Origin of the sequence: Pedobacter sp. PF22-3 (assembly GCF_026239555.1) — a bacterium.
Taxonomy (GTDB): Bacteria; Bacteroidota; Bacteroidia; order Sphingobacteriales; family Sphingobacteriaceae; genus Pedobacter.
The window spans coordinates 57,672-100,089 of record NZ_JAPIVP010000021.1 but is presented as its reverse complement, the minus strand read 5'-3'; the positions used below and the strand labels follow the sequence as shown (position 1 = coordinate 100,089).

General features: G+C 40.6%; 31 protein-coding genes (1 of these 31 running past the window's edge). 23 read left to right on the top strand and 8 right to left on the bottom strand.

What is annotated here, in order from left to right; translation table 11 throughout:
* The 5 genes from OQX63_RS21240 to OQX63_RS21220 form a co-directional block, all read left to right on the top strand.
* Window positions 1–1,729 (top strand): Ig-like domain-containing protein (locus OQX63_RS21240; protein WP_265852811.1); only part of this gene is annotated, 1,729 nt, incomplete at its 5' end.
* Window positions 1,730–2,779 carry a type IX secretion system membrane protein PorP/SprF gene (locus tag OQX63_RS21235; RefSeq protein ID WP_265852810.1) on the top strand — a complete coding sequence of 350 codons (1,050 nt, stop codon included), beginning with the start codon at window positions 1,730–1,732 and terminating at the stop codon, window positions 2,777–2,779. It begins immediately after the preceding gene.
* A 140-nt stretch (window positions 2,780–2,919) separates the two neighbouring features.
* Window positions 2,920–4,878: an OmpA family protein gene (locus OQX63_RS21230; protein WP_265852809.1), complete on the top strand. Its 1,959-nt coding sequence runs from the start codon at window positions 2,920–2,922 to the stop codon at window positions 4,876–4,878.
* A 48-nt stretch (window positions 4,879–4,926) separates the two neighbouring features.
* Window positions 4,927–5,148, top strand: coding sequence for a hypothetical protein (locus OQX63_RS21225; RefSeq protein WP_265852808.1), 222 nt, complete (start codon window positions 4,927–4,929; stop codon window positions 5,146–5,148).
* 114 nt (window positions 5,149–5,262) lie between these two features.
* Window positions 5,263–7,242 carry an ATP-binding protein gene (locus OQX63_RS21220; protein WP_265852807.1) on the top strand — a complete coding sequence of 660 codons (1,980 nt, stop codon included), beginning with the start codon at window positions 5,263–5,265 and terminating at the stop codon, window positions 7,240–7,242.
* Between the two features lie 135 nt (window positions 7,243–7,377).
* Here OQX63_RS21220 and OQX63_RS21215 read toward each other — a convergent pair whose 3' ends face one another.
* A complete protein-coding gene (locus tag OQX63_RS21215; RefSeq protein WP_265852806.1) occupies window positions 7,378–8,940 on the bottom strand; it encodes an ArnT family glycosyltransferase in 1,563 nt (520 codons plus the stop codon).
* A gap of 359 nt (window positions 8,941–9,299) precedes the next feature.
* Between OQX63_RS21215 and OQX63_RS21210 the strand changes: the two genes are divergently transcribed.
* Complete coding sequence (locus OQX63_RS21210) at window positions 9,300–9,827, top strand: class I SAM-dependent methyltransferase (RefSeq protein ID WP_265852805.1); 528 nt, start codon at window positions 9,300–9,302, stop codon at window positions 9,825–9,827.
* Window positions 9,828–9,922: 95 nt separating this feature from the next.
* On the opposite strand, the gene OQX63_RS21205 is transcribed toward OQX63_RS21210, so the two are convergent.
* The gene (locus OQX63_RS21205) at window positions 9,923–10,819 is read right to left on the bottom strand and encodes an SDR family oxidoreductase (RefSeq protein ID WP_265852804.1); all 897 of its coding nucleotides are present in this window, start codon (window positions 10,817–10,819) and stop codon (window positions 9,923–9,925) included.
* Between the two features lie 215 nt (window positions 10,820–11,034).
* On the opposite strand from OQX63_RS21205, the gene OQX63_RS21200 reads away from it, so the two are divergent.
* Window positions 11,035–11,862 (top strand): hypothetical protein, encoded by an 828-nt coding sequence (locus OQX63_RS21200; RefSeq protein ID WP_265852803.1) that lies wholly within the window; start codon window positions 11,035–11,037, stop codon window positions 11,860–11,862.
* 365 nt (window positions 11,863–12,227) lie between these two features.
* On the opposite strand, the gene OQX63_RS21195 is transcribed toward OQX63_RS21200, so the two are convergent.
* From OQX63_RS21195 to OQX63_RS21185, 3 genes are all read right to left on the bottom strand, one after another.
* Entirely contained in the window at window positions 12,228–13,991 is a 1,764-nt protein-coding gene (locus tag OQX63_RS21195) for a UvrD-helicase domain-containing protein (protein ID WP_265852802.1), read from the bottom strand.
* 225 nt (window positions 13,992–14,216) lie between these two features.
* The gene (locus tag OQX63_RS21190) at window positions 14,217–14,909 is read right to left on the bottom strand and encodes a DUF421 domain-containing protein (protein ID WP_265852801.1); all 693 of its coding nucleotides are present in this window, start codon (window positions 14,907–14,909) and stop codon (window positions 14,217–14,219) included.
* A gap of 205 nt (window positions 14,910–15,114) precedes the next feature.
* Complete coding sequence (locus tag OQX63_RS21185; protein WP_265852800.1) at window positions 15,115–15,375, bottom strand: hypothetical protein; 261 nt, start codon at window positions 15,373–15,375, stop codon at window positions 15,115–15,117.
* Between the two features lie 316 nt (window positions 15,376–15,691).
* Between OQX63_RS21185 and OQX63_RS21180 the strand changes: the two genes are divergently transcribed.
* Window positions 15,692–18,271, top strand: a complete 2,580-nt coding sequence (locus tag OQX63_RS21180; RefSeq protein ID WP_265852799.1) for an MASE3 domain-containing protein — start codon at window positions 15,692–15,694, stop codon at window positions 18,269–18,271.
* A gap of 109 nt (window positions 18,272–18,380) precedes the next feature.
* Here OQX63_RS21180 and OQX63_RS21175 read toward each other — a convergent pair whose 3' ends face one another.
* Window positions 18,381–19,082: a LytR/AlgR family response regulator transcription factor gene (locus tag OQX63_RS21175; protein ID WP_265852798.1), complete on the bottom strand. Its 702-nt coding sequence runs from the start codon at window positions 19,080–19,082 to the stop codon at window positions 18,381–18,383.
* Window positions 19,079–20,131 (bottom strand): sensor histidine kinase, encoded by a 1,053-nt coding sequence (locus OQX63_RS21170; protein WP_265852797.1) that lies wholly within the window; start codon window positions 20,129–20,131, stop codon window positions 19,079–19,081. The genes OQX63_RS21175 and OQX63_RS21170 overlap by 4 nt, the downstream gene beginning before the upstream one ends.
* Before the next feature lie 151 nt (window positions 20,132–20,282).
* Between OQX63_RS21170 and OQX63_RS21165 the strand changes: the two genes are divergently transcribed.
* From OQX63_RS21165 to OQX63_RS21125, 9 genes are all read left to right on the top strand, one after another.
* A complete protein-coding gene (locus OQX63_RS21165; protein WP_265852796.1) occupies window positions 20,283–21,428 on the top strand; it encodes an acyltransferase family protein in 1,146 nt (381 codons plus the stop codon).
* A gap of 17 nt (window positions 21,429–21,445) precedes the next feature.
* Complete coding sequence (locus OQX63_RS21160) at window positions 21,446–21,937, top strand: nuclear transport factor 2 family protein (protein ID WP_265852795.1); 492 nt, start codon at window positions 21,446–21,448, stop codon at window positions 21,935–21,937.
* A 146-nt stretch (window positions 21,938–22,083) separates the two neighbouring features.
* Window positions 22,084–22,992: a class A beta-lactamase, subclass A2 gene (gene bla / locus OQX63_RS21155; protein ID WP_265852794.1), complete on the top strand. Its 909-nt coding sequence runs from the start codon at window positions 22,084–22,086 to the stop codon at window positions 22,990–22,992.
* 184 nt (window positions 22,993–23,176) lie between these two features.
* Window positions 23,177–23,770 (top strand): Crp/Fnr family transcriptional regulator, encoded by a 594-nt coding sequence (locus OQX63_RS21150; RefSeq protein WP_265852793.1) that lies wholly within the window; start codon window positions 23,177–23,179, stop codon window positions 23,768–23,770.
* 94 nt (window positions 23,771–23,864) lie between these two features.
* Window positions 23,865–24,659, top strand: a complete 795-nt coding sequence (locus OQX63_RS21145) for a sterol desaturase family protein (protein WP_265852792.1) — start codon at window positions 23,865–23,867, stop codon at window positions 24,657–24,659.
* Between the two features lie 268 nt (window positions 24,660–24,927).
* Window positions 24,928–25,872, top strand: a complete 945-nt coding sequence (locus OQX63_RS21140; RefSeq protein WP_265852791.1) for an XAC2610-related protein — start codon at window positions 24,928–24,930, stop codon at window positions 25,870–25,872.
* Window positions 25,873–25,937: 65 nt separating this feature from the next.
* A complete protein-coding gene (locus tag OQX63_RS21135) occupies window positions 25,938–26,477 on the top strand; it encodes a hypothetical protein (RefSeq protein ID WP_265852790.1) in 540 nt (179 codons plus the stop codon).
* Window positions 26,478–26,479: 2 nt separating this feature from the next.
* Window positions 26,480–27,250 (top strand): hypothetical protein, encoded by a 771-nt coding sequence (locus OQX63_RS21130; RefSeq protein ID WP_265852789.1) that lies wholly within the window; start codon window positions 26,480–26,482, stop codon window positions 27,248–27,250.
* Between the two features lie 364 nt (window positions 27,251–27,614).
* Window positions 27,615–29,963, top strand: a complete 2,349-nt coding sequence (locus OQX63_RS21125; RefSeq protein WP_265852788.1) for a S9 family peptidase — start codon at window positions 27,615–27,617, stop codon at window positions 29,961–29,963.
* A gap of 41 nt (window positions 29,964–30,004) precedes the next feature.
* Here OQX63_RS21125 and OQX63_RS21120 read toward each other — a convergent pair whose 3' ends face one another.
* A complete protein-coding gene (locus OQX63_RS21120; protein ID WP_265852787.1) occupies window positions 30,005–31,084 on the bottom strand; it encodes an AI-2E family transporter in 1,080 nt (359 codons plus the stop codon).
* Window positions 31,085–31,677: 593 nt separating this feature from the next.
* Between OQX63_RS21120 and OQX63_RS21115 the strand changes: the two genes are divergently transcribed.
* From OQX63_RS21115 to OQX63_RS21090, 6 genes are all read left to right on the top strand, one after another.
* Entirely contained in the window at window positions 31,678–33,312 is a 1,635-nt protein-coding gene (locus OQX63_RS21115; protein WP_265852786.1) for an alpha-L-fucosidase, read from the top strand.
* A 397-nt stretch (window positions 33,313–33,709) separates the two neighbouring features.
* Window positions 33,710–34,291, top strand: a complete 582-nt coding sequence (locus OQX63_RS21110) for an RNA polymerase sigma factor (RefSeq protein ID WP_265852785.1) — start codon at window positions 33,710–33,712, stop codon at window positions 34,289–34,291.
* 1,164 nt (window positions 34,292–35,455) lie between these two features.
* Window positions 35,456–36,616 (top strand): FecR family protein, encoded by a 1,161-nt coding sequence (locus tag OQX63_RS21105; protein ID WP_265852784.1) that lies wholly within the window; start codon window positions 35,456–35,458, stop codon window positions 36,614–36,616.
* Between the two features lie 157 nt (window positions 36,617–36,773).
* Window positions 36,774–40,391, top strand: coding sequence for a SusC/RagA family TonB-linked outer membrane protein (locus OQX63_RS21100; protein WP_265852783.1), 3,618 nt, complete (start codon window positions 36,774–36,776; stop codon window positions 40,389–40,391).
* A 7-nt stretch (window positions 40,392–40,398) separates the two neighbouring features.
* Window positions 40,399–41,898, top strand: a complete 1,500-nt coding sequence (locus tag OQX63_RS21095) for a RagB/SusD family nutrient uptake outer membrane protein (protein WP_265852782.1) — start codon at window positions 40,399–40,401, stop codon at window positions 41,896–41,898.
* A gap of 26 nt (window positions 41,899–41,924) precedes the next feature.
* A protein-coding gene (locus OQX63_RS21090) for a putative zinc-binding metallopeptidase (RefSeq protein ID WP_265852781.1) crosses the window boundary here: on the top strand, window positions 41,925–42,418 show its 5' portion. Its footprint extends 448 nt past the window's final position; 494 of the gene's 942 nt are visible here — the first part of the coding sequence; its start codon is at window positions 41,925–41,927; its stop codon lies beyond the right edge, outside the window.

The window sequence follows — 42,418 nt, the reverse complement described above, 5'->3', positions numbered from 1 at the left end:
CGCTGTTTACAACATTGCAACGGCAACAGGTAAAGATCCTAAAGGGAACAACGTTAGCGATCAGTCTGAGAGCGGTAACCCTTCAGGTCCCGGTACACCTCCTGTTGATCCTGCCTGTCCGGATTGTACGGTTACACCACTTCCACAGGCCCCGGTGATCAGATTAACTAAAACCGGAACATACGCAGATACCAATGGCGACGGCAAGGTGAACCTTGGCGACAAGATCAGCTATACTTTCAAAGTTGAAAACACGGGTAACGTTACGGTGAGTGACATCGTTATTACTGACCCTAAAGTAACCGTAACCGGTGGACCGGTAACTTTACTTCCCGGTGCAGCCGACCTATCAAGCTTCACTGCTTCTTACACGGTAACACAGGCCGATATTGATAAAGGTGCGGTTTACAACATTGCAACGGCAACGGGTAAAGATCCTAAAGGAAACAACGTTACCGATCAGTCAGAAAGCGGTAACCCTTCAGGTCCTGGTACTCCTCCTGTTGATCCTGCCTGTCCGGATTGCACAATCACACCACTTCCACAAACTGGTGCTTTGGTACTTGTTAAAAAGGTAACTAACGTGGGGACTGGTGTACAGGGTGCCTTCGTGTTAAACAACAACATCGAATACACCTTCACGATCACTAATACAGGCAACACAACATTGAGCAATATTGTTCTTAATGATCCTTTGATCTTTGCCGGTACAAAAGTGATCTCTGGAATACTAGCGCCAGGCGCCTCGTTAACTCATAAGGAAACGTATAAAATTACAGCTGCAGACATTGATAACGGAAAGGTAACAAACACTGCAGTGGCAACGGCCAAAGATCCTAAAGGTAACGATGTGAAAGACACATCGGGTACAGATACCGACAATGATAAGGCTACGGAAACAACTTTAGCTAAACCGCCAGTAGCGAAAGATGACACTGGTAAAACGCAGCAAAATAAACCGGTAACCGTTAATGTACAAACTAATGATCTTCCTGGCAGCAAGCCATTAGTGCCTGCAAGTACAACTGTGATTATCAAGCCTGCTCATGGTACGGTAAAGGTGAATACAGATGGGACTGTAAATTACACACCTGATAACGGATATACCGGAACGGACACATTTACCTATACCGTCACCGATGAAAACGGTCAGGTATCTAATACTGCAACGGTAACAATTACTGTGATTCCTTCTAAACCGGTTGCAATTGATGATCATGCGGAAACGGAATACAATAAGCCGGTATCAATCCTTGTACTTACCAACGACAGGATCGACGGATCTCCATTCGACCGATCGACGGTTGAGATTATTTCGTCTCCGGCACATGGAACACTGGTCGTTAATGCCGACGGAACTGTAATCTATAGACCATATAGCGGCTATACCGGTAAAGACCAGTTTACTTACCGCGTAAAAGACGAGAATGGAAACTGGACCAATGTGGCTACCGCAACTATCGATGTAACGGGCTTCTTTATACCTAATGTGTTTACACCTAACGGTGATGGAAAGAACGACCTGTTCGTAATCGTAGGTATCGAAAACTACCAACAGGTAGAAATTGCAATTTTTAACAGATGGGGTAATGAAGTATATCGTAATAGCAACTACAAAAACACATGGGACGGTCAGGGCTTAAACGAAGGTACCTATTACTACATGATCACGCTGAGAAACGGTAGCGATAGGCAGATTAAAAAAGGTTGGGTTTTAATTAAAAAATAAATGTACGGCCGGGCAACCGGCCATATCAAAAAAGTAATGAAGATAAAAGGCATAAATAAATTAATACTGGTAGTAGCTTTGCTATGTTGTGAAGCTACTCCTGTTCTTGCACAGCAGAACATTCAGTTTACACAATATATTTTCAATTCTTTAAGCGTAAACCCGGCATATGCCGGTTATAAGGAGGAATGGTTTGCCCAGATGGCGCTCAGAAGCCAATGGACAGGGATTCAGGGTGCTCCAAAGACCGGGCAGATTTCTATTGATGGGGTTCTGGATCCGTATACGAAAAGAATGGGCCTGGGCTTACAGATTACGGCTGATAAACTCGGTCCGCAATCGGCAAACGCTGCTTACTTGAACTATGCGTACCGAATCCGGTTAGATGATGAGGACACCAAAAGATTGAGCTTTGGTATTGGTGTTGGCCTTACACAATATGGTTTGGACGGAAGCCTGCTTAACCCGGTAGATGATGGTGATCAGTCGTTACCGATTGGTAAAATCAGTAATATCGTTCCTGATGCCAGGTTTGGTGTGTACTACTCAAGTCCTAAATTTTATATTGGTGCGTCAGTAATGGATCTGTTTTCTAGATCCTATGACAATGCAATCTTCCGTTGGAGTGATGGTACTAATGAAAATATCAGGCGCCAGCGTCATTTTTATTTGATTACGGGTATGTTGGTCGATCTTAATGACGATACTAAACTGCGTCCGAGTATTATGGTTAAGGAAGATTTTAAAGGACCAACAAGTTTAGATGTAGGCGCAATGGTCATCTTCGGCGGTAAAGTATGGTTGGGTGGGGCATACCGCACCGGTGTAAAAATCTGGAACAAAAAATATGCTGAAGGGCAGGATCTTAGTCAATTGAACTCAATTTCAGGCATCGCCCAATTTTATGTGGACAAACGTTTTCGCATCGGCTACTCTTACGATTATGCGCTAAGTAAGTTCGGAAGTATCTCAAACGGCACGCACGAGATCACCCTCGGTCTCACTTTCCCGCGGAAAGATATTCGTTTACTGAGTCCAAGATTTTTTTAATATGATACTTTGTTACATCCTAAAAGCAACAGCAGGCGTAGTCTGGCTGATGTTATTATCCATATTAGTGGTCTCGGCTTTCGTTATTGGCCTGGTAGAATCAATAGAACAGATTAAGATCACTTTAACCAAAATTTAATATGAACAACCATTATAGAAAATTTAGTTTAGTAGTTGTTGCCCTCTCCATCCTGCTCGGATGGGCAAATGCTCAGGAACAACCTGGGATACGTGAAAGGGCTCAGGCACTTTTAAATCAATATAGTTATGCAAAGGCTGCCACCTTAATCCAAAAACTGGTAGACAAGGATAATCCGCGAATTACAGACCTTGAAAATCTAGCACTGTGTTACCGCAACATGAATGATTTTGAAGCTGCGGAAACCTGGTACTCGCGCGTTATCGCCAGGCCTGAAAGTTCGGCCATCAATCTACTCTATTATGGCGAAATGCTGAAAGCAAATCTGAAATACGCAGAGGCAAAGAAAGTGTTTGCTGACTATGCCACCAAGATCGGCCTAACGCCTCAGGTGGCCTTACAAATCGCAGGCTGCGACTCTGCCATTACCTGGATGGCAAATCCAACCGCTTACCAGATTAGAAATGAAACGGGAGTAAATACGCCGCTTTCTGAGTTTTCAGCTTATCCTGTTGGAAAACTGGTGTATTTTACCGGAGAGCCGGAAAATAAAGGATTGAACAAAACTTATGGCCGAACGGGAAATAGCTTTCTTAAAATCTATGCCTCAACATCAGATATGCAGCATAACCTCACTAATCCTGTGGTGATAAAATCTGGCCTTAATGATGCGCCGTTTCATCAGGGGCCACTCGTATCGGACAAGTCCCAAACCGTTTTCTACGTTACCCGCACTTATACAGGTAGCCAGGGTGAAGTGGGTAAAGCTGGCAAACGAAAGTACAAAACAAGTAACCTGGAACTTTATATTTACACTAAGAATAAACAGACCGGAACTTACCAGGTGGAGCCATTTGCGTATAACAAACCTAAGGAATACTCCGTGGGACATGCAAGTCTGAGTTCCGACGAAAAAACCCTTTATTTTGTGTCTGATATGCCTGGAACGTTAGGTGGAACAGATATCTGGTATAGCGATCTGCAGTCTGACGGTACTTGGGGAAAACCTATTAATGTAGGTCCATCGGTAAATACTGCAGGCAACGAAATGTTTCCTTCGGTAAGTGAAACTGGCACACTGTACTTTTCTACAGACGGATTGCCCGGAATGGGCGGCCTGGATATTTTTAGCAGCAAGGGTGATAAATCCAACTGGACAAAAGCAGTAAATTTAAGGTATCCTATTAACTCTGCTGCAGACGACTTTGCTTTCTTTACCGCCGGCCCAACCGCTGATGGAATTACCGGATATCTGGCATCTAACCGTAAAGGTGGACAGGGTTCTGATGACATCTATACCTTCAACTACTCCCGTCCGAAAATCATTCTCGCGCTACGTGGGATAGCGTTTAACAAGAAAACGCATGAACATCTTTCTGATGTGACCGTTACTCTGTCGAAGAATGGATCAGGTATTGTAGCAAAAAAAATCAATGAACAGGATGGTACTTTCTTCTTCCAGCTTGATAAAGAAAGCGATTATAAAGTGCTCGGGGCCAAACTAAAGTTCTACGCAGATTCAGCAATATTAACCACGAAAGGGCTGGCAAAATCAGACACTTTATATGCCGAGTTGCGCTTAGAGCCTTTGTTTGAGCAGGGGAAAACGCTGAGACTTGCAAATATTCATTACGATTTTGATAAGGATAATATCCGGGCTGATGCGGCAAAAATATTGAATGAGTTGGTTCGCACCATGAGAGACAATCCTTCCCTGGAAATTGAACTTGCTTCTCATACTGATAGTCGGGGCGTAGATATCTATAACCTTGACCTTTCTCAACGGAGAGCAAGATCTGTAGTTAATTACCTGGTCAGCAGGGGTATCGCGAGAAGCAGGATGATTGCCAAAGGCTATGGCGAAACACGTTTGCTTAACCGCTGCTCAAATGGAGTGAGCTGTTCTGCAGCAGAACATCAGCAAAATAGAAGAACAGAATTTACCATTTTAAAATATTAGTAATAACGCTTTCCTACCTGCCAATTAAGGTAGGAAAGCTTGTAAATTATGGATGATCAAGCATTAAAAGAACTGAGAGCCCGCGTGTGTTTAAAAGCCGGGCTAAGTGCTGTTACTTCCTGGGATTGCAAATTTTTGTCGAAAGAGATTTCTAAAAGCACTAAAAAAATGATCAGTGAAACTACCGTGAAAAGATTCTTCGGCCTGGTCGCTGTAAACTACAAACTATCCAGATACACGCTAAGTATATTGGAGGAATACGCGGATTAAGGTTTACTGCTGCACCTGATGGCTCTACGGTTTTAATGACACTTTTTATCGTCTCAATAGCAATCTGTAACATCGTTTAGATCAGTTCTTACGTATTTGCCTTATATTTGATTGATGAATACTGAGGAAAAATCGCGCGATCCCTTTTTTGGCGAAGATCTTATATTACAAGCATTAAGCTGCTCTACCGAACCTACCGCTATATACGCTGGTGAAAATGTGACTATCCGGTTTGCTAATGCAGGGATGCTTTCGCTATGGGGCAAGGACGCTTCTGTTATTGGTACTCCGCTTATCAGTGCACTGCCAGAACTGGAAGATCAGCCATTCTTATCTCTTCTGCAAGAGGTGTGGCGTTCGGGCAAATCCTATTCGGTTACCGATGCACCTGCCAGGCTCATTAAAAACGGTATTCCGGTTACGGATTATTTCGACTATGAATATAAGGCGCTGTTGGACCAAAATAATAAAACCTGGTGTATTTTGAACACGGCCCGTAATGTTACTTCAAGATTAGAGCACCAGAAAAAAATTCGGGAAAAAGAAGAGAATGAACAAAGTCTGCTGGAGGAAATGGCAGCAACATTGGAGGAGTTGACGACCACAAATGATGAACTCAATCATTCGTTAAAACTTCTGGCAGAAAGCCGAGAGCAGGTGAGGACAATCATCGAGCAAGCGCCGGTAGGCATCGCTATGCTGCAGGGGCCAGACTTGATTATTGAGATCGCTAATCCTGTAATATTGAAGATCTGGGGGCATGAGTTGTCAGCTGTACAAGGCATCCCACATAAAACCGCACGGCCTGAACTGGAAGGCCAGCCGGTGAATCGATGGCTGAAGGAGGTCTTTGAAAGCGGGGTAAGGAAAACAAACAATGAATTTTCGGTGTTTTTACGCCACCATGAGGGACTCAGAGAGGCTATTGTGAATTCCATTTACCAACCTGTTTTTTCATCTGATCACCAAGTTACAGGCGTGCTGATCATTCTGGAAGAAATCACAGATGAGATACTGGAACGGCGCAGAAGCGAGAAAGACCAGCATATGTTATCCATGGCCATCGAGGCAGGGGCGCTGGCCACGTTCTACTATGAGCCCGATACCAATCTCTTCTCGGGAAATAAATTATTAAAATTATGGTTCGGTTTAGCTGATGAGGAGCAACTGGACCTCTCGATCGCTATTGCTGCTATTGTAGAAGAGGACAGGGAACGTGTTACTGCAGCCATTAATGATGTGCTGGGCGAAGGATCTGATGGGAATTACTTTATTGAATATCGTATCTTCCATCCCCATGACCCGAATGGGAGACTGGTGCAGGCAAGGGGAAAAGTGTTTTATGATGCTAAGGGAAAAGCGACAAGTCTGAATGGTACTTTACGGGATATTACTGAGCAGAAGAAAGAAGAACAGCGAAAAAACGATTTTATAAGCGTGGTCAGTCATGAACTTAAAACACCACTAACCGCCATCAATGCCTACCTTCAGTTGATGCAGCGTCAGGCCATTATGACAGAAAACACTGCTCAACAAAACATTCTGGAGAAGTCTGTTAAACAGGTTGGTAATATGAGTAATATGATCAATGGTTTCTTAAATATCTCGCGGCTTGATTCTGGAAGAATGCTGATTGAAAGGTCAGATTTCGATTTGAAAACGCTGTTTGCAGAACTGGAAGAGGAATTTCAATCCAGGATTCATACGCATGAAATCGTTGTTGATCAGCTACATTCTTTTCAATTAAATGCTGATCGGAATAAAATCGCTCAAGTCATTCAAAACCTGGTCGAAAATGCAGTTAAATATTCACCGATGGGAAGCCAGATCACCCTTGGCTATTCTGCGGCCGAAGATAATACAGTGGAAATTTCTGTCAGTGATAAAGGGATGGGCATTGCGGCGGAAGACCGGGAACGGATATTCGAGCGGTATTACAGGGCAGAAAAGGGGCAGAAAGGAATAATCTCCGGTTTTGGGATAGGGCTGTATTTTTGTCGTGAAATTATAGAACTCCATGATGGCCATATTAGTGTTGAAAGCAATATGGGAACAGGAAGTATTTTTAAAGTACAGCTCCCTGCCGGGCTTTAAAATTTTACCATCCGGAAGATAAAACATAACCTGATTTAAATTACAAGATGATCATTTATTTCCCGAATTGATAATCGTATCGTGCATTCACTTACATCCTTAACAGACGATAAGGGGGGCTGGCAACGCCATTTGTTAGTTTTCTACGAATATCAGCCGATCTCTGGCGTACTGTTGTTTGAAGGCCTTGGTAAGGAAGGATAACCTATAAATACATAATCCGTTAATGTGTGAGTTGTTTGAATGAATGGTATCAATGAGGGTTACTTTACCAGCAACGCCTTTAACGACCAGTCCGGTTGATTTAGTGAGGTAAATGATCGTGTGCTGATCCAGACTTTTTGGCGATTTGCTTAGAAAGCTGTTGCTTGCCGATATTACAAATGGCAGTTCGTTACTGCCGTAGTGTTTTAAGGCTCCGGCAATGGCATAATCGTCAGTTAAAATTACTTGCGCTTTACCCAACGTGCTTGGTTGTCTGCTGGCTTTTTCTACTTTCGTTGTCAGGTATTCCCAATCGGTCATGTCGGCGAAAAACTGTGGCATTTTACCATAAGAGCCATCCTCATAGCGAAGCGGTCTGGAAAAACCCGTTAGCTTTACCATTTCAGACATATAAAATTTATTATTGGTAAGGGAAAATATAGGAATTACCACAGGAAGACTGAAGAGTGCAAAAACATAGAGCATTCCGATGAACATCACTTTATAAGCAGTTTTAAAGTGATTTAACATGAGCGCCCAGCAATATCCACCGTTGGCAAATAGCAGGGGGAAGAGGCCTAGTCCATAATAAAGCTTGCCCTTTAATACGGATAGTATTGCAATCACCATTAAAGATGCGATGCCCAGAAAAAAATATTCTTTGCTTTGCCGGTTAGTCATCAGGAAAATAAGTCCTGCAGACCAAACAGCTACCGCTGCTCCGTGAAAGAAAAATAGTTGCAGGAAGTAATCGCCGAGATCAATGTCGAAGTTTGTTTTCGCCACCTGGGTTGTGAATTTATAAATAGGAAAGTTTTGTTCAAATTGCCATGCAATGTGTGGGGCTAAAATCAACAGGAAAACCAGGGCAGGAAGTATCAGCTTCTTCCAGTGGGGCGCAGTTGCACTCCTTCCACAAATTAACCAGGCGATGAGTACTGTAAAAACCAATAACAGGATGCTGTATTTGTTGAGTATGCCAAATGCCAATGCTATTGCCATAAGCCATAAGAAAGATGTTTTACGGGTTTTAAGGTAAGCGATGAGGGCGAAGGAAAGGAGGGTCCAAAAGAACTCATCGAACACGGCCGGTTGCAAGAGGTACGAAGTTGCTAAAAATGCAGGCGAGCAAATAATTGCCGAGCAGGCGATTGTAATGGCTAAACGTCTTCCGCCTAGAAAATAAGTGATGTAGCCAGTGATTACGACTATTGCCGCGGAGAAAAAGCAAGGCAGGATTCGGTAACCGATTAAAGAGGAGCAAAAAAGCAGCTTTGAAATATACGCTATCCAGGTTACAAATGGTGATATATCGGGGAAACCCCATTGCCATTCCTTTCCGAGTTCAACGTAGTAAATTTCATCAGCATGGTAGCCATATCCTTTTAAGGCAATTACATGGATCAGGAATTTTAAGATTCCGAAAAATATAATGAAGAGATGTAGTCCCCGAATGCTGCGTGATGAATCTAGGTGACAGGAAGTATTAACCATTAATAAAGGGAAATTGGGTGAAGTGCTGATCTCGACGCTGCAGATTCATATCTATTAATAACAGCAAAGGGTTAAATTAGTTTAAAAAGGGTATAATTCTGGCATCAACTGCTCAGATTGTACTATTAGAACAAAAAGGACTACATCCTGTTCTTTGTATAAACAGGAAAATAAAGGATCGTTGATATTGCCAGACTAACCGATTAGATATTAGTTCCAACATCCGGATACAACGATTTTTATGACGGATATTTTGTACTTATCTTTGCTTCAGAAATGAAAAGCGAGCAGATACAGGAAACCTTCGGAAATATTGATATTTATTTATTTGACCAATTGTTAAAAGGTACTTATGATGAGTGCAAAACCGTTTTGATGCTGGATGTGGAACCGGAAGAAACCTGCTTTACTTCCTGAAAAGTGGCGTACAGGTTTATGGGGTAGATTTAAATCCTGAAGCTATAGCTGAGCTTAAAAATCTGGCAGGTGCCTTCCCTCATATTAACCCCGACGAAAACTTCAGCATAGCGCCTGTAGAACAGTTACCTTTTGAAGATGAAAAATTCGATCTGGTTGTTAGTTCTGCTGTGCTCCACTTTGCAGAAAACCAGGAGCATTTTGAAGCGATGTTGACCTCCATGTGGCGTGTGCTTAAACCTGGTGGATATTTCTTCTGTCGCCTGGCTTCAGAAATCGGTATTGAATCAGTGGTCCGTTTTATCGGAAACGGGAGGTATATTCTTCCAGATGGATCAGAGCGATTCTTGGTTAACCAGGAAATGCTGGTTCGGCTTACCAAAAAACTTGGTGGACAGCTTCACGAGCCGATCAAGACGACCAATGTGCAGAACATGAGGGCGATGACGACTTGGTGTGTGCGAAAATAAAATCGCTTAAGTCAATGAAAGTCTATAGGTAACGAAAAATTAGAATGAGCTGATGCTGGAGAATGACTAATCCACCCAGCACCAGCTTAAGCTCCTTACGGATGACCGTTCCCGCCAGCGGCGCCATATATCTGTCCGGTTGCATAGCTGGCATTACTATCTGCCAATTGCACAAAAATAGATGCAAGTTCCGCAGGCTGACCAGGGCGCCCAAGTGGGGTGACTTCGCCAAATTTTACAATGGCATCTTGCGGTTGGCCTCCACTGGTTTGCAAAGGTGTCCATACCGGGCCTGGTGCTACTCCGTTAACCCTGATCCCTTTTGGTCCCAGCTGCTTGGCAAGTGATTTTACATAAGCAACGTTTGCGGCTTTGGTTTGTGCATAGTCAAAAAGATTTTCTGACGGATCGTATGCCTGTACCGAACTGGTTGCGATGATGACTGCACCCTCTTCAAGCAGCGGAAGTGCTGCTTTGGTGATCCAGAAAGGTGCATATACGTTGGTTTTCATGGTGGTATCAAAATCTTCAGTCGTGATGTCGAGTAAAGATTCAATAGCCTGTTGGTGTCCGGCATTATTAACCAGGATGTCGATCCCGCCAATTTTTTCTGCAGCTTCCTCAACAAGTTGACGGCAGAAATCTTCTGAAGTGATGTCTCCCGCAATACCAAATCCCTTTCTTCCGGCTGCGGCGATCAAGGCTAATACTTCATCCGCATCAGATTGTTCCTGCGGAAGATAGTTGATCACGACATCAGCGCCCTCGCGTGCATAGGCTATCGCTACCGCTCTACCTATTCCGGAGTCACCACCAGTAATTAGGGCTTTGCGCCCTGCCAATCTTCCAGAGCCTTTGTAACTCTGCTCTCCATGATCTGGAACCGGATTCATTTTTGATGCCAGCCCGGGTACCTCCTGCGGTTGCTTCACAAAAGGTGGTCTTGGATATTTTGTTAATGGACTTTCCATTTTTTTTTCGTTTTCAGACATTTTTGTTTTGTTTAATTTGTCAATGTATTTGCTGATCATGGTAAACGCATGCGTTTTTGATCGTACTCTTATTTGTGCAACATTGCTTCTTTAACTTTTGTTTAATAAAAGCACAACTATCACAAATCAAGCATTTGCCTTAAAAGCATTAAACGGATTTTGGCCTTTCAATGCCTATCATTGAAAAATTGATGCTGCTCTAGGCTGAATGATTAATGGAACCTTTATCTTTAGTCGAAAAAATGGCTATACCTGTTAATAAACTTCTGCTCGGGCTTGAAAAACCTTTTCTGATTGGTTATGCTACAATCTGGGCAGCTGTGTATCTGCTTTCGAGGTTCAACCTGGAACTTTATACTGACCATGCGCCTTCGTTGGTATGGTGGTTATCGTTGCTTGCTATTCTTCCGGTCAGCTTATATGCGATGTTGAGGACGAAATTTTCCAATAAAGGCTGGTATGAAAAGGTTGGTATTTTGGTGATGTATACTTTGATTGGCCTTTTCACCTGTTTATACATCATTGTTAATGGTGATCTTTTGATTAGCGCTGCCATTAATCAGGAAAAAGCTGCAATGGTGAAGTTGACAGCGGTGCGTAAGGTATTTTATAAGAGCGGTTTTGACCATACCTCGGTAAGCGTAGAAACTGCTTCCGGTACCGTTGTTTTAGAGGGCAGGCCATTTGTCTATTTTTATCTTTATGATAAAAAAAATGTACGGATGCGTTCGGGAAGATCCTATCTGGGGAATGAATATTTTTACACGGTTGGCATTGGACCCAAAGAGAAGTTCGGCGCAAGGTGGCTGCATTTCAAAGACCAGCTGTACCGAATGTGGGTTTTTATTGCAATAATAGCTGTAATGATCATTGTGGGATTGTTCTGGCCTGAGCGTTTTTCTCAAAAAAAAGTTTCTAAAGCCAGCAGGTGGGGCTTCTGGAAGCAAGTGGGAATTGTTATAGGTATACTGTTTGCAATATTCCTCCTGCTGTATCTGGGGCTGCTGGTATATGTAAAATTTTTTGCCGCTCATCATCGTTAATCTCCATATCATATTGCTGCTTAAATTTCTCTGTTGGAGAATAAAACAGAGGCTGCTGTTCGGAATAGCGGTTACAAAACGTTCCTGGCATTTCGTAAAGATGTCTGTGCAAAAAAATACCAGGCGAAGATAGAGAGGATCTTCGAAGATGAAGCGGTTTGAAGGCAATATGTGCCCATCTTACTAATTATAAACTGTGCTGATAGTTTACTAATCATATTTAGCGCATAAAATTTATAGGACACAAAAGAATGCTCAATTCTGGTTATGAATTTGTTCCCGTTCACTGGAGTTGGAATTATATAGGCGCTTGAATCGAATATATTGCTGCTTTTTACCATCTGATTTGCGACGAAACCTTAACATCAAAAATATAGATCTTCGAGTCCTAATTTTTTGATTCTCATACTGATGGCTGTTCTCGATCGGCCAAAATGCAGGGAGAGATCGCCTGGGCTGTAACCATCAGCATACATGATGGTGAGTTCGTTGTCCAGTTCCACTGTCCAGGATTGATTTGCTGCATGCTTGTTTTGCTCACTGTTGATCGTTTTCATGTCCGTAAGCTTTTTCTGATTCCCCCTTTGTGGATTGATGGTCTCTTGCGGCTGCTTAAGGGCGGCAATGAGGTATATCTTGGGCGAAACCGGGAAGTGCTTCGGAACCAATGACTCGGGGATATAAAGACCGTTTTTGGCTCTTGTAATGGCGACGTATAACAGGTTGATTTCTTCGTTCATCCGATTAAATTGAGCGGGCTGGGCATTTTTGTCTTCTCTGAGCCTTCTGATTTTTTCTTCTGTAACGAAATCATCTGCTAGGAGTACCGCGTCATATTCCATTCCCTTGCAGCGGTGAACGGTGGAAAAAACAATTTCAGCCTTTGCTTTTTCATCCTGATGCACATGTTTTTCTTTGATGGCTTTGATCATGCCGGGAATGCTATTGCCGTATAGACGCACCAGTTCGATCATCATCGATAAGCCGGTGTCCATGGTCTGTTCAACATATGCTTCCAGATCTTCCAAATCCCTCATGGATCTGATGATCGGATCCCTGATCTGATCATGATTGGCGTTGTACAGGCTCAGAATATCATATAGGGAAGCGCCCTCATCGGCATACGTGTATGAATTTATGTTCCCTTCGAAATAAATATGTTTAATGTTTTTTCGCTCGGTTACATATTCAATGGCTTTAACGAGCAGCCCAAGGTTCGTACGCGCAATCACCGCATTGGTTTTGATCTTTGCATCTCTGCCTTTGCCCAGGATAGTCATGGGACGATGAGGCGCTAACAGGTTTTTAAGTCTTAGTGTTTCCATGGCCAGGTTGGCGATGTCCTGTCCAAAGCGGAAACTCATCGAGAGGTGATAGGTTTTGAAATTTGCTTTTTCCAGGGAATTTACGGCGTAACGCCAGCCATAAATCTGTTGGTGGGTGTCGCCCACGATGACTTTGGTCGCTTTTTGCTTTAAAAAGATGTCGAGCATGGCGGGGGAGGCATCCTGCGCTTCGTCAAAAAGGATGTAATCAAAATCCAGCTGTGGCTGCTGAAGCTGGTATTTCTTTAAATAAAAATCGTGGGTGATTTCGATTTCTGCTTTATCCATTTTACCCAGAAAAACCCTTGTCTGGTTAATGATGTAATCATAAGCATTACCAACAAAATTTTTAGCCTCATCATCTGCTAATAGATTGATATAATCTAAATTTTGAACCTTTGCCTCATCACTGTTACAGAAATAAGCGCTGAGTTTAAGGATATGATTGGCAATAAGGAGTTGGCTATGTTTTTCGCCTGTACCCTTTAACCTAAGCATGCTGACGATTTCATCTGTTGTGTAATCCCTGTTTTTTACCTGGTATTTGCTCCTCATAACCACATGGCGAAAGGCAAGGGAATGGGCGGTTTCTACAGTCACGTTTTGTAGGCCTTTTTTCCTGAATTTATCTGCTGCCTCGGTTTTTACGGCTTTGTTAAAAGCCAGGTACAAAATCCGGCTGCCCGGTGGTCTGGTTGCAGCGTATGCAATGATGGTGGTTGTTTTGCCTGAACCTGCTACAGCATTAATTTTGATGTTACCGGTAGAGTTTATAATATCTTTTTGCTGCTTGGTCAATTCCATCTCTCAAAGGATCATTCTACTTCACGCTGTTTGTGGTGCAAGGATACGCAATTTTAGGGGAATTATCATTCCTTGTGCATCTGGTAACGTAAGGTAGGGTGCTGCTTTTTGGCTTATCAGATCGGGTAGCGGTTGCACGTAAGAGATGTGAACTGATGCTGGTATGATGTATTTTGTTCGGTCGAAAAAAAGTGGATGGTATAGGTAATGGTTAACTTCTTGATACTATTTTATCCGCGGTCTGTCGTCTGCTTTTACCCATTCATCGCGTTTGCAACTGGTGCAATCGGTTTTTTGTCCTTTACTGATGTGGTGAACTTTTCCGCAGAAACTACAGGCATAAAGCCCGTCAAGATCTACCATTTTGGATGCCCGTGCGAATTCTTTGGGCATGATTGGCAGGCCTGGCTGTACCTCTTCATCCGAAAAAAAGAAGATACTCACACAGCCTGATGTTTCCAATATGGCCGTTTCAACCTGGCCGAGATGAGAAACGCCCTGTTGCCGCAGTTCCGAAAAAAACTCGTCCTGGGCAAGGGCTTCCTTCCTGAATTCATTCACGGAGAACATGCCCTTCTCAATGATATAAGTAGCCTGGCCTTCAACCAAGTCATCAAATCGCTTGCTTTTAGCCATTAGGTAGGTGGTAAGCCTGTAGGCACCTACAATGATTGCAAAAATGGCTATCGGTACCATGAGCCCGATTTCCTTATAGAACATCGGATCTCCAGCTGCGGAACCCAGACTGATAATCACCACCATTTCAAATACAGAGAGCTGTCCTACACCTCGCTTGCCAAGAAGTCTTAGCCCGATCAGTATGATAAAATACATCAGTATGGTGCGTATGGCAATCTCGATGAGAAATCCCCACTTTTCTTCACCTACCATGATTTTGGTCCAGTCTATATCCTGCATTTTGAAATTTAGGTTTGGTATGAATCGGTTTAAAATAAACTCCAGGTCTAGTGTAGATATTTTTAAGGGTTGATCTGTCTGGAAATTTTCGTCAACAGTACATGCATATCAAAAGGTTTGGTTACCTATTTTTCTCCTAATATATATATCGCTATCTTTTCAATCTGATGAATTGAAATATCTGGTCGGGTCTGAAATACCTGTATTATCCTTTTTCCCCGTTAGCAGTTTCAGTGCTGCCTTCTTCATACTTTTTTTCTCCGTTTTCATCCTCATGTACAATGAGCGAATGCGGTGCGGCAGATGATGGATTGCTACCGGTTCCCGAGATTTCAGGTATGCTAAGGATATCGTTGTTGCTGTCTGTAGAGGGTTGTATTGCTTCGGTGTTCCCCAACGCAGCCTGGGCAAGTTGTTCCTGATCGGTTAGGCTTACTTCTTGCTGCTCTTTTTTGTTGTCTTCCATGATTTTCTTTATTTTATCTTAACATCAAAAACAGTTCAATAGTTTGCTGATCACGAAAATGTTGTGATAGGCTGCTGGAAAGGCTTAGGGATCAGTATTTTTTTATAAAATGTAATCAAAGCCATTAGTTGATTCAGTTTTGATAATTAAATGATGTTCTTGCAACATTAATGCTGACGCTTTGCTTTTCCAATTCTTCCCAAGTACCTGTAAATAAAAATTTTTATTATCTTGTAGCATAAACAAACCAGTGAAAGAAACAATTTTTCATAACCTTTCTTAAAACCATATATTTGTTGTTAGATTAATTATATCCTTGCGAAAACTCACCTCTCTTTTTAATCGTTACTACCGTACCGCATTTGGCATTATTTGCCTGATGCTGGTTTTTGTTTACAGCAAGAGGCACGGTTACATGCTTTTCCATACTTTGGTTGAGCTCTTTTCCATTGTAATAGCTTTTGCGGTGTTTATTGTTGCCTGGAACTCGAGGAAAATGCAGGATAACAAATACCTGCATGTTGTTGGTATTTCCTATCTGTTCATTGGTGCGCTGGATTTGTTACATACTTTGAGCTATAATGGAATGAATATAATCCCGTTACCCGGATATCCTGCCAACCAGTTCTGGGTAGCAACACGTGGTATGGAGGCGGTGATCTTTCTTGGCGGTTTTCTGATGATTGGGCGCAAACGAAAAATTAATACGGAACTGCTCTTCCTCTTATATTTTGTGGTGTCTTCACTCATTGCTGCAAGCATTTTGGTATGGAAAGTATTCCCGGTATGTTTTGTGCCCGGAGCTGGTCAAACCCTTTTTAAGGTTATATCTGAGTACATCATCATTTTACTCTTGTTGGTCAGCTTATTCTTGCTCTACAGGAGAAGGGCTAATTTCGATCGGAAGACTTACCAACTTCTTTCTGGTTCTATTATAGTTGCCATCCTGAGTGAATGTTGCTTTGCTACTTACACATCAAACTACGGCCAGTTAAATGAATGGGGACATTATGGTAAACTGATTTCCTTCTTTCTAATTTATAAGGCCAATGTGAAAATGGCTTTTGATATGCCCATGGCAAGTATTTTTCGTGAGCTTAAGGCCAGCGAGACAGAGTATAAAACTTTGGCTGAAAATCTTCCGGATCTGATCATGCGTTTTGATGGAAACCTGGATTGTATTTATATTAATCAGGATATAAGTAAGCTTCCTCAGTTCGCTGATTCTGATGTTCAGGCATTGAGCAAACGAATCTGGAATGAATTGAAACAGGCACTCCTGGTAAGAAAAAATATTACGGGAGAATTGGAAGTGGCTATGCAGGATATTCGCCACTATTATTCATTTCAGATCATTCCGGAAATCTTCGATAACACTGCTGAAATCAGGCTTCTGGTTATTTTTAGGGATATCACTATTGTTCGGAAAGAGAAACTCCATCTATCCAGGCTTCTGGATACTCTTCCACAACAAGTATGGACAGCCAGGGCTGATGGTAAGATTGATTATGTTAACGGCGTAATCATCCGTGATTTTGCACTCGATCCTGATTCCCCTTTTGGTATTGGCTGGCAACACTACGTTCATCCTGATGACTTGCAGGAATGTACGCGGGTGTGGATGCTTTCGCTCGAAAATGGTTCAGAATATCAGGTTCAGTTTAGATTGAAAATGGCAGACGGGCAGTATCTCTGGCATTTGGGACGTGCAGTGCCTATTCTCGAAAATGGTGAGGTCATATTGTGGATTGGTTCGAATACCAATATAGACTTGCAAAAGAAGGGACAGGAGCAGCGGGATGAATTTATTTCTATCGCTTCGCACGAATTAAAAACACCGTTAACCAGTATTAAGGCATTTAACCAACTGCTTGCCAGAACTAATGATCTTGAGAGAGCAAAATCTTACCTACAAAAAGTAGACACCGCTACGACTAAACTCGAGAGCCTGATTAATGATTTGCTGGACGTTAGCAAGATCAATGCAGGTAAGCTCCAGTTTAATAAATCCATTTTTAATCTTAATGAGTTGTTAAAGGAGTGCTGCGGAAATCTTCAGCTAAGCGTTACTACCCATCGCATCATCTTTAATGAAGCCGAACATATTAACATATATGCTGATCGTTTCAGGATAGAGCAGGTAATTGATAATTTACTCAGTAACGCGGTTAAATACTCTCCCCATGCAGATGTGGTGAATGTTACGTTCAAAGTTGAACAGGAATCAATTATTATCGCTGTCGAAGACCATGGTATAGGGATCGATAGTCGGGAGCTCGAAAAACTTTTCGACCGTTATTACCGATCGGATAATGCTGCGGAGCGCTTTGGCGGACTCGGCCTGGGACTTTTTATTTCCTCCGAAATCATTAAAGCTCATCAGGGTACATTCTGGATTGAAAGTGAGCTTGGGGTAGGAACTACAGTTTACATCCGCATTCCATTTAACGAAACAGCGGTTATAAAAGGTTCAGTGGCTAAAGGGCTGAATTACAGCAATGAATACCTTACCATTAGTTGTAACGATCAGCAAGAATGGATGGAAGTAAACTGGACCGGGCATCAGCATTTTAAAAGTGTGCAAAATGGGGGGCTTCAGATGATAGAGTTGCTGAAGTCATCCGGACTTAAAAAGGTACTTAATGATAATAGGGAAGTGCTTGGTAATTGGTCTGAGGCATCAGACTGGGCAGGAAAGGTTTGGTTTCCGATGATGATCGAAGCTGGTCTTCAGGATTTTGCCTGGATTTTTTCTCCAAGTATATTTGCCCAACTTGCCGCTCAGAAAAGTTTTGATGTATCGGATGGTAAAGCCAACGTTCGCTTTTTTTATGATATAGAGGAGGCCAAACGCTGGTTGATGGAACCAACGAAGGTTAAACTTTCGACTCTCTAATTCATTAATCTTCTATAATTCTACAAAAGGATAAATAATTCAACTAACCATTTTCTTTACTATTACCAGATAATTTATATCAGGTTTAGGTTAACGGAATAATCATTAGTTAAAACAAACGTTTTGCCGAAAATTGCCCGGCAAAGTTATCGAATGTCTCCCGGAAGCTTCTGCCCACCGGAATGGATGTTTTTCCGATTAATGCTTCATGATTGCTGATGGCAGCTACCTGATTCTGGTTGATGATAAATGAACGGTGGATCCTTAAAAATCCTTTATGCTGAAGATGTGATGCAAGTTCGGAGATTGATATTTTAGGTGCCATTATAAATTCGTCCTGAAGCACGACCTTAATATCATTTCCGATGCTTTCAAAATAAAGGATGTCTGTCAGCAAAAACTTCCGGCTGAATCCCTCTGACTTAAAAATCACAAAATCTTCTTCGTTTTCCTTTTTTACATTTCTCAGAATTCTGTCTACAGATTTAAAAAAGCGTTCAAAAGTGATGGGTTTCAGCAGGTAGTCTACTGCTTCAAGCTCAAAACCGTCGATGGCAAATTCGCGGTGAGCGGTCGTAAAAATGGTAGATGGCCTTTTATTCAGCGACCTCAAAAATTCTATGCCGTTCAGATCCGGCATCTGAACGTCCAGGAACAAAAGATCTACTTCCTCTGTCTGTAAAATTCTATAAGCTTCGAGTGCATTTGTTGCTGTGGCCACCAACTTCAGTTCCGCTATCTTTGCGATATGGTTTTCCAGAAGCCTGATGGCCAAAGGCTCATCGTCTATCACAATACAGTTAATCGTCATATTATTGGGGTCATTAATTCTATTGTAAACCAGTCATCTACATTCTTTATTACCAATGAATATTGATTCGGATAATAGAGATCAAGTTGCTTTCTGGTATTTTCCAATCCTATTCCGGTTCCTACCTCCTGGCATTTGGCAAAGAACTGATTTTCTACCTTAAAGTGCACATTATTTGCATCGGTTTCAATCGAAATTCTGATGGTAACGACACCGCTTGTTTTTTCGGCACCATGCTTAAAAGCATTTTCTACAAAAGAGAGATACAGTAACGGTGGAATGAGGCTGGGAAATTCTACTTTTTCCTCCATCTCAAGTGTAAGGCGTTCATCATAGCGCAGCATTTGGAGGGCGATGTAATCCTTAACGATTTTTAGTTCTGTTGAAACGGGGACCATTTCTTCTTGTCCGTGGTAAAGAAGGTAATCCAGGATATCAGAAAGCCGGCTGATGGATTGGGGTACGGCAGCAGAACCGGTAATGGATAAAGCATATATATTGTTCAGCGTGTTAAACAGGAAATGTGGATTTAGTTGCGCTTTCAGGGCTTTCAATTCAAGCTCCGATTTCTCTTTCTGAAGCTGCAGGGCATTTTGCTTTTCATCTCTGTACCGAAGCATGATCATCATAGAAACAAAAATAAAAGACCCGGAAATAATGGGTAGGATGTAGTAAAATAGAAGGTGTTTAACATCTGTTAGGATATCGGTAATGCTATCCTGAGGGTAATTTGCGAATAAAGGTTCGGCCGCATAAACAATAAAAATACGGTTTAGTATGCCTAAAACGTATATCCCGGCCATAAAATAAAGGCTAAAGCTAAAATATTTTTTAGTCTCGAAAAATCTGCGGATCAGAAAGAAGTAAATCCAGTTGGCACCGATAATCTGGAAGATCCAGTGACATACATCATAGTAAAATATTTCCCGGAAATCTGGCTGTTCAAGCTCACCGTAATTACAGAATATTCCAAAAAGAAATAAAGCAATCCAGAGTCCTGTTTGATAGCTGATTTCTCTTTTTAATTTTCCATTTGATATTGTGCTCACAGTGCGTAAAGATATTACTAAAAAGCCTTGCATGCGCTGTTTAGACTCAGAAGTAGTCACTTTGATGATGAATAGCAGGAACTGGCATTCGAACAGCAAATTTGTTATCTGCAGGCAAAAGTGCTTCTTCTGCATTCTTCGTTTTATATCCATGGTAAATAGATATATTATTGCAGAAAAAAGAATGGAAAAAGAAAACTTCGTTGGATTGGATCATTTGCGGGCGGTTGCAATCCTGCTAGTATTGCTATATCATTACCAGATGTTTGAGCATCCCGCCTGGGTAGATTCTGTTGGATGGATCGGATGGACCGGAGTTGATTTGTTTTTTGTATTGAGTGGTTTTTTGATTTCCAATCAGCTCTTACAGGAAATCAGCATACACGGAACCATCAGGCTAAAAATCTTTTTCACTAAACGGTTTTTCAGGATCATTCCACCATATTTGTTCACGCTGTTACTGTATTTTTGTTTTCCGGTATTTAGAGAACGGGAAGCTTTGCCGCCCCTGTGGAAATTTCTTTCCTTCACTCAGAATTTTGGTTTGGATGTGATTAACAAGGGAACCTTTTCTCATGCCTGGTCGTTATGCATCGAAGAACAATTTTACCTGGCACTTCCGGTTTTGTTACTATTTTTAATCAGGATAAGGCAAATAAAATACCTGAAAATTATTATTGTTTTGCTGATCATATCTACGCTACTGCTCCGTGTATTTTCCTGGAATGAATATGTTCTCCCATACATGAAAACTCCCGATTTCTGGAAAAAATGGTATATGAACATCTATTATCCCACGTATACCAGATTAGATGGGCTGTACATTGGGGTGCTGATTGGTGGATTGTTTCAGTCATCAACATTCAAAACGATAATAAACCGGAATGGGAACCTATTGGTTTTTACCGGGATAATAACCATTATATTTTCCCTGTGGTTCTGCAGAGATGCTTATTCGCAACAGGCTTCACTATTTGGATTTTCGCTGGTAGCGGTAAGCTATGGCGTACTGGTAACAGGAGCCATTTCCGGCAACTCTTTCCTGAGTAGGAAATCTAACATGATCACCACTCAATTAGCGGCCCTGTCTTATTCCGTTTATCTATCGCATAAAATTGTTATCCATCTGGTACAGTTGTTTCTCGAAAAAATTAAAATTCCGGCATCCTATACGCCTGGATTGCTGATCTGTTTTACCTTTTGTATCCTGGCCGGTCTGTTTTACCGCTACTCTCTGGAGAAACCATCTGCAGCCATCAAAAATAAAATCCTTAAAAAATTAAATCGCGGCTACTAAACAAAAACCTTTAATTTATGAAAACACTTAGCCTAAGCATTTTTATGCTGAGGTCTCATTTTGCTATAGCTCAGCATTTTGATGCAGAGAAAAAGGAAATCCAACTTGTAGTCTGGCAATTTAAAGAAAGTATTATTCAAAAAGATTCGGCTACTTTTAGCAGTCTCTTCCATGAAAACCCTGTGGTCTGGATCGGCGTTGTTAAGAACAGATCACAGCAAAAACGGCTGGAAATTAATCCTTCTAACCGTAAAAATTATTTTAAAGATACGTATGAAAACTTTTTTCGCTACATCATGGAAAAAGGCGGCAAGGAAGAAAAGTTTGAGAAGATCAGGATCATCAATGATGATGTGATTGCCAGTGTGAGTTTCAATTATTCATTTCAGGAAGAAAATACCATAACGAATTGGGGAAGCGAGTACTGGCACCTTTTCAAAGCGGAGGGAAAATGGAAAATCGTAAGCATTATTTATTCTTACGAAAACGCAAAATTTTTTCCTGGTTAGTAGCGTTAGGAAGTATAATGTGCTGAGGAGATAAACTAAGTCATACATTTTTTATACTTTGGTTTATCGGATGGCAGATCATCTCGCTAATTATATAAATTGCATTGCCATTTTGCTTACAAAAACAATCATCAATAAAATACCAAATGAAGCATTCCTTTAAGCTTAGCATTTTTCTGCTATTTACCACCTGCTATCAGGTTTTTGCGCAAACCAACGTCCTTAATACCAGGATACAGGAAATCATCGCTTCAAAGCATGCCAAAGTAGGGCTTGCCATTAAAGGGCCAGGTATAAAGGATACTTTATTCATAAACGGAGACCAGCATTTCCCTTTACAAAGTGTATTCAAATTCCATATTGCATTGGCGGTACTATCTCAGGTTGATCAAGGGAAATTGAGTTTGACTCAAAAAATTAAAATTACCAAGAAAGATCTATTACCAGGTTTATATAGTCCTATCCGCGATCGATATCCAAACGGTGTAACCCTGCCATTATCCGAAATTTTAGCATATACCGTTTCGCAAAGTGATAATATAGGCTGTGACATCTTACTTAGGATGATTGGAGGTCCAGGATTTGTTGAAAAGTATTGCAATCGCATTGGCATCCAGGATGTATCCATAAAAATAAATGAAGAAGAACAACAAAGCAACTGGAATTCACAGTTTAAAAACTGGACCACACCTAAAGCAGCTAATAAAATTCTGGAGCTATTTTATAGGGATGGAAACAATCTGCTTTCAAAGAAAAGTTACCATTTTCTTTGGAAAGTAATGCGGGAAACCAAAACAGGGGAAGGCCGATTGAGAGGGCAGCTTCCAACGAAAACCATTGTTGCGCATAAAACAGGCTCATCAGGCACAAATAAACAGGGTATAACTGCTGCAGTAAACGATATCGGGATCGTATTTCTTCCTGATGGATCACATTATTTTATAAGTGTATTCGTTACGGAATCAACAGAAAATGCAGCAACAAATGAAAAAATAATTGCCGATATCAATAAAGCAGCCTGGAATTATTTTACTGGTAAAAATAAAACGTTTTAAGGTTATGTAGTACTTAAGCCGACATTATCTCATACATTCTTTAAACGTCTCCCGAAATGTATATCCAAAATTTTTTGAATCTATGCGAATGAATACCGGTAATACCTGCTGTTGATGATACTTTTTGCAGGCTTGACGGATATTTGTAATTTAGTAATTGCTCAATTCCATTTTTCTATTTAACATGAGTACAATTGATACCTTACAAAAATTATTGTTCGATTTAGCGGGTGTATTACCTGCAGATACTGAACCGTTATTTGCAATGACCACTCCGGTATCGCTGGAAACCAATGAAGCCTACATCCGCGAAGGCGAAAGCAGCCGTCGACTGGCTTTTATTGAAAGCGGCGTCATCCGCGCATACACCATTAAGGAAAATGGAGATGAGGCTACACTTCTTCTTCGCTGGGAGGGCCAGTTTATTGCGTCGCATGATACCATTATTAATCGCCAGCCCTCAAGGTTTATTTACCGTGCATTGGAACCTGTGAAATTGCTGCAGATTGATTATGGTGTTCTTGAAGAGATTCTGAAAACGCATCCGGAATATGAACCGCTCCGTAACTTTTTTTTGATGAAAATGCTGGCGGAATCTTTAAAAATGCTGGAATCCTTTGTTACACAATCGCCGGAAGAGCGTTATCGGGAACTCCTGTCAGAGCGTTTCGATCTGGTAAATCGCGTGCCGGATAAATACATCGCATCCATGCTTGGCATTACGCCGGTGTCATTAAGCCGGATTCGCAAAAGGATGTATACAAAAAGTAAACAGTAAAATAAATTATCCTTTGTTAAGTCTTGAAATTATCTTTTGTTAACGTCGCAAAATCCAGGTGTCTTATACTTTTGGAGTATCAATAATAAAAGATATGGAAAAGATAATAGAAGCCACTATCAGTATTTTTAGTATTTCAGCTATCCGGTATTTTATACTCGCCGGAATTCCTTTTGCGCTGTTTTACCTGCTCATTCCCGATAAGCTGGGTAAATTTAAAATTCAGCAAAAACTGGCCACAAAAAAAGACTTTGTCCGTGAGGTATGGCATTCCATGCAGAGTACACTGGTATTTTCAATCATCGCAGCTGGCTTGATTTTTACACCGCTACGCCAGTATACCCGAATTTACACACATATTAATGATTTCCCGATATGGTATGTGGGTGTGATGCTGCTATTGAGCCTGATTATACACGACACTTATTTTTATTGGATGCACCGGTTACTACATCACAAAAAATTATTTAAACTCGCCCATTTGGTCCATCATAAGAGCACCAATCCTTCACCATGGACATCTTATAGCTTTCACATATTGGAAGCCATCACCGAAGGACTTGTATTGGTGCTAATCGTGATGCTGCTACCCATGCATCCCTTAACGATATTACTATTTACTGTAACTGGCTTCATCATTAATGTGTATGGGCATCTGGGCTATGAAATTATGCCTAAAGGATTCCGCTCAACCTGGGCCTTCGAAATCCTGAATAGTTCGGTCCATCATAACCTGCATCACAGTAAATTTAAGGGGAATTATGGCTTGTATTTCAGGATCTGGGATAGGGTGATGGGCACGGAACACCCGGATTATGTGAAAGAATACGACCGCTTACAAGCGCATCGCTTTAATCAAATACCTCAAGAAGGTATAATTAGGTCCTAAAAATTCGCTTTATGCTTACAGTTAATGGTTAAAAGTGCCAGCGGGGACTATAAAGCTTCTCATGAAAATGGGAAGCTTTTTTATTGAAATATACGTCATGGCAGGTTTGTAGATTCACCATGTAATTCAGTCATTTGGCCACAATTATTCAAAATTGTCTTTCCAGAGCTGATGTCCGATATCATATTATTTTATACTTTTATTTGTGAAGTACAATAACTGCAGCGCTCTAAATAAATAGAGGTACATAATAAGAACAAGAAGATAAATGGTAAAAACAATACTTTTAATATTACTTTCAGCGATTTTTGGTCAGGCCTATGCACAGAAAGCAAAGGTAACTGCCAATTTAAACTTTACAGGTAACATTGGAAAATTCCCAATAGAAATGAAACTGAGTTTAAACAGCTATAACGACAGTATTTCTGGTGAGTATTATTATATCAAAAGTGGTTACAATAGCAAACTCTATTTAGAGGGAACTTTAAGAAACGGCCAAATGCTGCTCAAAGAAAGTGCATATAACGCTAAATCAAAAAAAATTGAAACTACGGGTTATTTCAGAATGGCTTATGCAGCGCAAACGTCGTTATCGGGTAGTTGGGGCAAAACAATACGGAATACAGAAAATATGCTGGGCGTGAAATTGCAGTGTCGCGAACATTTGCAGGCTTTTAATCCGCTAGGCTTCGATTTTATTATGTCGAAGAATCAACCCGATGATAACATGCCCGAAAATACGGCGGATTATTTCACTTTGCGCTCCTTAAAAATTAATGTAAATAAAAGTTCCAGGTGGATCCTTCATGATTTTGATGTACATGATTTAGTTAAAGATGACTTGGAATTGGAAGATGTAAATTTCGACGGTTATCTGGATATAAAAGTACCCATTTATTATCCCGATAGGATAAAAAACGATTATGGTTACGTATATTTCGTGTATGATGTAAAGCGTAAAGGCTTTATAAAAAACAAAAACTTAAATGATTTGGGCGTTGTATTTTTTGATGCAGCAAAAAAACTAATTTATAAATATGATGCTGATGGTAGGGGAAATGAAGGAACGATGTACTATCGTTGGCAAAACGGAAATTTATGCTTAGAAAAGGCAGAACGTGTTTATGAAAACGATCCATATATTCATTATGAAGAATACAAAATTGAGAATGGGAAGTCGGTGAAAGTTAAGGATTATAAGAAAAAGGGATAAATATGGCGCATTAGGCAAAATATACAGCCGAACGGGTACCTGGATAAAATAATAGCTTAAAAAGAATGAAAAATATCATAGCTGCGTTAGTGATAGTTACATTTTTGGGTTGCCGGCATACGCCAACTACGGAAATGGCGAATACAACAACAGATACTATAAAAACTGTAACGGATGGCGTAGCTGCGGTTAAACCAGATAGTACCCCTGTTAAAAAAACAGTAAAAAAAGATACCATAAGAAATGACAAAGACACACAAATGAGTGAGGCATTTTTTCAAAAGGCAATGATCAACCTTAGTGATAGCTCACTGACCGTTTATGAAAATATTAGGGCAGATTATCGAATTTTTGGTTACCAAAAACCAGATACCAACTCCAGAAAGATGATTTTATTCTCGGTTTTCACTTCAGACGTTGAAAATAACCCCTATAAGTGTCCGTTTGGTGCTTATTATTACTCAGGAGCTATGCAGGATACCAAAATTAAATATGTTAGGAAAGCTGGCGCTTTTGTAGAAGCACATTTGGTTAAGGATACTGATATTAAATCTACAGCTATCTATTTTCTTAAAGATTGGGTGAAATTTGAAGAAGGGAATTAAATATGAAAAATCATTTCTCTGTTATCCTGTTTTTAGGTTTTCTTCTTTTTGCAAATAGCGTATCAGCAACTATTCTACAAAATTTTAACAGCAACTTTACAGGGAAATTAGGAAGTAAAACCGGGGTTGTATTTAGCTTAAAAAATAACAATGGGAAGCTTAGTGGTTTTTACTACTATGAAAACGTAGGTATAGAAATTAAGCTTGCAGGAAACGTAATTAATGGTAACGCTACTATTTATGAGCTGGATTACCAGAATGTAAAAAAAGCAAAAATTACTGGTAAGTTCAATCAAGGCAGTTTCAATGGTAAATGGGAAAGTTTATCCTCAAAAAAAGTATATTCCATACAATTAATACCAACAAATAGAACTATCCCACCGTTGCCCAGTAAGCTTATCGGCAATTATCGGGTAGATGAAGAGGACAAATGCGCTTTGAGCATCACCATCTCCAAAAGCAGGGGCGAGTATCACTACCATTTTAAAAGTGCTGCAAGAAATCTAAATGGCAAAGTAACCTTCGGTAGAAGCTTAGATGAAAAATTAGTTTATATCAATTTCCATGGCATTGAATGGGATGAAGACAGCGGCGATGTGACAAAGGATGAAGATGGAGAAAGTTTTTCTGGAAATGATAACCTGCCGACCGTTGTTCAGGGTTTGTTAAGTGATGGTGAAGTTGTTATTCAAAACACAGGGAATGCAATGAACCGGTATGTGAAGATTGCTGAATGTGATTTGAAGTATATCCATTTAAAAAGGGTTAACTAAAACTTACAGCACTGAGATGTTTTTTCTTTCAAACTGTTGAATATTTTTTATGATGTAATAGTCTACATCTTTTATCCTGAATACATGTTCAGCTGCTAAGTATTTTGCGCTGTATTAGAAAAAACAGATTGATTTGAGATCGGTTAACAGCTTTGTTGCCAATACCTGCCTGCCCTCCAGGTAATTATCATGGATGATGTATCCATTCGGAAATTTGTAAGGCTTCGCGCAAATTTTTTAGGAATTTTGGACACTTTGGAAAGCATAGCTGACTGTAAGAATGCATCACTATTTTCTTATACTTGCACTTTAATCGGTAGCTATGAGAATACGTGAATTTTAGTAGCTAAAAAATCTTATACATATGATATCATTATCCGCCAGCAGAATCGGTCTGGCGTCAATTTTAGCTGTGGTTTGTTCTATTACGCAAGCTCAACAACAACCCACCTCATTTACCAAAGATAAAAAGGTTTGGACCAACTTACAAAGAGACTCAGTACGTAAGGTAATTGCTACCGCACTCATTTATCCTTCATGGATCTTTAACAGCAACTTTGTACTTTATCAAACTACCGCTTCCTCTGGATTAAAAACATTTTATTTAGCCGATCCTGATCATAGCAAAAATATCCGGTTGTTTGATGGAAACGAATTGGTGGAACTTAGCGCTGCCTACCTTTCACAGTCAGTGCACCCCATGAAAGTAGATTTCAGTATTCAAGGTGTTTCGAAAACGAACCCTTACATCTTATTATGCAGTGTACAGGGAACAACATTGCAGTACGATTTGAAGAAAGGAATTTTCACCGAACCTATTGCAAGTCACCCTGCCAGTACCCCTCAATCTATCAGTCGAGTAGCCCGTAACGATATCTGGACATTATATACAAAGGATCGCACATATGGTATTTATGCAGACAACCATAATCTTTTCTTAAAAAAATCAGGGGCCTTGGGAAAGGATTCCGTGGTTCAATTGACTCGCGACGGAAATCCCAATTATTCATTCGCACGGAAAACCGTCTCTAATCAAATGAGAGGGCAGCACGGCGCATGGCTGGGCGAATGGTTAGGCGATACGCATATTGGCTTTGCGCTACGTTCGGATCAACGTAAAGTGAGAGACCTGAGCTTGATCAATAGCCTGGCACTGTATGCCCCCCTTCGTGTAGATTATAAATACGAATTGCCTGGTGACGAAAATGTTACCCAATATGAGTTGTGGCTATTAAACGCAGACAGTGCGAAAATGCGACAAATAAATATTGATCGTTTTCCGGACCAGGAAGTAAAAATGAATCAAAACCAACAATCAGGGGGAATCTATTTCACAAGAGAGAGCCGCACGGTAGATACGATCCAACTATGTCGGGTAGATCCTTATACCTTCAAGACTACCGTATTGATTACTGAAGTTGGAAAACCGATTCTAAACGACCAATTGCAGACCTACACGGTGATTAACGAAGGTAAGGAGGTTATATGGTGGTCTGAACGCACAGGTAAAGGAGCTTACTATTTGTATGACCATACAGGTAAGTTGAAGAACGCCATTACCAAAGGTGATTTCGTTGCTGGCAATATTGTTCATCTAGATGCCAGGGCGCGTTACCTCATTCTCGAAGGCTTTGGCTACAAATCGGCCAGTAACCCGTATCATAAAAAATTTTATAAAGTTAACCTGGACGGCTCTGGGTTTGTTGAATTAACGCCAGGTCAGGGGGATCATTCCATTACGTTGTCCCTGGACAAAAAATTTATCATTGACCAATATTCGGCTGTCGATCTTTTACCCAAATGTGAAATAAAAGATATGAATGGGAAAGCGCGGGCATTCATTCCGATGTTGGATCATCGTACTTTAAAAGACTATGGTTTAAACGCACCTATACTCCAAAAAGTTAAGGCGGCTGATCATATCACAGATTTATATGGAATCATCTATACACCGGCTGATTTTGATCCTCATCAGAAATATCCGGTAATTTGTAATGTGTATCCGGGACCTCAGGTTGATGGTATACCACAAGGCTTTGATATTACGCCGAGCAACAATGCGAAACTTGCCGATCTGGGTTTTATTGTACTGCAATTTGGTTATAGGGGATCATCGCCGCTTCGCGGCCGGGATTTCTATACGTTTGGACACGGCAATTTACGTGACTATGCACTAGCGGATTGTAAGTATGTAGTAGAACAACTGGCTGAAATTTACACTTATATGGACTTAGACCGGGTGGGTATTTATGGGCATTCCGGCGGAGGTTTTATGACCGCCGCGGCAATGATGACCTATCCGGATTTTTTCAAAGTCGGGGTGTCGTCATCTGGTAACCACGATAATAACATTTACGGGAAATTCTGGACAGAAACGTACCAGGGTGTTGAGCAAACTAAACCCACTACTGTAGATTCACTGGGCAAATTGCATGCTTCATTTAGTAGCAGTGCACCAACAAACATAGAATTGGCTAAAAATTTAAAAGGGCGACTTTTATTGGTAACTGGCGACATGGACAACAATGTACATCCTGCAAATACCATACGCTTAGCCAATGCCCTGATTAAAAACAATAAAAGATTTGACTTAATGATTCTGCCAGGTATCGCTCATGAAGTAAGCGGCGATTACTATAGTGGCCTGATCAGCAATTACTTTACAGATTATTTAAAATCATGGAAGGGCTTTGATGCTGATATGATCAAATAATTTTTTGGTTAAATATTAATTATACATGACTTCATAGAAAATCAATAAATAATTTCGTTCGTCCGTTGTTCCAATTGTGGATCTTCAGGAAACTGGCGCAAATAAAATTCTTCGTAATAGGCTTTAATAATTGCCGCAAGCGGTGTTGAAAGTAGCGCTCCGGTCAATCCAAATGCCGTTCCCATGGCCAACAAAAGAAACAGTGACGACATGGGGTGGATATTCATCGTCGAGGAACGAAGTTTTGGCATTAAAAAATCAGAAATCAGCTCGTTCAGCAACAAAAAGAATACGAGGCACCAAAGCGCAGTTGCAGGGCTAACAGAGAGTGCAACTAAAGTTGGGGGGATGGCCATAATGTAGAATCCTATTTTTGGGATAAGTTCTGAAAAGAAGGCTAATGCTGCCCATACCAATGCACCCGGAACATTCATCAGGGTAAGAAAACCATATACAAGTACCGCCTCTATAGCGCCACCAATGAGATTGGATTTCATCCAGCCTACGAGCATAACCGAAGTATGTTTCATTGCATTTTCTGCTTTTCCCCTTTGTTTTACGGGAAATACGGTGAGGTAAAGCTCGATAATGGGTTTTGGGTTTCCTACGAAAAATACGACCATACAAATAAATACGATGAATACGAAAATGCCGCCCAGGATTGAAAATGAAAAGTTTCCAATCCCCATAACTGTATTGCCTATGGAAGGAATTGCAGACGAAATCGACGAACCTCCCTCACTCATTTCCTTCCTCAATTCAGGAAATTTTCGCAACAACGAATCAAGATAGCCCGATATGCTGGCATAATACTTAGGCAGGTTACCAATGAGCACATCCAGCTGGTTACTCATATGTGGAACCACCATCCAGATAAGGAGCGCCGTAATTCCAAAAATGATAAAAAATACAATCAGGCAGGCCAGCCAGCGCTTCATTCCTTTTTTCTCAAGGCGACTTACCGGAGCATTGATGATTAGTCCTAAAACGATAGCAAAAATACCCAGGAGCACTATGCTTAAGATTTTTAGCAGAAACCAGAGTAAAATAATAAGTCCGGCTGTATAAAGGATAATTGAGGTAACCGTTCTAAATATCCCGTTATTTGATTTAATATTCATCTATCAAACTAACCTTGTTTATTCCAAAAATGTTTGACTATAACATTAAAGTATTATGCAGGGCAAGCCTAAAGCGCTTTTATAAGTGTATTTTTTTAAATTTTTCCGATTAGGTTATAGCTTTAAATTCATCGAACAACTATACAGATTTATACTGTAAAAATATACTTCACTTTTACGGATTTGGCTCTAAGGTATAATTTATAGTTTAAAGCTTTATAAAAGCAGGATATATTTATCATATACCTTTGCGTCTGTTAGGTGTGTTTAGTCGCAAGTTTAAGATTATCAAATTTATAGGATCAGAACTTGCTCGTAAACTGTAAAAGATGAAGCTGTATTTTAAAGGGTTTGCTTGGTGAAATTTGCAAGGATTTTTGAAATCATCTTGTGTTTGAAATGATATTTAAAAAATGAAAATGTCGGATTTGTACAAAAAAAAGTCTTATTTATTTAATTTTTTTAATAGAAAGTCAATTAATTTTGGTTGATATGTAGGTATCTGACGATGCCTTAGTTTTAACCAAATAGATCAAGCCGATTAGCAGAATCTTATTCTTGCTGAATAAGGTTATGCAAAAAATCAACACAACATGAAAAGAAGAACCTTAATTAAAGGCATAGCTTTGAGTTTATCATCGCTATACCTATCTAAAAGTTATGCTGGTCAACTCCTTAATGCACCTTATGCAGCCGGTCTGTTTAAGCCTACCTGGGATTCTCTATCTCAATATAAAACACCTGAATGGTTTCGCGATGCCAAATTTGGTATGTGGGCGCATTGGGGTCCGCAGTGTCAGCCAGAATTTGGCGATTGGTATGCCCGCGAAATGTACATGGAAGGGAGCGCCAAATACAATTATCATGTAAAAAAATACGGTCACCCCTCTAAATTTGGCTTTAAAGATGTGATTAATGATTGGAAAGCAGATCAATGGGATCCAGAAGAACTGGTTGGTTTGTATAAAAAAGCAGGTGCCAAATATTTTATGGCTATGGCCAACCACCACGACAATTTTGATATGTTTAACAGCACGCATCAAAAATGGAATTCAACAAAGATCGGTCCTAAGAAGGATATCATTGCAGGTTGGGCAAAGGCAGCTAAAAATAATGATCTCCGTTTTGGTGTAAGTGTGCACGCAGCGCATGCCTGGAGCTGGATGGAAACCGCACAACGTGCGGATAAACATGGGCCAATGGCGGGCATTCCTTATGATGGAAAAGTGACCAAGGCAGACGGCAAAGGAAAGTGGTGGGGAGGATTCGACCCGCAGGAACTTTATGATCAAAATCACGCGCTTAGTAAAAACAGTGAAGATAATGGGATGATTCATAGTCAATGGGCCTGGGGAAATTGCGCTTCGGTACCTTCCAAAGCTTATTGCGAAAAATTTTATAAACGTACCATTGAGCTGTTAGATAAATATGAAGCGGATGTGGTTTATTTTGATGATACAGTATTACCATTATATCCGATTAGCGATGCTGGGTTACGGATTGCTGCGCACATGTACAATCAAAGTATCAAGAAATATGGCAAACTGGAAGCCGTGTTGTTCGGTAAGGTATTAAACGAGCAGCAGCGTAAATGTATGGTGTGGGACATTGAGCGCGGACAAACCAATGGTATTTCTGCAGAACCTTTCCAAACCGATACCTGTATTGGTGCCTGGCATTATGACCGCTCCATTTATGACCAAAACCGTTACAAAGATGCCAAAACGGTTATTCATATGCTACTGGATGTGGTGAGCAAAAATGGTAACCTGATGTTGAATATCCCGGTAAGGGGCAATGGTACCATAGATGAAAAAGAACGGGCAGTAGTGGAAGGCATAACCGATTGGATGCAGCAAAATAGTGAATGCATTTACAGTACCCGCCCTTGGACTTCGTTTGGTGAAGGTCCGGCCATTGCATCAGCTAAACCGATTAGTGCACAAGGATTTAATGAAGGTGGCGTAACGTTTGGGCACAAAGATTTCCGCTTTACCACTAAAGGCAAAGATTTATTTGCCGCGATGTTGGGCTGGCCTTCAGATAGAACAGCTCTTATTGAAAGTCTGGCATCAAACAAAGCCAATAAAATACAGAAGGTAAGTTTACTAGGTTATCCCGGGTCAATTGAATTTGAACAGACAGGAGCGGGCTTAAAAATTAAGCTTCCTGAACAAGCACCTGGCTCCCTTGCCTATGTGTTTAAAATAAATGGGGCTATTTTTTAATATAATTTGATCCATAATTGTTCATGCCCTGGTAGTGCAAATGCTCTGTCAGCTTCTGGGCATGAACGAGATATTATTAACATTAACGTTAAATCCAGTAAAAGCATGCGCTAATCGGCGCATGTTTTTAACATACATTTTAAAGAAATCAATGAAAAAATATGACTAGAATATTGGCAGTACACTTTTTACTGGTACTGCTGTTTATTCATCCGCTTTTCAAGTCGCCAGTTCCGGAGAAAGTACAAATGAGTTCTATTTCGTACTTGTAAACATTACATTTTTACTGTAAACACGGTCCGCTGTTGCTAATAAATATACTTTTACCGAAATAATACCTGCATATGCTGGTTTTTGGTGTTTTATAAGTTAATTTGCTTAAACTTTCCCAAAGGCCATGAATAGCTATGAATCTTTTTCGGATGCCCAGCTAATTTCCCATATACAACATGGCGATCAAGGGGCTTTTACAGAGATATACCGTAGGTTTTGGGATAAAGTATTTGCTGTAGCCTACCATCGTCTGGCTAACCAGGCAGAGGCCGAAGAAGTTGTACAGGAAGTATTTTTAAGTCTTTGGAAACGGCGTTCCAATCTGCAGATCAGGTATAGCCTGCGTACTTATTTAAGTGCAGCAACCAAATACCAGGTAATTAATAAGCAAAGCAGGGGATATTTTTATGCAGAGATAGGAAATTCGCTGGAGGACATTGCAGAACTGGGTATAGACAGTACCGAGTTATGGTTTTCAGAACGTGAATTGAGGCAGGAATTAGATAAACATATCAATGAGCTCCCGCTTAAATGCCGTTTAATTTTTAAAATGAGCAGGGAAGACTATAAATCAAATTCAGCAATAGCTGAAGAGTTAAATGTATCGGAAAAAACAGTTGAAGCCCACATCACCAGGGCGCTTAAAATTTTGAAGGATAAATTAGGCGCGGGATTGCCATTAATTTTGTATCTGCTGTCAAAATAAGAGTCTGTTAAATTTTTACAACAAATGTTAAATGGCCTTTTGGTGTTACCCTGAGGAATAATTTATTTCATAAAAATCAATATAAATGACAGTATTAATCTACGCGTAAAAATCCCTCAAGTTAGCGTCATTTCGAGCGGAGTGCAACGCAGTCGAGAAATCTAACTAAATAGATCTCTCCATTTCGCTGCGCTACAGTCGAGATGACGACCGTTCTATTGGTGTCCTGTCAATGGTAGGCATAAGTTATTTTATAAATCAATATAAAAGACAGTAGGATTTAATGGAAATAAATCTCCCCGAGGGATCGTCATTGCGAGAAGGCTTTTTTAGCCGACGAAGCAATCTTTATAGCAAGGATCACTAGCATGATAGATTGCTTCGTCGTTCCTCCTCGCAATGACGACCTTTTTTTTGGAATCTGTAAATGGTAGAAATAATTTATTTCATAAAAATCAATATAAAAGACAGATTTTTTTGGCTAATGCAAGCGCTTTAGGATTAGCTTCGCTGAGCAAGCATGGTTCCCGCCTGCGCCTATCGTGTGGACACATCTTTTTTAAGAATGGTTTGGGCAGCATGCTAGCTTACTTTAATAAACCATAGTCTTTACCGAAGGATGCTGTCAATCCCAAGTGGCGGGAGGATCAAAAAAACGGGTTTGGCAATGCCCAAATAGCATTGCCAAACCTGAAATGCAGTGGTTTTGTGTTCATTAGCAATTGAATTCAAAATTTAATATAAATTGAACACAAAACGAAGTGCCACTGTTTTTTTGATGAGCGTGGGCGGTGAGAAGCCACATTGCTGGATTGACAAAGCGCTTTGGGTACTTTGGCGCTCCAAAATGCGCAGCATTCTTGAACACCAATAAAAAACAGCATAAACTGTGAAAAACTACCATGCCCCCGCGGCAAAGAGCGGAAAAATCAACATTTGTTCCCAAAACTATTGCTTCTTAAGGAATGACGACCGTGCTAATGGATTCTGTTTATGGTAGCGTAGTCGATTGCATTTATTAGTGCGTTTAAATAGTCTTCGATTATGCTCAGATTGACATGCAGAATAATTTTATTTAAAATTTAAACACACGCTAAAATTTATTTTAAATATGATATAGGGTTAGGCCTTGTTGATGTGACTATATGTTAAATCAACAAACAATTGGATCAACACGATAAAACCTACTCCATACGAGAAATTGCATATAAATGGCAAAAAGGAATTGCTACGCCAGAAGAAAAAGCCTTTTACGAGCAATGGTATACCTCTTTTAATGATGAAGAACTCGATCTTCGTGAAACCAACTACACCGGTTTTGATGAGCTACAAAAAAATCTTTATTCCAAAATAAGCTTTGAGCTTGAAGATGAAAAAGTTAAACCTATACGCTCTAAACTTTTTCCCATCTGGTTTACAAGTGCGGCAGCCATACTGGTGTTCGCTTTTGGCTTTTTCGCTTACCAATCAGGGTGGATTAGCTTGCTCACTTCAACCGAAAAAAACAAATCCGAAATTTTACCTGGAACGAATACGGCTACTCTGAAACTATCGAACGGAAAGATTTTGCAGTTAAGTAACAATAAGTTAGGCTTAAAAATCGATTCCGCTAATCTGGAATATATAGATGGTAGTGGAATTGCATTAGATAAAACGAGTGCTGTAACGAAAGAGTTGGAGATTAAAACACCAAATGGAGGTACTTACCAGGTAGAACTGCCAGATGGTACAAAGGTTTGGCTTAATGCATCAAGTAGTATTTTACTGGCTGCAAACTTTTCATCAAACCCGGAGCGACGTTTGAAACTACAGGGCGAGGCTTACTTTGAGGTAGCAAAAGTAAACACATCTGTGCATGGTGTTAAACAACGGAAGCCATTTATCATTACTGTTAACAATAAATCTATCGAGGTACTGGGTACCCATTTTAATGTAAGGGCTTACAACAGTGAACCAGCACTTAAAACAACATTACTTGAGGGCAGCGTAAGGGTTGCTGATGGGAATAATACCAGAAAGTTAGTTCCCGGCGAGCAGGCAACAGTTGTTAATGGACTTATCAATGTAAATAAAGTTGATGTAGAAGAGGCCATTGCCTGGAAGAACGGAAATTTTCAGTTTACCAATGAGGGGATAGAACGGATTATGCAGGATATTGCCAGGTGGTATAATGTAGAAGTAGTTTACAGCGGGCCGGTTACCAAAGAAAGTTTCGGTGGGGCCTTCTCCAGAAATAAACCCTTGCATGATGTGCTTTCATCGCTTGAAGAAACCGGTGGAGTACATTTCAAAATTGAAGGAAGGAGGGTAACCGTAATGCCATAAATTTTACACAAACACGTTCTAAAAAGGACCGGAGGTGAGATGAAGCACCCCCGGCAGTAAATCTGGAGCGGTAAATGAAGAATGATTTTCAACTAAACCAAACAACCAAACTAACCAGGGTACCAATGCGCCCGCATCTGGTATTCAATTCAAATGTATGAAAAAATCCATTTCAATGGACGATAAGCCTTGCGCAAATCGTTCTGGGCAAAATATGGGCTTTATAGCAAAGGTAGCCATACTTTTGTTTGCCATTTTCGCCTTTCAGTTAGGTAGCAGTAAAGCACAAACGGTTACCCTATCAAAAAGTAATGCAAAAATTGTAGATGTTTTTAAAGAGATCAGAAAACAGACAGGGTACGATTTCGTATACACTTCCAGCCATATTGGCGAAAGCACGCCGGTAACCATAAATGTAAAAAACGCATCGTTGGAGAGTACATTGGCTGCGTGTTTTAGAGATCAGCCGTTAAGTTATTCTGTTAAGAATAAAACGATTGTGGTTAAATCCAAACCCATTCAACAAATGGGGGCGCCAGCATCCATACCAGCCGGTAAATACCGCTTAGTTACAGGTAGGGTAACAGATACCGATAATCGATCGCTTCCTGGCGTAACCGTATTATCAAAAGAACTAAATGTAAAAACCGCTACGGATAAGGAAGGTAGGTATAGGATTGATGTAATCAGTCAGGAACCAGCCACTTTGACCTTCTCATTTATTGGTATGGAAAGTAAACAGGTAGCTGTAAACAACCGATCTGTGGTAGACGTAACGCTTTCCATGGCTGCTAAAGAAATGGAAGAAATGGTGGTGACAGGTTACCAGACGCTGAAAAAATCTGACGTGGTAGGCTCTACAGCAACAATAAACGCTAAAGATTTATATTTAAACGGTGTAAATACCATTGAGCAGGCGCTACAGGGCAAAATTGCAGGTTTGGTAGTAACCAATACCAGTGGCCTTACCGGGACCAAACAGACGGTACGTGTGCGTGGAACTTCTACCTTATCCGGTTCGCAGGAGCCAATATGGGTGGTTGATGGGGTGATTCAGGAAGAGCCACTGCCATTTAAGGCGCAAAGTCTGAATGTTAATGGTGAAATAAATTCTGATAATATAGATTATATCAGAAACTTTGTAGGTAATTCAATCCGTTGGTTAAATCCAATGGATATTGAAAATGTTACAGTATTAAAAGATGCCTCTGCCACAGCAATATACGGTATAAGGGCCGGAAATGGCGTAATTGTGATTACGACTAAAAAAGGCCGGGTTGGTCCGCCCGTAATCAGCTATTCAACAAATTTCAGTACAACCGAAAAAGTGACTGCAGACAAATTGAATCTGATGAATTCTAAAGAACGGGTAGCCGTATCCAGGGAAATCTTTACCAATGGCCTTACTGCAACCTACGTTAATAGTACAGTGGGCTATGCGGGTGCTTTGAATGATTACTTATTTAAGAAATCAATATCTGCAGATGAATTTAACGCGAGAGTGAATGATCTGGAAACGGTTAATACTGATTGGTTCGATTTACTTTATCGCGTACCATTTAGCCATGGGCATAACGTCAGTATTTCAGGAGGCAGTCCCAATACACGCTATTATTCCTCTTTTGGATATAACAACTCATCCGGCACGGCCAGAGGAAATGATGCTAAGGGGATAACCGGAAAAATTTCTGTTAATGCTCAGCTTTCCAGTAAAATAACAATTGATGCCAGCCTTTCGGCTTCAAGGAACCAGGTCAACGCTTTTTACCAGGTAGATCCATATGGCTATGCTAAAGGTACAAACCGGGCGATAAGGGCCACCAATCCAGACGGAAGCCTTGTCTATTATCCGAATGCTTCTGGATTCGCTTATAATATTCTCAATGAAAGCAGTCAGACAGGTAATAGCAATAAGGTATTGACCGTTAATACATTTATTAATGCCAATTATAAGATTATCAATGGTTTAAATTTCCAATCACTGTTTAGCTACAGTTCAAGTTCTACAGTAGGCGAATCTTATGCAACGGAGCAATCAGAATATGTGGCCCGCGCATATAGAAATTATAACTATGGCGCTTTTAAACCTACAGATGCGGGTTATAAGCAAAGTAAATTGCCGGTTGGGGGCGAATATAATATTGACCAGGGAACCAGTAATGTATGGAATTGGAGAAATAGTTTGTCCTATAGTAAGGTATTTAACCAGAAACATGTAGTTAACTTTATGTTCGGCCATGAGCTAAGCAGTACAAAATATCTTGGCTACACTAACACCACTTTAGGGTACCTGAGAGACCGGGGGAAGTCATTCGCAACTTTGCCAACTAGTTTTTCAGTAGGTACAATCACTACGATCAGCGATTTTCCGACCAAATTTTCTCCGAGAGTGACGGACCGACTGGTGAATACCATGGGACTTTACCTGACCTCAAGCTATACATTTGATAGCCGTTACGTAGTAAATGCCAGCATAAGGAATGATCGCTCAAACCGATTCGGACAATTTACAGGTGAAAAATTTAATCCGGTTTGGGCTGGAGGTTTGAAATGGAACGTTGCCAATGAAAAATGGTTTAAAAAATCATATTGGCTATCTGACCTGAGCGTTAGCGGTACCTTTGGCTATCAAAGAAACATTGCAGCTAATGTAAGTCCCGATCTGATTATTAAAACACCTACAGGTGCAACATCCAGCGGCACCGATACCTATACGGGCGAAAGTTTATTGACCATCAGCTCTTTACCATATGGAGATCTGAGATGGGAGCAAAATTCAAGCATGAATTTAGGCCTTAATTTTAGTATTTTTAACAATAAGGTATCCGGATCATTTGAGTATTACAATAAACGTGGCCGCGAATTGATTACCAGTTTGAGCGTGCCTTTAGAATATGGGGTTACCAATACGCTTGTTAATGGTGGGGCCATCAACAATAAAGGTTATGAAGTTGCAGCTAGCTTTGTTCCGGTACGCACTAAAAATTTTAGTTGGAATGTTACACTGAATACTTCAAAGAATATAAACAGTGTTGTAAAAGTGAGTCCTCAGCTTGTTAGCTGGAGAACGGCAGTTACCGGGTCGTTAACTGCGCTTGGTAGACCAGTATCTGCACTTTATGCTTTCAAAAATACAGGAATAGATCCGACGAACGGGTATCCGACTTTTGACCTTTCTGTGAACCCAAATGCTGACCCTAAAGATCCAACATCTTACATGGAGTATGTAGGTAAGCTAGACCCTGACTTTATATCTGGTTTGGGTATGAACTTTCGTTATAAGATGTTAACAATAAGTTCGAGTTTTTATCTGCAGGTTGGTGGCAAGAAATTCCTGTCTCCGCTGTACACGCTCGTGAATAACCTTCCCACAGAATATCAGAACTTATCACGTCAGTTGTTAGACCGCTGGTCTATATCTAATCCAAATGGTAGCGTACCGCGATTACCCGATAGTTCAGTTCCTTCAGTGACTTTACCGGGAAGAACAAGTAGTTCTGGCGGGGTTTCGCCAACGCCATTTGAAATGTACAATTATAGTACCGCCCGCGTGGTAAGTGCCACTGCATTACGTTGCAATAATATCAATTTGAGTTATACGCTCCCCGCTTCTATCGTCCAAAGATTGAAAACCAAGAACATTAATATCGGTGCGGGTGTATCTAATGTTTTTGCCATTAATAGTAAGGATTTTAATGGCCTTGATGCAGAAGTGGCTACCGGACAGCAACCAAGAACCAGAACATTTACCTTTAATTTGAACTTAAGTTTATAACATACATATGAAAAAGCTTATGATATATTCCCTGATATTGTTGAGTTCAGTATTAGGTTCATGCAAAAAATTTTTAACAGAATATAGTCAGGACGAGATGCGTCCCAGTACAACTGATGATCTTACAGCGTTAATGTATAGCGATGCCTATCCCTATCTCTCGAGAATTGATAATCTGGATTTGTTAACCGATGATGTACAAAGTAACGGGCTTGCGAATGTTAATGGAGTACCTGTTTCCAATTATGTTACGCCTTTTAACAATGGTACAGCCATGTTCACATTTAATCCGACAATGTTTGATGCCGGCAGTATAATACCAACCGGGGCGAATTTTTATGAGATCTGTTATAGTAAAATTAAAGGATGTAATGTTGTACTCGATCAGCTGGCTAATGTTTCGGGAATGGAGCAAGCAAAGAATTTTATTAAAGGACAATGCTTATTTTTAAGATCTTATTACCTCTTTAAATTGGTTACCACATACAGTTTACCGTTTAGTGGTAACGGTGTCAATCCGGAAACAGCGTTAGGCGTTCCGCTGATTTTAAGCAGTCAAATCAGGGATGGTGGACTTTCTCGGCCGACATTAAAACAAACTTATGACCAGATTGAAAAGGATCTGCTGGAAGCTGCTGATCTTTTGAAGGCTAATGCTGTAGTAACCACACCATACCGGATAGGAGCTCCGGCAGCAAACGCATTTTTATCAAGATTCTATCTGTTGAAAGGTAGGAGTGAAGATTTGGATAAAGTAATTCGTTATGCAGAGCTGGTGTTGGCAGAAAAGAGCACGCTAACATCACTTACTTCATTTTTTACAGGCACTAATGTGATTTCAGGCACGGGTATTTTCGATCCCGGGAACGTAGAAGTTTTATGGGTACACGGAGGGAACTCCAGATTAGATGTGACCTATTTTGCATCTTTAACTACAGGAGCTTTACCGCCATTTAGTGCCTCGCCGGCTTTAACTTCACTTTATGAACAAGGACCGAACAGTTCAAACTATGGAGATTTACGCTATCAGATGTATTTTACAAAGAATGGTTCTGTGCCGTATGCATCGGCAAAATCTTCTGCGAATTCGGTTGGTGGAAGTACTGGGTTTCGGGTGTCGGAGGTATACCTCAACAGAGCAGAAGCCTTAATCAGGCGATTTATCCAAACAGGGAATGATGCAGATCGTACGAAGGCCCTCTCTGACCTTAACTACTTAAGAAGTAATCGCTATGATACCAGAAATACAGCATATATCCCGGTATCAATTATGGACGGACAGGCTCTTTTAAATTTTTATCAGCTTGAACGCAGAAGGGAGATGGCTTTAGAGAATGGCTCCAGATGGCAAGATATCAGAAGATGGGCCATTCCGGTGACGCATAACTTCACCGGTGCAGACGGCGTATCTACTGTTTATACCCTGCCTGCAAACAGTTCGCTTTATGCACTCCCGATTCCGTTTAACGCTTTGAATAATAACCCGGATCTTTCTCAAAATCCGTAATAACAATCATTTACGAAAATCAAAAAATGATGAAACAAAACTTATTAATCCTATTTGCCCTAATGGTGGCAATTATGATCGCCTCTTGCAAAAAAGACGAAGAGCAACTCACACCCTCTGGTATAGATGATACTTATAAAGTTCCTCAAGGAAATAATGCATTCGATCAGACAATAGTAAGCTATTATAAAGCTTACGGCACATATATGTTATACAAATTCTCTGAAAAGGATGTGTATTGGACACCAACCGGCTTTAAAAAACCAGTGGCAACGAACGGCACGTGGTCTTCCGGGGCAGAAGTGGAACAATCAGACCCGGCATACGTGGCAACTCAACTGGCACTGATCAAAAGTAAGTGGTTTGATTTTTACACAGATAAATTTCTCAAACAGTTTCTCCCGGTAAAGATCATGCTTTGCAAAAAGGTTGATTCTGTTTTTACCACCTATGTTTTTACGCCAGTATATACTGCTTCGAAAGGAACAAAAAAAGTAGCGGCTTTTTACAATTACGATAA

Bases quoted from the DNA above. Each gene is read 5' to 3' on its own strand.
- OQX63_RS21225 (WP_265852808.1), top strand. From the start codon at position 4,927: ATGGATGATCAAGCATTAAAAGAACTGAGAGCCCGCGTGTGTTTAAAA.
- OQX63_RS21175 (WP_265852798.1), bottom strand. From the start codon at position 19,082: ATGACGATTAACTGTATTGTGATAGACGATGAGCCTTTGGCCATCAGG.
- OQX63_RS21160 (WP_265852795.1), top strand. From the start codon at position 21,446: ATGAAAACACTTAGCCTAAGCATTTTTATGCTGAGGTCTCATTTTGCT.
- OQX63_RS21130 (WP_265852789.1), top strand. From the start codon at position 26,480: ATGAAAAATCATTTCTCTGTTATCCTGTTTTTAGGTTTTCTTCTTTTT.
- OQX63_RS21235 (WP_265852810.1), top strand. From the start codon at position 1,730: ATGTACGGCCGGGCAACCGGCCATATCAAAAAAGTAATGAAGATAAAA.
- OQX63_RS21190 (WP_265852801.1), bottom strand. From the start codon at position 14,909: ATGCAGGATATAGACTGGACCAAAATCATGGTAGGTGAAGAAAAGTGG.
- OQX63_RS21140 (WP_265852791.1), top strand. From the start codon at position 24,928: ATGGTAAAAACAATACTTTTAATATTACTTTCAGCGATTTTTGGTCAG.
- OQX63_RS21120 (WP_265852787.1), bottom strand. From the start codon at position 31,084: ATGAATATTAAATCAAATAACGGGATATTTAGAACGGTTACCTCAATT.
- OQX63_RS21110 (WP_265852785.1), top strand. From the start codon at position 33,710: ATGAATAGCTATGAATCTTTTTCGGATGCCCAGCTAATTTCCCATATA.
- OQX63_RS21150 (WP_265852793.1), top strand. From the start codon at position 23,177: ATGAGTACAATTGATACCTTACAAAAATTATTGTTCGATTTAGCGGGT.
- OQX63_RS21185 (WP_265852800.1), bottom strand. From the start codon at position 15,375: ATGGAAGACAACAAAAAAGAGCAGCAAGAAGTAAGCCTAACCGATCAG.
- OQX63_RS21145 (WP_265852792.1), top strand. From the start codon at position 23,865: ATGGAAAAGATAATAGAAGCCACTATCAGTATTTTTAGTATTTCAGCT.
- bla (WP_265852794.1), top strand. From the start codon at position 22,084: ATGAAGCATTCCTTTAAGCTTAGCATTTTTCTGCTATTTACCACCTGC.
- OQX63_RS21100 (WP_265852783.1), top strand. From the start codon at position 36,774: ATGAAAAAATCCATTTCAATGGACGATAAGCCTTGCGCAAATCGTTCT.
- OQX63_RS21165 (WP_265852796.1), top strand. From the start codon at position 20,283: ATGGTAAATAGATATATTATTGCAGAAAAAAGAATGGAAAAAGAAAAC.
- OQX63_RS21135 (WP_265852790.1), top strand. From the start codon at position 25,938: ATGAAAAATATCATAGCTGCGTTAGTGATAGTTACATTTTTGGGTTGC.
- OQX63_RS21215 (WP_265852806.1), bottom strand. From the start codon at position 8,940: ATGGTTAATACTTCCTGTCACCTAGATTCATCACGCAGCATTCGGGGA.
- OQX63_RS21205 (WP_265852804.1), bottom strand. From the start codon at position 10,819: ATGTCTGAAAACGAAAAAAAAATGGAAAGTCCATTAACAAAATATCCA.
- OQX63_RS21220 (WP_265852807.1), top strand. From the start codon at position 5,263: ATGAATACTGAGGAAAAATCGCGCGATCCCTTTTTTGGCGAAGATCTT.
- OQX63_RS21200 (WP_265852803.1), top strand. From the start codon at position 11,035: ATGGAACCTTTATCTTTAGTCGAAAAAATGGCTATACCTGTTAATAAA.
- OQX63_RS21125 (WP_265852788.1), top strand. From the start codon at position 27,615: ATGATATCATTATCCGCCAGCAGAATCGGTCTGGCGTCAATTTTAGCT.
- OQX63_RS21230 (WP_265852809.1), top strand. From the start codon at position 2,920: ATGAACAACCATTATAGAAAATTTAGTTTAGTAGTTGTTGCCCTCTCC.
- OQX63_RS21115 (WP_265852786.1), top strand. From the start codon at position 31,678: ATGAAAAGAAGAACCTTAATTAAAGGCATAGCTTTGAGTTTATCATCG.
- OQX63_RS21095 (WP_265852782.1), top strand. From the start codon at position 40,399: ATGAAAAAGCTTATGATATATTCCCTGATATTGTTGAGTTCAGTATTA.
- OQX63_RS21195 (WP_265852802.1), bottom strand. From the start codon at position 13,991: ATGGAATTGACCAAGCAGCAAAAAGATATTATAAACTCTACCGGTAAC.